Raw genomic sequence first — 48,481 nt, 5'->3', positions numbered from 1 at the left:
GGCGGCGGTGGCGGCGGGCGTGGTCCCGGCGGTCCCGGCGGCGGCGGTCGCGGGCCGGGCGGCGGCGGCGGTGGCGGGCGTGGCCCGGCCGGCGGCGGCGCGGCAGGTGGCAATCGCGGTGCCGGAGGTCAGGGCTGATGCTCTCCCCTAAGCGTGTCAAGTTCCGCAAGCAGCACCGCGGCCGTCGCCGCGGGCTGTCGCGCGGCCAGGTCAAGGTCCAGTTCGGTGAGTTCGGCCTCAAGGCCGTCGAAGAGGGCTGGCTGACCAACCGCCAGATCGAGGCAGCGCGTATCGCCATGACGCGCAAGATCAGACGTGGCGGCAAGGTGTGGATCAACGTCTACCCGGACAAGCCCTACACGAAGAAGCCGGCCGAGACCCGCATGGGCTCCGGCAAGGGCTCTCCGGAGGGCTGGGTCGCCGTCGTCAAGCCGGGCCGCGTGATGTTCGAGCTCGGTGGCATCCCTGAGCCGCTCGCCCGCGAGGCGATGCGCCTCGCTGGCCACAAGCTGCCGGTGAAGACGAGATTCGTGCTGCGAGAGGACGCCTGACATGACCAACGCGATTGAGCTGCGGGACATGGACGACGCCGCGCTGAACGAGCACCTGCAGACCGCGCGGCGCGAGCTGTTCGGCCTGCGGTTCCAGCACGCGACCGGCGAGCTGGAGAACACCGCCCGCCTGCGCCTTGCCAAGCGCGAGGTCGCGCGCACGCTCACGGTCGTCCGTGAGCGCGGACTGGAAGCTGACAACAAGGAACTGAGTCGCTAGCAATGGCCGACGAAGAGAACAGAACCGTCGAGGAGACCACCCCGGCGCCCGAGGCTTCGGCCGAGGACACCGCGGCGCCCAGCGCGCCGAAGGGTGAGCCCGTGCCGCAGCTCGCGCCCAAGGAGCGTCGTCAGCAGGCGCGCGCCGCCAAGGCCGCCAAGACCGGGACGCGCTCCGCGCAGACCGTCGAGGAGCGCCAGGCCGAGCGTGCCGCCAAGCGCGCGAAGAACGCGGCCAGACGCCGCACCCTCCGCGCCAAGGCGCGCGAGGTCGCGAAGGCCGCCCCCAGAGGCGAGCCGACGCCGCCGCGCGAGCATGGCGAGGGCCGTCAGAAGACGCGTCAGGGGATCGTCACCTCCGACAAGGCTGACAAGACCATCACCGTCCGCATCGACGTCGCGCGTCGTCATCGCCGCTACGAGAAGATCGTCCGCAGCTCGACGACCTTCCACGCGCATGACGAGTCCAACGACGCGCACATCGGTGACACGGTCATCATCCGCGAGTCCCGCCCGCTGTCCCGCCTGAAGCGCTGGCGCCTCGTCGAGGTTGTGGAGCGTGCCAAGTGATTCAGAACGAGACCCGTCTCAAGGTCGCCGACAACACCGGCGCGCGCGAGATCCTCTGCATCCGCGTCCGCGGCGGCTCCCGCCGCAAGTACGCGGGTGTCGGTGACACGATCACCGCGACCGTCAAGCAGGCCAGCCCGCAGGGCTCGGTCAAGAAGGGCGAGGTCGTCACGGCGGTCGTCGTGCGGACGAAGAAGACGTACGGCCGTGAAGACGGCACGTACATCGGCTTCGACGAGAACGCCGCGGTGATCATCGACGCGCAGAACAACCCGCGCGGGACGCGCATCTTCGGTCCCGTCGCGCGCGAGCTGCGCGAGCGCAACTTCATGAAGATCGTCTCGCTCGCTCCGGAGGTGCTGTGATGCCCGCCCGGATCCGCAGAGACGACGAGGTCATCGTCATCGCCGGCAAGGACAAGGGCAAGACGGGCAGAGTGCTGCGCGTCGAGCCTGACAACGACCGCGTGTACGTTGAAGGCCTCAACATCATCAAGCGCCATCAGCGCCCGACCCCGGGTCGTCCCGACTCGGTCGGCGGCGTGATTGAGCGTGAGGGCGGCATCCACGTCTCGAACGTGGCGCTGCTCGACCCGAAGGACAAGAAGCCGACTCGCATCGGCATCGAAATCCACGAGGGGAGACGCTTCCGCGTCGCCCGCCGTTCCGGCACCCGCATCGACTGAGTACGAACATGCCCGCACGACTCAAAGAAACCTACGTGTCCGAGATCCGCCCCAGACTGGTGGAGCAGTTCGGCTACACGACTCCGATGCAGGCGCCGAAGATCACCAAGATCACGCTCAACATGGGCGTCGGCGAGGCCAAGCAGGACTCCAAGCAGCTCGAGCAGGCCGAGCAGCAGCTCGCCGCGATCGCCGGCCAGAAGCCGAGCCATCGCAGAGCACGCAAGTCGATCGCCGCCTTCAAGCTGCGTGAGGGGATGACGGTCGGGCTCAGCGTGACGCTGCGCGACGACCGCGCCTACGAGTTCCTCGACCGTCTGCTGTCGGTCGCGATCCCGCGAATCCGCGACTTCCGCGGACTCAACCCGAGATCGTTCGACGGCCGCGGGAACTACTCGATGGGCGTCAAAGAGCAGATCATCTTTCCGGAGATCGATTACGACAAGGTCGATCAGGTCCGCGGTCTGGACATCACGTTCACGACCACCGCGGAAACCGACGACGAAGCCTTCGCACTGCTGAATTCGTTCGGCATGCCGTTCGCGAAGGACGGGCGCCCTGGCGGGGCGGCCGTGACGACAGGGAGCTAACTCCATGGCGAAGACCTCACAGCGTGTCCGCCAGCTGCGGACCCCGAAGTACAGAACGCGCGCGTACACGCGCTGCCGCCGGTGTGGCCGGCCGCGTGCCGTGTACCGCAAGTTCGGCATGTGCCGTATCTGCCTGCGCGAGCTGGCACACAACGGCTACATCCCCGGGATGACGAAGAGCTCCTGGTAACGCCATGTCGATGACCGACCCCATCGCCGACTTCCTCACGCGTGTGCGCAACGGCGCGCGGGCTTCGCACGAGACCGTGCTGATCCCGTCGTCGAAGCTGAAGCGTGAGCTGGCCCGCATCCTCAAGGAGCAGGGCTACATCGAGGGCTTCTCGATCGAGGCCCCGAACGCGGAGCATCCCGGCGAGCAGATCAAGATCAAGCTGAAGTACACGGGCAACCGTCGTCCCGTCATCCAGGGGATCCAGCGGGTCTCTCGTCCCGGCCAGCGTACGTACGTCGGCCATGGCGAGATCCCGAAGATCCAGGGTGGCCTCGGCACGGCGATCATCTCGACGTCCCAGGGCGTCATGACCGGTCACGAGGCGCGCAGCAAGGGCGTCGGTGGCGAGGTCGTGGCGAAGGTCTGGTGAGGCTGGCATGAGTCGTATCGGCCGCAAGCCCATCCCCGTCCCCGCCGGCGTCTCGGTCGCGATCGAGCCCGAGCGCGTCACCGTCAACGGCCCCAAGGGCGAGCTGTTCGAGCGCATCCACCGCGACATCACGGTGGAGCAGGTCGACGGCGAGCTGATCGTCACGCGCCCGACCAACCGCGGCGAGCACCGTGCCCTGCACGGCCTCACGCGTTCGCTCGTCGCGAACATGGTCGAGGGCGTCACGTCGGGCTTCGAGAAGAGACTCGAGATCCAGGGCGTCGGTTACCGCGCCCAGCTCAAGGGCAGAGACCTCGAGCTGGCGCTCGGCTACTCGCACCCGGTGCCGATCAAGGCGCCGGACGGCATCGAGTTCGACGTTCCGATCCCGACCAGAATCACGGTCCGGGGCATTTCGAAGCAGCTCGTCGGCGAGGTCGCCGCGAACATCCGCAAGCAGCGTAAGCCGGAGCCCTACAAGGGCAAGGGCATTCGTTATGAGGGCGAGTACGTCGCCCGGAAGGTTGGCAAGCGCGCATGACCGTTCTCAGCAAGCCTGCGAAGCGCCTCAAGCGTCGCCGCCGCGTCCGTGCCAAGGTCGCGGGCACGGCCGAGCGTCCGCGCATCTCGGTGTTTCGCTCGAACAAGGGCATCAGCGCCCAGCTCATCGACGACGATCGCGGCCACACGGTCGCGGCCGTCAACTGGACCGAAGCCGCCGTCGGCGAGCTGCGCTCGACCGAGCAGGCTCGCCGTGTCGGCGAGCTGCTCGCCGAGCGCGCGAAGGCCGCCGGCGTCGAGACCGCGGTCTTCGACCGCGGCGGCTACCAGTACCACGGCCGCGTGAAGGCACTCGCGGAGGGCGCCCGGGAGGGCGGCCTCGCCTTCTGAGTGGCGCCCGACCCGTCTCACCAGCTAACTTAGGAATCCATGGCCATCGACCGTTCCGTATCAGCCTCCGGCTACGACCTGCAAGAGCGGGTCGTCGAGATCAACCGTGTTGCGAAGGTCGTCAAGGGCGGCCGTCGCTTCTCCTTCACCGCCCTTGTGGTGGTGGGTGACGAGCGGGAGATCGTCGGCGTCGGCTACGGCAAGGCGAACGAGGTCCCGGTCGCCATTCAGAAGGGCGTCGAGCGCGCCAAGAAGAATCTGATTCGCGTCCCGAAGCACGGCAGCACCATCACGCACCCGACGCTCGGCATCTTCGGCTCGGGTCGCGTGCTGCTCAAGCCCGCCTCGCCCGGTACCGGCGTCATCGCCGGTGGCGGCGTGCGCGCGGTGCTCGAGCTTGCCGGCATCCACGACATCCTGTCGAAGAGCCTCGGCACGCAGAACCCGATCAACCTCGTCAAGGCGACGATGGCCGGCCTCGAGTCGCTCCGTCGCCCGGAGGAGGTCGCCGAGCTGCGCGGCCTCTCGATCAACACCGTGCTCGGCCTCCACATGGGCGAGCCGGAAGGCGAGCAGTTGACCGAGGACGCCACGGCCGGCGAGCCCGTCGCGGCCGCCGCTGCGGAGACCGAGGCATGAGCGCGACGCTCAGAATCACCCAGATCAAGTCGAGAAACGGCTCGAACAAGAGACAGCTCGACACGCTCCGCTCGATCGGCCTTCGCAAGATCGGCCAGACGGTGGAGCAGCCGGACTCCCCGCAGATGCGCGGGATGGTCCATGCCGTCCGTCATCTCGTAAAGGTCGAGGAAGCCGCATGAGCCCTGCCAAGGACGAGACCGAGCGCGAGGAGCGCATCGGCCTCCACAACCTGAGACCCGCTCCGGGTCATCGCAAGCCGCGCAAGCGCGTCGGCCGCGGCGAGGGCTCGGGGCTCGGCAAGACCTCTGGCCGCGGTCAGAAGGGCGCCGGCTCGCGCGCGGGCTCGAAGGACCGTGCCCGCTTCGAGGGCGGCCAGATGCCGATTCACATGCGGATGCGCAAGCTGCGCGGCCCGCACAAGAAGACGTCGATGCCGTTCGAGATGTTCCGCACGCACACCCAGCCGGTCAACCTGGCCGACCTGGATGAGCGCTTCGAGGCCGGCGCGGAGGTCACGCTCGAGGCGCTGCGCGCCAAGGGCCTCGGCACCCGCAGAGGCATCGCGGTCAAGGTGCTCGCGAAGGGCGAGATCACCAAGCCGCTGACAGTGTCGGCCCACGCCTTCAGTGCGGCTGCGCGCGAGCGCATCGAAGCCGCCGGCGGGACCGTTCAGATCATCGAGACCTAAGAAAGCCCAGCGGCCGTGCTCTCGACGATTCTCAACGCGTTCACGGTCCCGGAGATCCGGAAGAAGCTCGCCTTCACGGCGCTTCTTCTGGCTCTCTACCGGCTCGGCTCGCACATCCCCGCTCCGGGCATCGACTCCAGAGCGGTCGAGGAGATCCAGGAGAACTTCTCCAACGGCGGCATCCTCAACTTCCTCAACCTCTTCTCCGGCGGCGGCCTCTCCCGCATCGCGCTCTTCGCGCTCGGGATCATGCCCTACGTCACCGCCTCGATCATCCTCCAGCTGCTCACGGTCGTCGTGCCGTCGCTGGAGAGACTGCAGAGAGAGGGCGAGGTCGGTCAGCAGCGCATCACGCAGTACACGCGCTACCTGACCGTCGGACTCGCGTTCGCGCAGTCGATCGCGTACGTCTTCCTCTTCCGCTCGTTCCAACAGGAGGCGGGCACCTCGATCATCAGCAACTTCACGCTCGCGAAGGTGCTCCTGATCGCGATCTGCCTGACCGCCGGCTGCATGCTCGTCATGTGGATGGGCGAGCTGATCACCCAGCGCGGCATCGGCAACGGCATCTCGCTGATGATCATGGCCTCGATCGTCGCCGGCTTCCCGCAGGGCGTGCGCGCCTGGTGGACGAGCCCGGACCCGGTCTTCAAGGTCATGATGCCGTTCCTCGCGCTCGGCGTGATCGCCGCGATCGTCTTCGTGCAGGAGGGTCAGCGCCGCATCCCGGTGCAGTACGCCCGCCGTGTGATCGGCCAGCGGATGACGCAGGGCGGTCAGACCTATCTGCCGCTGCGGGTCAACATGGCCGGCGTCATCCCGGTCATCTTCGCGGCCAGCATCATGGCCTTCCCGCCGACGATCGGGCAGCTGATCAACAGCCCGTGGGCGACCGACCTGGCGAACTTCTTCAGTCCGTCGGACTGGGCGTATCTCGTCGGTGAGTCGCTGTTCATCATCATGTTCACGTACATGTACACCGCGATCACGTTCAATCCGGTGGAACAGGCGGACAACCTCAAACGCTACGGCGGCTTCATCCCAGGGGTTCGACCAGGGCGACCAACGGCCGAGTTCCTCGACCGCATCCTCGCTCGCCTGACATTCCCAGGAGCGATCTTCCTGGCGCTCGTGGCGATATTGCCGACGATCCTGATCAACTCGACCAACGCCAACTTCTTCTTTGGCGGCACGTCGATCCTGATCGTGATCGGCGTCGCGCTCGACACGATGAAGCAGCTCGAAGCGCAGCTGATGATGCGCAACTACGAGGGCTTCTTGAGATAGGGCTTCGCCTTGGGAGTTCCACGGCGGCGCGTCGAGAATCGACGTGTTGCTGGGAACTCCCGGGGGCCTGCGTGGCGGTGCGCCAGGGGCGGCGCGCCGGGTCGCGTTCACATCCTGTAAGTTCCGCTCCTCGTGCGTGAGCTGAACCTCATCCTCTTCGGCCCTCCGGGGGCCGGCAAGGGCACCCAAGCGGCTCGTCTCCAGGACGACTTCCGCCTGCCCTACGTCGCTACAGGCGACATCCTCCGTGCCGCCGTCAAGGACGGCACCGAGCTCGGCAGAGCCGCCAAGGCGTTCATGGACGCCGGCGACCTCGTGCCCGACGAACTCGTCATCGACCTGATCGTCGAGCGCATCAGCGCCGACGACTGCCTCGACGGCTTCATCCTCGACGGCTTCCCGCGCAACCGCGCGCAGGCCGACGCGATCGGCGCCGCCTTCGAGAAGCTCGAGCGGCGCATCACCGCGGTGCTGCTGATCGACGTCCCGGACGAGGACCTGCTGAGACGGATCACGGGACGGCGCGTGAGCGCCAAGACCGGCCGGCCGTACCACATCGACACGGACCCGCCGAAGCACGAGGGCCGCTGCGACATCGACGGCTCACGGCTGATCCAGCGCGACGACGACAGACCGGATGTCGTCACGAAGCGCCTCGAGGTCTACCATCGTGAGACGGAGCCGTTGATCTCGTACTACGACGAGAAGGGGCTGCTGCGCCGCGTCGACGGCACCCGCAGCCCGACGGAGGTCCACGACCACATTCGTGCCGTGCTCGCGACGCTGCGGCTCGAAGAAGACCTGTGATCGTCAAGAAGACACCGGAGCAGATCGAGAAGATGGCGACGGCGGGCGAGATCCTCGTCCGCACGCTCAACCTGCTCCAGGCCAAGGTCCGGCCCGGCGTCACGACGCTGGAGCTCGACGACGCGGCCGAGAAGTTCATCCGCTCCCAGGGCGCGACGCCGGCCTTCAAGGGCTACCGCGGCTTTCCGGGTTCGATCTGCGCCTCGCCCAACTCGATGGTCGTCCATGGCATCCCGGGCCCCTACAAGCTGGAGCGCGGCGACGTCATCTCGATCGATGTCGGCGTCGTCTACGACGGCTGGGTCGCCGACGCCGCCCGCACCTTCCCGGTCGGCCCGATCTCGGCGGACGCGCAGAAGCTGCTCGACGTGACCGAGGGCTCGCTGTTCGCGGCCGTCCCGCAGGTCAGAGCCGGCAACCGCCTCGGCGACGTCTCGCACGCGATCCAGACGCACGTCGAGGACCAGGGCTTCTCGATCGTCCGCTCGCTGGTCGGCCACGGCATCGGCCAGCAGATGCACGAGGATCCGCAGATCCCCAACTACGGTCCCGCCGGCCGCGGTCCGCTGCTGGAGGAGGGGATGGTGCTGGCGATCGAGCCGATGGTCACCGCCGGCCGCCATCAGGTGCGGATGGCCGACGACCACTGGGCGATCTTCTCGCAGGACGGCTCGCTCGCCGCCCACTTCGAGTTCACCGTCGCCGTCACGGCCGACGGTCCCCGCGTGCTGACGCCGTGGCACGAGAGCGGCGAGCAGAACGCCGTCGCCGGCGTCGGCTGAGCGCGCTCCGACGCGCCAGCGGCCACGCACCCGACGGCCATCGACATCTCGGCGCGAGGTCCTTCCGCCGGGTTTGGTACCATCAGCCGTCGCGCTCGGAACCGTGCATGGCTTTCGCGCGTGCTTCGTCCTCGACGCGGTAGCGGCAGCCGTCACGGCTGCCAGAGCCGAGTCGACTGGAATCAGCCGAAAGGGATCATGAAGGTACGACCGTCGGTCAAGCCGATGTGCGAGAAGTGCAAGATCATTCGCCGCCACGGCCGCGTGCTGGTCATCTGCTCGAACCCGCGTCACAAGCAGCGTCAGGGCTGACCATGGCTCGTATCGCAGGCATCAACATCCCGCTCAACAAGCGCGTTGAGATCGGGCTCACCTACATCTACGGCATCGGTCGCTCGAGATCGAACGAGCTGCTCGCGAAGCTCGGCATCTCGCCCGATACGTACGTGCGCGACCTGACCGAGGACGAGGTCGGCAAGCTCCGCGACGAGATCGACAACCTCACCGTCGAGGGCGATCTGCGGCGCGAGCGTTCGCAGAACATCAAGCGTCTGATGGAGATCGGCTGCTACCGCGGCCTGCGCCATCGTCGCGGCCTGCCGGTGCGCGGGCAGAAGACCAAGACCAACGCGCGTACGCGCAAGGGCCCCAAGCGCATGTCTGTGGCCGGCAAGAAGAAGGCGGGGAAGAAGTAACGTGAGTCCAGCTCCGAAGCGCCCGCAGCGCGGCCGACGCAGAGTCCGCAAGAACATCCCGGTCGGCCAGGCCCACATCAAGACGAGCTTCAACAACACGATCGTCTCGCTGACCGACCGCGAGGGGAACGTGATCGCCTGGGAGTCCGCCGGTGGCGCCGGTTTCAAGGGCTCCCGCAAGTCGACGCCGTTCGCGGCGCAGGTCACCGCCGACGCGGCTGCGCGCAAGGGCATCGAGCACGGCCTCCAGAAGGTCGAGGTCTTCGTGAAGGGCCCCGGTTCCGGCCGCGAGACCGCGATCCGCTCGCTCCAGGCCGCTGGCCTCGAGGTCACGGGCGTCAAGGACGTCACGCCCCAGGCGCACAACGGCTGCCGTCCGCGGAAGCGGCGGCGGGTCTAGGGGACACAGCGCGTGCGCGCGCAGCAGGCGAACGCCACGATCCCGGGCGCCTCGGCGCCTGGCGTTCCCACGACGCCGGCCCTGCCGGCGTCGGCTCCGCGCATCGCGCACCCCTCGAAGTAAGCCTTGCTCCGTCGCGAGGCCGGCGCCCTCCGGCCCCCGCGACGCCCGGATGATCCGCCCCGCGGCGGGCGGCGCTCACGACACGACACGATTGGAACCGAACCCGATGCTTGACTTCCAAGTCCCCCGAATCACCACAGAGACCGTCGAGGAGAACCGCGGCTCCTTCACGATCGAGCCGCTTGATCGCGGGTTCGGCTACACGTTCGGCAACTCCCTCCGCCGCGTCCTGCTCTCCTCGCTCGCCGGCGCCGCGGTCACGAGCGTCCGGATCGAGGGCGTCGCGCACGAGTTCTCCACGATCGCCGGCGTGAAGGAGGACGTGACCGACATCGTCCTCAACCTCAAGGGCATCGTCTGCCGCATGCACTCCGACGCGACCGAGATCGAGGCGCCGCTCGTCGTGACCGGCCCGGGCGAGATCACCGCGAAGGACATCGACCTGCCCTCCGGCGTCGAGATCCTCAACCCGGACGCGCACATCGCGACGCTCGAGAAGAAGACCAAGCTCGAGGTCTACCTGACGATCGGCCGCGGCCGCGGCTACCGTCCGGCCGAGGAGAACAAGTCGCCCGACCAGCCGATCGGCGTCATCCCGATCGACTCGATCTTCTCGCCGGTGCGCCGCGTGGCGTACGCCGTCGAGCAGGCGCGCGTCGGCCAGAAGACGGACTTCGACAAGCTGACGCTCGACATCGAGACCGACGGCTCGATCGACCCGCACGCCGCGCTGCGCGAGGCGGCCGAGATCCTGATCTCGCAGCTGGCGATCTTCACCGACGCCGACCGCGTCATCGAGCTGCGCGACACGGGCGGCCTCGGCGCGCTCGAGCCCGGCCTCGCCGGCGGCGTCGGCGGCGCGGGCGCGGCCGGTGGCCCCGGCGGCCGTCCGGCCAACGCGATGGACGACATCCTGATCGAGGAGCTCGAGCTCGGTGTCCGTTCCTACAACTGCCTCAAGCGCGCGGGCATCCAGACGGTCGGGGACCTGATCTCCAAGACCGAGAACGAGCTCAACGCGATCCCCAACTTCGGCAAGAAGTCGATCGACGAAGTCATCGAGACGCTGGAGGCCCGTGGCCTCCACCTGCGTCAGGACTGACAAACAGGTACTCTCTCCGATCCCATGCGTCACCAGCGAAACCGCTACCAGCTCAGCCGCTCCTCCGCTCATCGCAAGGCGCTGCTCGCGAACCTCTGCAAGGAGGTCATCGCCCACGAGCGCATCAGAACGACCGAGACGAAGGCGAAGGCCGTCAAGCCCGAGCTGGAGAAGCTCATCACGCTCGCGAAGCGCGGTGACCTTCACGCTCGGCGTCAGGCGCTCTCCGCCCTCGGGCAGGACAAGTACTCGGTCTACAAGCTGTTCGAGGAGATCGCGCCCCGCTACACGGAGCGCCCGGGTGGCTACACCCGCATCCTCAAGCTCGGCCCGCGTCGTTCCGACGCGACCGAGATGGTCTTCCTCGAGCTGGTCTAGCACCAGCTCGGGAGGTCCGCCTCCAGCGGTCAGGGTGGCGTGGTGAGCAACCCACACGTCACCAGACTGACGCTCGAGTACGACGGCCGCGAGTTCGCTGGCTGGGCCACGCAGCCCGGTCGGCGCACCATCCAGCAGGAGCTGGAGCGCGCGCTGGCCGTCGTCCTCCGCCGGCCGGTCACCGTGACCGTCGCCGGCCGCACCGACGCCGGCGTCCACGCGCTCGCGCAGGTCGCCTCCTATGTCGGCGAGCCGGTGCCGGCGCACAAGCTCAACGCCTTGCTGCCCGACGACGTCGCGGTGCTCGACGCGCGACCGGCCCTGCCGGGCTTCAGCGCCCGCCACGACGCCACCAGCCGTGCCTACCGGTACCGCCTGCTGACCCGCCGCAGCCGCAGCGCGCACGAGCGCGGCCGCGCGCTGCACTGGTCCCATCCGCTCGATCGCGACGCGCTCGACGGCTGCGCTGCCGCGCTGGTCGGCACCCACGACTTCACCGCCTTCACGCCGACCTCGAGCGCCCACGTCCTGTTCCAGCGCGAGGTGTGCGCCGCCGCGTGGCGCACCGACGGCGACCTGCTGATCTTCGAGATCGAGGCCGACGCCTTCATGCGCAACATGAACCGCGTGCTGATCGGGACGATGCTCGAGGTCGGCGGCGGTCAGCGGCCGCTCGACGACTTCGAGGCGCTGCTGGAGGGCGCGCCGCGCTCGCGCGCCGGCAAGACCGCGCCACCGCACGGGCTCTACCTCGTCGGCGTCGGCTACGACGGCCGGCGAGTGCTGCCAATACGATGACCATGCGATGAAGATCCTCCTCACCAACGACGATGGCATCCAGGCCGAGGGCATCAACGCGCTGCGCAGAGCGTTGGTCGCGCTGCCCGGCGTCGAGCTGCTCGTCGTCGCGCCCGACGGCAACCGCTCCGCGACGGCGCGCTCGATCACGACGCGGCGGCCGCTGTGGGTCGAGGAGGTCGACTTCGAGGACGGCACCGTCGGCTTCGCGACCGATGGCACGCCGGTCGACTGCGTGCGCCTGACGCGCCTCGGCCTCGTCGACGGCTTCCAGCCGGAGCTGGTCGTCTCCGGCATCAACCACGGCCTCAACATCGGCGACGACGTGACCTACTCCGGCACCGTCGCGGCGGCCTTCGAGGCGCTGCTGCTGGAGCTGCCGGGGATCGCGGTCTCGCAGCAGTCGACCGCCTGCGAGACCGACTTCCGCGAGGGCGTCACGTTCGACTTCCGCGCGGTCGCGGCATTCACGGCCCGGCTGGTGGAGGAGCTGGATTCCGTACCGCTGGAGGCGGGAACGCTCCTCAACGTGAACGCCCCAGGTACGCACCCCAGCGGCGTCGAGGTGACGCGGCTGGGCAAGCGCTTCTACCGCGACGCGCTGGAGCTGACCGACGAGGAGCATCCGCGCCGGCGCCTCTTCCGCATCTACGGCGACGCCGCCGACCTGCTCGACGACGACGGGACCGACATCGCCGCCGTCGCCTCCGGCAAGATCGCCGTCACGCCGATCCACTTCGACCTCACCAGCCACGGCGGCCTCGAACCGCTGCGCGGCTACGACCTCGCGAAGCTGATCGCGCCGGCGGCCCGGGACGTCGAGTGAGCCCCGGCGCGGCTGAGGATCTGGCGGCTCGCGCCGCCGAGCTGCGCAGACTGCTGGAGTACCACGGCCGCCGCTACTACGAGCTCGACGACCCCGAGATCGGCGACGACGAGTACGACGCGCTGATCGACGAGCTGCGCGCGATCGAGCGCGACCACCCGGAGCTGCAGACGCCCGACTCCCCGACGCAGAAGGTCGGCGGCGCGGTCGTCTCGGAGCTGACGAAGGTCAGACACAGACGACGGATGCTGTCGCTTGCCAACGCGCGCAGCGAGGCCGAGCTGATCGCGTGGGTGGAGCGGATGCGCGCCCACCTCGCGCGCGAGGGGATCGAGGATCCGCAGTTCGACTACGTCGTCGAGCCGAAGGTCGACGGGCTGGCGATGTCGCTGCACTACGAGGACGGGGTGCTGGTGCGCGGCGTCACGCGCGGCGACGGCGAGACCGGCGAGGACGTGACGCACAACATCCGCACGATCGAGCAGATCCCAAAGCGGATCGACGGCGCGCCGAGATGGATCGAAGTGCGCGGCGAGGTCTACATGTCGCTCGCCGACTTCGAGGCGCTCAACACGCGCCGCGCCGAAGCGGGCAGATCGACCTTCATGAACCCCCGCAACTCGGCCGCGGGCACGATCCGTCAGCTCGACTCGCGGCTGGCCAGAGAGCGGCCGCTGTCGATGTGGTGCTACCAGGTGGGGGAGACCGAGGGGATCTCGTTCGACAGCCACCACGCGGCGCTCGACTGGCTCAGCGAGCACGGCTTCCCGGTCAACCCCGACATCGCGCGGCTGAGAACGGCGGAGGAGGTCGTCGCGCGCTGCGAGGGGTGGCAGGAGCGGCGGGCGACGCTCCCGTTCGAGATCGACGGCGTCGTCGTGAAGGTCGACGACGCCGAGCTGCAGCGGCGCCTGGGCGTCGTCGGGCGCGACCCGCGCTGGGCGATCGCGTGGAAGTTCCCGCCGACGACGGCGGTCACGAGACTGATCGACGTGATGTGGAACGTCGGCAAGTTCGGCACGCTGCACCCGTTCGCGCAGCTGGAGCCGGTCCACGTCGGCGGCGTCACCGTCAAGCTCGCGACGCTGCACAACGAGGAGGACCTCGCGCGCAAGGACGTGCGCCCCGGCGACGACGTGATCGTGCTGCGCGCCGGCGACGTGATCCCGCAGGTGATCTCGCCCGCGCCGCACGTCGCGGAGCGCAGAGACCGCGCGCCGGTGCCCAGACCGCCGGTCAGATGCCCGATCTGCGATACGCCGACGGTGAAGGGCGAGGGCGTCTTCACGAAGTGCCCCAACCGCGTCTGCCCCGGCCGCCGCTGGCAGCAGCTGCAGAGCTTCGTCGGGCGCGCCGGGATGGACGTCGACGGGATCGGTGAGAAGCAGGTCTCGGCGCTGATGGAGGCCGGCCTCGTCAGCAGACCGGGCGACTTCTACCGGCTGACGGCGGACGACCTGACGAGACTGGAGCGGTTCGGCGAGACCTCCTCGGCGAACGCCGTCGCGGCGATCGCGGCCTCGAAGGAGCGTCCGTTCGGCAGAGTGCTGTTCGCGCTCTCGATCGAAGGCGTTGGGACGGTCACGGGGCGCAACCTCGCGCAGCGGTTCCGCACGATCGACGCGCTGCTGGACGCGAGCGCCGAACAGATCGCCGGCACGCCCGGGATCGGGCCGATCGTCGGCGAGCTGATCCACGAGCAGCTCAGCGACGAGCGACTGCGCGCGGTGATCGACGACCTGCGCGCGCTCGGCGTGCGGATGGAGGAGGAGGGGCCGCCGCCCGGCGAGGGGCCGCTGGCCGGCAAGGCGATCGTGCTGACGGGAACGCTGCCGACGCTCACGCGCGAGCAGGCGACCGAGCGGATCCTCGCCGCCGGCGGGCACGTCACCTCGTCGGTGTCGAGAAGAACCGACTGGGTCGTCGCCGGCGAGAGAGCGGGCACGAAGCTGGAGAAGGCCGAGCGGCTGAGAGTCCCCGTGCTCGACGAGGAGGGGCTCGAGGCGCTGCTGCGCGGCGAGCTGGCTTCCGAAGAGCGAAACAACTGACCATCGCCCCCGTTGAGGCTGACATGGGAACTGGGGTGATGCGCGGGCCGGACGTCCGCTGGTGGGCGCGCGTGCCGACGCGCTGGCACGTCGCGGGCGTGCTGGCGCTGCCGTACCTGCTGGCCGTCGCCGCGCTGCGCGGTCTGACCGACACGATGCCGACCTACCACGGCGGCGACGAGTGGACCTACCACCTGCCGACGATCAGACAGTTCGCCGCGCAGCTGCCCGGCGTCGACCTGGTCGACTATCCCGCCGCCCAGACACCGCTCTACCACCTGCTCGTCGCGATCTGGGGCGAGCTGGTGGGGATGGAGATCTGGAAGCTGCGGATCGTCGGCGTGCTTGCCTCCTATGGCGCGACGCTCGTGCTCTACCGCCTGCTGCGGCGCCACGTCGCGCTCGCGACCTGGCCGGCGGTCGGGCTGACGCTCGTCTTCGCGCTCTCGCCCTACGTCTTCGGGCAGTCGTTCATCCTCGTGACCGACAACCTCGGGCTGCTGTTCGCGCTGCTGGCGATCGACCGCTTCCTCGCGTTCTCACGCGAGCGCTTGCGGATGGAGGCGTTCGCGCTCGCCTGTCTGTGGATCGCGCTGGCGCTGCTGACGCGCCAGTCGTACGTCTGGCTGGGGCTGTTCGGCGGCGTCTGGCTGCTCACGCGCCCCGGGATCGACTGGCGCCGGATCGCCGGCGGGATCGCGCTGCTGGCGGCCGCGGCGGTGCCGTTCGGCGCGCTGGTGATCGCCTGGAGAGGGATCGTGCCGGTCGGCGGCGACCCGGCCTCTTGCGGGCTGTGCACGCCCGAGGAGGGGCGGCTCGGCTGGCGCGAGGTCTCGCCGTTGCGCTCGCCGCTGTTCACGCTCGCGGTGCTGGCCGTCTACGGGCCGCTGCTGTTCTGGCGGCCGGCGTACGACGCCCTGCGCGGCGCCGGCCGCGAGGTGCTGAGGCCGTGGCTGCTGACGGCGGCCGGCGGGGCGGCGCTGGGGATCGTCGTGCTGCTGATCGTGCCGCTCTCCTACGGCAGCGGCGACGAGGGCTACCTGTGGCGCGTCTCGCGCAGCGGGCCGCAGCTGCTGGACACCTCGTGGCTGTTCTGGCTGCTGGTGCCGATCGGCAGCGCGATCGCCGCGCTCGGCGTGCGGCGCTACGGCTGGCGCTCGCTGCCGGTCGTGCTGTTCGGCTGCTTCCTCGTCGCGCAGCTGGCGACGCGGCTGCCGTACCAGAAGTACTTCGACCCGTTCGTGCTGCTCGTCTGCCTGCTGGCGCTGCGGCCGGCCGACCTGCGCTCGTGGCGCGACGCGCTCGGCCCGGTCGCGATCGTGCTGCTGTCGGCGCTCTACGTCGGCGCCTTCGCCGCCGGGCTGATCCTCGTCGAGAGCTAGCGGCGGCGGCGGCCGGCGGCGCGGGCGGGCGGCGTCGGATCCGCGGGCGCGTCGGCGCCCGGCGTGGCGAGCTCGCGGCCGTGCTCGACGACGAAGGCGCGAAACGTCTCGACCGCCGGCGAGCGCCAGCGGGTCGTCTCCCACGCGAGGCCGAGCTGGCGCGCCGCGCCGCGGTCGGAGAGCTGCAGGTGGGGCGTGGCCGGTTGCGCGATCTCGGCGCCGGCCGAATGCGGCGGCGGCAGCAGCGCGACGCCGAGCCCGGCCGCGACGAGGCCGCGCAGCGTGCCGATGTCGTCGCCTTCGAAGGCGATGCGCGGGCTGAAGCCGGCGCGCGTGCAGAGCTCGTCGGTGACGCCGCGCAGACCGTACTCCGCCTTCATCGCGACGAACGGGTCGGCGGCGACGTCGGCGAGTCGCACACGTCTGCGGCCGGCGAGCCGGTGACCGGGCGGCACGACCAGCCGCAGCGGCTCGCTCGCAAGCGTCTGCCAGCCGATCGTCGGATCGTCCGGGCGCGGGGAGGTGATCACGAGGTCGGCGCTGCCGCTGCGCAGCGCTTGGAGCATCTCGGCGGCGCTGTCCTGCGCCAGCCGCAGCGTGATCGCGGGGTGGGCGGCGCCGAAGGCGCGCAGCAGGGCCGGCACCAGCCACGTGCCGAGCGTGTGCAGAAAGGCCAGCTCGACGGTGCCGCCGCCGCTGGCGCCGGTCGCCTCGGCAAGCTCGTCACGACCGGCGTCGAGCTGCGCGAGCGCGCGGCGGGCGTGTTCGAGGTAGAGGCGGCCGTAGCGGTTGAGCCGCAGGCGACGGCCGTCGCGGTCGAACAGCGGTACGCCGACGTCGGCCTGGACGCGCGCGAGCGCTCGCGAGAGCGCCGGCTGGCTGACGTGCAGCTCGGCCGCGGCAGCCGTCACGTGCTCGCGCTCGGCGACCGCGACGAACCAGCGCAGCTCCTCGAAGGTCATGGTCTCGCGACCGTTGTCGGCGGAGTCATCTCACAGATGCTTTCAGTGCATCGGTTCAACGTCAACCATGCATTGGACACATCCTTGACGCCGTCCTACCGTAGATCTCCCGTGACCGACCCTTCCGCAACGCCCGCTCGTCACCGCTCCGGCGAGCCCGGCTTCCGTCGTGCCGCAGTCGCCCTCTTCGCCGCCGGTCTCGCCACCTTCGCGCTGCTGTTCTCGCCGCAGGCGCTGCTGCCGCTGCTCTCAGAGCAGTTCGCCGTCACGCCTGCGGCCGCCGCGCTCGTGCTGGCGGTGACGACGGCGGCGCTCGGGCTCTCGCTCGTGCCGGCCGGCTGGGTCGCCGACACCTACGGGCGTACGCGCGTGATGGGCTGGTCGCTGCTGCTCTCGGCGCTGCTCGGCCTTGCCTGCGCGGCGGCGCCGAGCTTCGAGCTGCTGCTGGTGCTGCGGGCGCTGCAGGGGATCGCGCTCGCCGGGCTGCCGGCTGTCGCGATGGCCTATCTGGCGGAGGAGATCCACGGCTCCTCGCTCGGCCTCTCGATCGGGCTCTACATCGGCGGCAACGCGATCGGCGGGATGCTGGGGCGGCTGCTCTCCGGCGTCTTCGCCGACGTCGGCGGCTGGCGGCTGGCGCTCGCCGCCGTCGGCGGGCTGGCGCTGCTGTGCGCGCTGACCTCGATCAAGCTGCTGCCGGCCTCGGTCCACTTCCACCCGCGTCCGTTCCAGCCGGGCCGGCTCGTGCGCGGCATGCGCGTCCACCTGACCGAGCCGGGGCTGCTGCGCCTCGACGCCGTCGGCGCACTGCTGATGGCGACCTTCGCCGCCGTCTACAACGGGCTCACGTTCCGCCTCGAGGAGGCGCCGTACGGCTTGAGCCACGCGGCGGTGGCGGCGATCTTCCTCGTCTATCCGATCGGCTCGTTCAGCTCCGCCTGGGCCGGCCGCCTCGCCGATCGCGTCGGCCGCCGCCCGGTGCTGCCGCTGGCGATCGCGCTCGCCGGGATCGGCCTGGCGCTGACCGGCGCCCACTCGCTGCCGCTGATCGTGCTCGGCGTCGCGACGCTGACGGCCGGCTTCTTCGCGGGCCACTCGGTCGCCTCCAGCTGGGTCGGGCGGCGCGGCAGCAGCGGCGCCGGCTCGGCCGCGCAGGCCTCCGCGCTCTACCTGTTCGCGTACTACTTCGGCTCCTCCGCCGGAGGGATAGCGGCAGGCGCGGCCTGGAGCGGCGGCCACTGGACGGCCGTGATGACGGTCGGCGGTGTGCTGCTGACCGGCGCGCTCCTCCTTTCGCTGCGCCTGCGGCGGACGCCGCCGCTCGCGGCGCCCGTTCCCGTCGCGGCCTAAGAGGCCGGCGCCGGCGCCGCCGAAGCGGGGCCGACGACCGAGGTGCAGTACATGCAGCGGTTGGCCTCCGACGGGATCATCGAGAGGCACTCGGGGCAGGCGCGCACGTCGGACTCGCTCGACGCCGCGTCGGGCTGCTTCAGCATCTTCTCCAGCGGCAGCACGACGAGGAAGTAGACCGCGGCCGCGATGATCAGGAACGAGATCACCGCGTTGATGAAGTGGCCGTAGGCGAACTCGCTGCCGTTGATCGTGAAGCTGAGGTCGGAGAAGTCCGGCTGGCCGCCGATCGCGGCGATGACCGGCGTGATGAAGTCGGCGACCAGGGCGGTCACGACCGCGCCGAACGCGGCGCCGATCACGACCGCGACCGCGAGGTCGATCACGTTCCCGCGCGATATGAACTCCTTGAAGCCCTTCAGCACTGCTGCCTCCCGTCGGTCGTTCGACGGGAGACGACGCTAGCGTGAGGCGCGGACCGCACCAGCCGGGCGCTGGCGTGCGAGCAGCTGCGCGAGGCGGTCCTCGGCGGCCTTCGCGGAGTAGGTGCTGACGCTGTTGAACATGAAGGCGAACGCGACCGTGTGGCCGTTGGCGGTCGTGCAGTAGCCGCCGAGCGCCGAGACGTTGGAGAGCGTGCCGGTCTTCGCCTGGCAGCGGTCCTGCGCGATCGTGCCGCGCATCCGCTTCGCGAGCGTGCCGCCGCGCCCGGCGACCGGCAGCCCGGCGCGGAAGCCCGGCTCCTCGCGCATCCCGTCGAGCAGCGTCACGACCTGGCGCGGCGTCGTCGCGTTGGCGCGCGAGAGGCCGGAGCCGTCGGCGATCCGCGGGCTGATGCCGAATCTCTGCAGCGTGCTGCGCATGACCGCGGTGCCGGCGGTCGTCGAGCCGGAGCCGCCGAAGTTCGCGCCGAGCGTCTTCGCGAGCTGCTCGGCGAAGAGGTTGTCGGAGGGCACCAGCGTCAGCGCCGCCAGCCGCGACATCGCGGGGGAGGAGACGACCGCCAGCTCCTCGGCGTTCTGCGGGGCCGTGCCGAGCGCCGCCGGCCGCGCGACGCGCACGCCGGCCGTTCTCAGCGCCGCCGTCAGCTGCTGGGCGGCGAACTGCGCCGGCTGCTTGGCGAGCGCGCTGCCGTTCTCCTTCGCGAGGCCGCGGTTGTAGAGCAGGGCGCTGAGCGGGCCGCCGATCCAGACGTCGAAGCCCCAGTTCGTCGACGGGCCGCCGCGGCGCAGGTCGAACAGCGACTCATCGCCGTAGACGCGGCCGGTGACGCGCACGATGCCGACGTCGGCGACTGCCGCCGCGAGGTCGCTGACGGTCGCGCCGCTGCCGCCGTCGTACTGCGTGAAGGAGGCGCTGCCGAAGCTCGGGTCGCCGCTGCCGCGCAGGTAGAGATCGCCTCTCCAGACGCCGTTGGCGTTGAGCGTGCCGCTGCCGAGCACTCTCGTGTCGAGCGTCGCGTCGGCGCCGAAGTTGAGCAGCGCCGTCGCGGTCGTGTAGAGCTTCTCGACCGAGGCCGGTATCCGCGCCGAGTCGGCGCGCACCGAGGCGAGCACTCTCCCGGTCGAGGTGTCGAGCACGTAGGCGCCGTTGGCGCCGCCGCCGCGGGACAGCTCGCGGCTGACGGCCGCGTCGAGCGGCGCCGCGGACGCGGCGGCCGGCAGGGCGAGGACGAGCAGGGAGGTGAGGATGGCGAGACGGCGCATGACGGTCGGAACAGCGATTGTGCTGGAAAGTCGCGGTCGCGGGACCGACCGGGCGGGTTTCCGTTGCGGTACGTCGCCGTACACTATGGGACGCATGGGCAAGGTCGTCAGACTCCAGACCTCCGCTGAGGCGCGCGCGAGCACGCCGGCGGCTTCACGCCGGCGCACTGCCGCGCGCAACGGCAGGCCGTCGAAGACCGCGCTCGTGCTCGGCGGCGGCGGGGTGACCGGCGCGGTCTACGAGATCGGCGCGCTGCGGGCGCTCGACCTGCTGTCCGTCAACCGCTCGGTCAACGACTTCGACGTCTACGTCGGCACCAGCGCCGGCTCGCTCGTGGCGGCGATGACGGCCAACGGCGTCACGCCGGAAGAGATGATGCGCGTCGTCAACAGACAGGTGCCGACGCCCTTCCCCGACGTCGACCTCAAGACGGTCATGTCGCTCAACGTGCGCGAGCTGGTCGGCAGCGCGATCGGCTTCCCGTTCCGCGCCGCGCGGCTGACGCGCAGGGTGCTCGGCCAGCTCGGTCAGGTCTCGGCGCTCGACGTCGTGCTGGGGCTGGCGGAGGGGATGCCGTCGGGGCTCTACTCGGGCAGGGGGATCGAGTCGTACGTGCGCTCGGTGCTGAGCGGCGAGGAGCGCAGCGACGACTTCCGCGACCTGCGCAGCGAGCTGTACCTGACCGCCACCGACCTCGACACCGCCGAGCGCGTCGTCTTCGGCAGAGCGGGCTTCGACGACGTGCCGATCTCGACCGCCGTGCGCGCCTCGACCGCGCTGCCGATGGTCTACAAGCCGGTCCGCGTCGGCGACCGCGAGCTGGTCGACGGCGGGATCGTCTCGACGACCAACCTCGACATCGCCGTCGAGGCGGGCGCGAGACTGCTGGTCGTCGTCAACCCGCTCGTGCCGTACGTCAACGACGGCAGCGACGGCGCGCCGCACACGCGCATCTCCGACATGGGCTTCCCGCAGGTCGGCTACCAGACCTTCAAGCTGATCGCCCACAACCGCCTCCACGAGATGAAGCGCCAGTGGGAGCAGCGCTACCCCGGCGTCGACATCGTGCTGATCGAGCCGGATCCCAGCGATGAGCTGATGTTCCGCACGAGCGTGATGGACTACGGCTCGCGCGTGCAGATCGCCCGCCACGGCTTCCGCTCGGTGACGGTGAAGCTGTCGGAGGACTACGGCAGGCTGCGCCGCGTCGCAGCGCGCCACGGGATCGAGATCTCGGCGACGCGCGTCAACAAGGTCGTCAAGCACTTCGCCGCCGCAGAGCCGACCGAGACGGCGCGCTGGCGGGCGATCCTGGAGCAGACGAGAAGCACGCTGCTGCGCCAGTCCGCCAGCGACTGAGACCTCGCCTCGTGGCCCGTGCCGGCGTCCTCGGTCGCTTATGGGCTGGCGCCCACCGCGCTTCCTGCGTCCTTGGCACGAACCACGATTCTTCGGTCTCAGCGCAGGCGGATCGCGCCTTAGAAGGCCGTGCGGGCGGCTTCGAGCAGGCGCTCGGCGTGGAACGGCGCCTGGATCGTCGCGCGCACGTGCTCCTCGTCGCCGACGGCGCTGCCGGCTGTCACGATCACGCCACCGCGCCGCAGGCGCGCGGCCAGCTCCTGGTCGCTGAGACCGGGGGCGCGCAGCCAGAGGAAGTTCGCCTCGCTGGCGGCGGCGTCGAGCGGCAGCTCGTGCAGCAGCTCCAGCATCCGCGCGCGCTCGGCCAGCACGGTCGCGCGGCGCTGCGCGACCTGCGGCTCGCAGACGCGGATCGCCTCGAGCACGCCGGCCTGGACCGGGGTTCCGACGCCCAGCTCCGGGGCCAGCTGGGCGACGAGCTGCTCGGCGCCGCGGCTGCCGATCACGTAGCCGCAGCGCAGGCCGGCGAGGCCGTAGATCTTCGAGAAGGTGCGGAAGACGAGCAGGCGCGGGTGGTCGTCGAGCAGCGCCAGCGAGGCGGCGGCCGCGCCGGGGTCGGCGACGTAGTCGATCAGCGCCTCGTCGAGCAGCAGCGAGACCTGTTCCGGCAGGGCGTCGAGCAGCTCGCGCAGGCGGGCCGGCGTGAGGTAGGAGCCGGTCGGGTCGTTCGGGTTGCAGAGCACGATCGCGCGCGTGCGCGGCGTCACCGCCGCCAGCAGCCGCTCGACGTCGTGACCGTGCGGGACCGGCACCGCGCGGGCGCCGGCGCGCTGGGCCATCAGCGGGTAGAGGCCATACGACGGCCATGGGATCAGCAGCTCCTCGCCGGGCTTCACGAGCGCCCGCGTGGCGGAGGAGAGCAGCTGCCCGGCGCCGTTGCCGACGGCGATCCGGTTGGGCTCGACGGCGAGCCGGCGCGCCAGTTCGCGGCGGACATCCTCCGCCGTCGGGTCGGGCGCGACGTTGAGCGTCCCGCGCGCGGCGAAGGTGACGGCGGCGACGACGTCGGGGTGCGGCAGCTCGTGCCAGGTCGTCTGCGACAGGTCGACCGCCTCGACGGTCGCCAGCGCCTTTCGGCGCGCCTCCGCCGACTGCTCGCGCAGTTGCTCGGTGACCTCTTCGTCGGTCATCCCGGCGAATTGCTTGTAGTACCCGCGGATGCCCATCGTGCGCGGCGGGTCAGATGCCCATGTTGCCGGCGCCCGACAGCTGTGCGCCGCTGAAGCCGATCAGCCAGACCATGAAGACCGGCGCCCCGATCGCGCAGCAGATCATGAAGATTCTGCCGATGACCCCTCTGCGCTGGTCATGGCCGCTGGCACGGCGCACGAGGATCCACATGTAGTCGAGCCGCTTGAGCGCCATCAGCCCCAGCAGCAGCAGGCCGATCAGCGTGCCGAAGGAGGCTATGAGGCCGACGCCGATGTTGTCGGTCGCGTGCTGCAGATGGCCGCCGACCCAGAGGCAGGCGACCGGCATCGGACCCCAGAAGCTGAGGTTGATCAGCACCATCAGCGCGAGCAGACCGGCCGCGACGACGCTGTCGGCGCGGCGACGCTTCTCGCCGGCCGTTCTCGGCGGGGTTCTGTACTGGGTCGGTCTCGTCCCAGGGCGGCGTGTGATGAACAGGCCGCCGGTTTCGCTCGGATCCGTGCGCATCTCTCGTCCTTCAGACTACGCGGTCATTCGTCATAGAGCGAATCGAACTGTTCCGCGTACTTCTCGTTGACGACCGCGCGCTTGACCTTCAGCGTCGGCGTCAGCTCGCCGGTCTCCTGCGAGAGGTCGTGCGGCAGCACGAGGAACTTCTTCACCTGCTCGACCTGGGCGTACTTGCTGTTGGCGGCGTCGAGGTCGGCCTGGATCAACGCCAGCAGCTCGGGCGCTCTGGCCAGCGACGGGACGTCGTCGGGCAGGCCCTGCTGCTGCGCCCAGGGGATGACGATCTCGGCGTCGAGCGTCAGCAGGATCACGGGGAAGGGCCGGCGGTCGCCATGCATCACCGCCTGCGAGATCCAGCGCGACTGCTTCATGTCGTTCTCGATGTTCGCCGGCGTCAGGTTCTTGCCGCCGGCGGTGATGATGATGTCCTTCTTGCGGCCGGTGATCGTGAGGAAGCCGTCGGCGTCGAGCGCGCCGAGGTCGCCGGTGTGCAGCCAGCCGTCGTCGATCGCGCCGAAGGAGGCGTCGGCGCGCTTGTGGTAGCCGGCGAAGACGTTGGCGCCCTTGATCAGCACCTCGCCGTCCTCGCCGATTCTCAGCTCGACGCCCGGGAACGGCTTGCCGACGGTGCCGAACTTGTGCTCCTCGGCCGACTGGAAGGTGGCGGCGGTCGAGGTCTCGGTCATGCCGTAGCCCTCGAAGACCGGCACGCCGCAGGCGTAGAAGAACTCGAGGATGTCCTTGGCGATCGGCGCGGCGCCGGTGACGGCCTGGCGGACGCGGCCGCCGAAGGCGCCGCGGACCTTGCTGAACAGCTCCTCCTCGGCTCTGTCGAAGGCGGCCTGGAGGTCGGGCGGGACCGGCTGGCCTCTGAGCTGGAGGTGGCGCACCTCGACGCCGACGCGCGCCGCCTGCCGGATCTGCTCCTTCGGGTAGTTGCCCGTCACGAGCGTGTAGATCTTCTCGAAGATGCGCGGGACCGAAGGCAGGTTGGTCGGGTGGACCTCGTTCAGCTCGACGATGATCTGGAGCGGGTCGTTGGTCCAGTACGCCATCGCGGCGCCGACGTCGTAGGAGAGCAGCTGGATCAGCAGTGCGTAGGAGTGGGCGAGCGGGAGGTAGAGGTAGGTGAGCTCGTTCTCGACCATCCCGTTGCCGTGCTCGACCATGTCGAGCATCGCGCGGTAATTGCCGTGCGTCAGCACGCAGCCCTTCGGCGGGCCGGTCGTGCCGGAGGTGTAGATGAAGGTGAACGGGTCTTGCGGGGTGACCGCTTCGTAGCGCGCGGTGAGCTCCTCACGGGGGCGCGTGCGCCCGCGCGCGCGAAGCTCGCCGAGCGTGATCTCGCCGGCCGACTCGTCGATCTCGACGCCGTCGGGGTCGATCACGATCACGTGTCTGAGGTGGGGGAGGCCGGCGCGGATCTCACGCACCTTCGCCAGCTCGCCGGCGTTCTCGGCGAAGACGGCGACGGCGTCGGAGTCGCCGAGGACCCAGTCGCACTCCTCAGGCGAGTTGGTCTGGTAGATCGGCACGACGACGGCGCCGGCCTCGATCGCGCCCCAGTCGGCGTAGGTCCACTCCGGGCGGGTACGGCAGAGGATCGAGACGCGGTCGCCGGCGGCGATCCCGAGGTCGATCAGGCCGAGGCCGATCTCGTCGGCGATCCGGCCGACCTCGGCGAAGGTGACGTCGTGCCAGGCGCCGTCGCGCTTGGTCTTCAACGCTGTGCGGTCGCCGTAGCGAGCGACCGCGAGAGGCAGCAGGTCGGCGATCGTCTGCGAGCCCGTCGACGCCTCGGCGGCGCTGTGCGTGACGCTGGCCTCCATGCTGATCCTCCTCCTCGGGGTGCGGTGCGGGAGAAGGGCGATTCTATGCCGGCGCGGTCACCCGCGCGCGGGTTCCTGGCCGACTGGCCAGGAACCGGCACCGGTGCGACCTGCTGCGACCTATCCGGTCGCCAACGGTGTCGGAGAGGCGGTGACCTGGTACTGCTCGTCGAGGGTCGCGGAGAAGAGGGTTCTGTCGATTCGCCCGTTGTAGATGGGGACGCCCATCTCCAAGCACTTCATGATCACGTCGCGCCGGTCGAGACCGGCCTCGCGTGCGAGCTCCGTGGGCGTCAGATGGTTTGCCATCGGTCGTGAGACCTCCCGTGTGGATGCCGTTGATCCGTTATACCTCGCGACACGGACGCGCTCAAACGCCCATGTCCGAACGCGGCGTGTTGGCGTTTAAACGGGGTTTGGCACGTCGACGAAATGGTGATCAACGCCGAACCGCTGAGCGACCAGCTCACCGATCCGGCGGATCCCGAAGGTCTCCGTCGCGTAGTGGCCGGCGGCGATGAAGTGGACGTAGTTCTCGCGCGCCTGCGCCATCACGTGCTCCTTCGGCTCGCCGGTCAGGAAGGCGTCGAGCCCGAGCTCGATCGCGGTGCCGAGGTCGTTGGCCGCCGAGCCCGAGACGATCCCCAGCCGGCGCACGTAGGCCGGGCCGGCGTCGAAGACGAGCGGCGCGCGGTCGGTCAGCGTCTCCACGCGCGAGAACAGTTCGCTTGCCGCGATCCCGTCACCGCCGTTGGCGTCGAAGTGCGCGATCGCGCCGATCGGCATGCCCTTGTGGTCGAACGCCCGCTCGACGACGTCGGCGCCGAGCCCGGCGGCGATCAGCGCGTTGTTGCCGACCTCGGGGTGACCGTCGAGCGGCAGGTGGTAGGCGGCGAGGTTGACGTCGTGGCTCAGCAGCGTTCTGAGCCGCTTTGCCTGCGCCGGCCCGACGCGACGCGGCTCGAACTCCCACAGGATCCCGTGATGGGTGATGACGAGCTGCGCCCCATGCGCCACGGCCTGCTCGAACAGCTCCAGCTGCGCCGAGACCCCGGTGACGATCGTGGTGACCGTGCTCGCGCCCGGCACCTGCAGCCCGTTGGGCCCCATGTCGGCGTAGCGGTCGATCTGGAGCAGGTCGTCGAGGTAGGCGACGATCTCAGCGGTGCGGGCGGACATGAGCGGGACGGTAGCAGTGGGGATGGGGGCGATCACCGCGGGATTGGGGGTCGCGGAGACGCCCGGATCCGCAGTGATCGGTCGGTCGGCGAGGTTCGGCGCGGCGGGCGGCGGGCGCGCGGTGCCGCCTCTGTGGAATACTGATGAGCGTCATCGGGGCGTGGCGCAGCCTGGTAGCGCGCTCCGTTCGGGTCGGAGAGGTCCCGAGTTCAAATCTCGGCGCCCCGATTACAGGAAAGCCCCGCTAACGCGGGGCTTTTCGCGTGTCTGGGGGTGTTGCAGGTGCCATTGCAGGTGCCATTTTCTGCATCCGGCACGCGTCTCTAGCGGTCTGTGGGTGCCAGCGGGCTGACTTCTCGGGTGCTTCCGCTGGCCTGTGACCTTGCCGGTGGATGGGCTTCCACCTACTGTCGCGAGCGCTTCAGTTGGACCTATCCGTAAAGCGGCCATTCCGGTGAGCCATCTGTAGGCGCGTGTGCGTGTCTCGTAGTAGTTCATGGTGGTCCAAGACGCAGCCGCGGCCCGGGCGCCGCGGGCGCATCGCCCGGGTGGCCGGGCCGCTTTCCGGTCCTTGCGCGCGCACGGCGTTGGGCGACGTCGGCTCGCGCTGGCTAGCGCCGCACGCGGTAGCGCAGGCTGACGACGCCCGACTGCTGGAAGGTGCGCGTCGCCTCCAGTTCGAGGCCGACGCGGTCGCGCAGCTCGGGCAGCAGCGGCGTGCCCTCGCCGATCAGCACGGGGTAGACGAGCACTTCGATCTGGTCGACCAGCTCCGCGCGCATCAGCGACGCGGCGAGGTGGGCGCCGCCGACGGTGATCAGGCCGTCGGTCTCGCGCTTGATCCGGGCGACCCCCTCGGCGGCGTCGCCTCTGACGAGGCGCGCGTTGCCGGTGACGGCATCGAGCGTGTTGGAGAAGACGACCTTCGGCGATTCGCGCCAGATGCGCGCGTACTGCACGACCTCGGGCGGGGCGTTCGGGTCCTCGCCGGCCGTCGGCCAGAAGGACTCCATCAGCTCGAACAGCCTGCGGCCGTAGAGACTGACGACGGTCGCCGCCTCCATCTCGTTCATGTAGGTGTGCGCCTCGGGGTCCGGGTGAGTCCAGGAGATGTCGTGGCCCGGGGCCTCCATGAAACCGTCGAGCGACACCTGCATGGCGTAGAGCAGCGTGGCGTTGGTCATGTGCGATGAGACTGCCAGCGGCGGCGGAACTCATCGGCGGCCGGCGGAGGTGACGGTTCCGTCACCTCCGCCGAGCAGACCGGGCTAGAGGCTCCCGAGGTCGATGATTCTGTCGACCTGTCTGGCGGTTCTGGCGGGGGTGGTCGGTCTGTGGCCGTCGAGCACCCACGCGCGACCTCCGACGATCGCGACGTCGACCGGGTTGCGCAGGTTGCCTCTGCGCGGCAGCGTCTGGGTGACACGGCCGCTGGTGAGGTCGGCGCTGAGGCGGACGGCCTCGACCTTGCCGCGGTTCTCGGTGACGAACAGCGTGCGGCCGCGCAGGGCGAGGCCGTCGTTGGTCGGCAGCGGCCGGTTCAGGGAGACCTGGCGGGTCGCGCCGGACTTCGTCGAGAAGGCGAACAGCTTGCCGCTGCCGTACTGGCCGGTCAGCAGCGTGCCGGGCGCGGCGGGGATGATCCCGTCGAGATCGAGCTGGTGCGGCGTGAAGTCGCCGCCCGGTCTGATCGTGCGGACGCTGCCTCTCCCGGAGGACGGCAGCGCGTAGATCACGTGCGTGAGGGTGTCGGTGACGTAGGCGGTGCCGCGCTGGACAGCGACGCCGTTGAGGAAGCCGGAGTCGGGGACGCGATGGCGGCGGACCAGCCTGCCGCTGCGCGCGTCGTAGACGTCGATCGTTCTGCTCGTGCCGCCGGCGACGATCAGGCGGTTGTCGCCGGCGAAGCGCAGGCCGTTGCCGCGGCCGCCTCTCCTGCCGGCGACGAGGACGGTCTGCTGCCCGCTGCGCGGGTCGATCCGGCGCACCTCGCCGCTCGTCTGCGAGCTGACGTAGAGCGCGCCGTGGTGGGCCGTCATCGCCTCCGCCGAGAAGCCGGCGGGGAGCGTGATGGTCTTGGCTGAGGCCGAGGCTGGTGCTGCGACTGCGGCGGCGATGACGGCCGCCGCGACTGCGGTGCTGCGGATGGGGCTCATCGCCAGTGCCTCCCCGCAGCCACCGGTTCGTCAAACGCCGAATCGAGAGGGGAGTCCGCGGCTCAGGTCTCGTCGTCCTGGAGCGTGGGCCGCCGCAGCCAGGCGCGGACCTCGTCGACCGCGAGCAGCGGGACGCCGTCGCTGCGGTAGCCGAGCACCGGCATCCCGTCCTCCGCGATCGCGCGCATCACCCACGGGATGTCGGCGTCGAGCCAGACGGCGACGTCGAACGGCTCCAGCACAGGGGAGATCGGCGGTCTCGTCATCGGCCGCTCACACCTTACGCCGAACCACGGCGCAGTTGAAAGCGGGCGCCGCCCCCGCGTCAGACGGCGTTGAGCCCGGCGGCGATGACGGCGTCGAGCAGCCCCGGGAAGCGGCTGTCGAGGTCGGCTCGGCGGAGCGAGTTGTGGATCGCGGTGCCGCTGTAGTGCTGCTCGATGATCCCGGCCTCGCGCAGGACGCGGAAGTGATGGGGCACCGGCCGAAGGCCTTGCAATCGCCGCGCGGGTCTGCGTAGGATCGCACTGCGCATTCCGGAATAGCGTTCCTGTCAGAGGAATCTATGCAGATCTAGGAGATACCGATGGGTTCACGCACCCGCATTCGTGCAGGCGTCGTCGCGGCCGCGCTGGCCGGCGTATGCGCGCTCCTCCCGAGCGCCGCGCCGGCGTACACGCTGCCGCCCGCCAACGGCCAGTTCGACTACCAGATCGGCGCCCCGTACACCCCGGTCTCGGCGGTCAGAGTGGTCAGCCGCGACCGCCTCGCGACGCCGGCCAGCGGCAAGTACAACGTCTGCTACGTCAACGCGTTCCAGGCGCAGACCAACGACCCCGGCAACCCCCGCATCGGCGACCTCGCCTGGTTCGAGGCGAACTACCCGACGCTCCTGCTCAGAGGAGCGGACGGCAGATACATCACGGACCCCGACTGGAACGAGGTCCTGCTCGACACGCGCACCTCGACCAAGCGCACGACGCTGATCGGCATCCTCGGCGCGTGGTTCGACAGATGCAAGGCGGACGGCTTCGACGCGATCGAGCCGGACAACCTCGACTCCTGGTACCGCTCGGACGACCCGAGCACTGCCAGATACGCCGAGCTGCTCACCCAGTCCAACAACGTCGCGGTGATGAGAGGGATGGCGACGGAGGCCCACAACGCGACCGTCGGCTCCGACAGAAGCGGCCTCGCGATCGCGCAGAAGAACACCGGCGAGGTCGCGCCGACGCTCGACGCCGCCGGCTACGACTTCGCGATCGCCGAGGAGTGCCAGCTCTACTCCGGCTCGAGCACGACGATCCGCGAGTGCGACGACTTCACGAGCGCCTACGGCAGCCTCGTGTACGAGATCGAGTACACCGACAACGAGCCGTTCTATCCGGGCGACGACCCCGACTACCCGCTCGGCGGGACCGGCTTCTACGCCGACGCGTGCAGAGCGCGCGGCGCGAGCATCTCGGTGATCCTGCGCGACCGCTACGTGACGCCGTCGGGCGACCCCGCCTACGAGTACAGAGCCTGCTGAACGAGGCCTGCCGGGCTGCCGCGCCTGCTTGCGCGGCAGCCCGTGGCCGGCCGCCGCCGGGTTCGGGCGGCGCTTTGGAGGGCCCGCACGACGTGGCATGATCTCCGAGGTGACGAGCAGACCTGCCGCGGCGCAGCAACTGGGCGACCTCGCGCGGCTCCGTCGCGTGCGCGACCGGATCGACCGGGAGTACGCGCAGCCGCTCGACGTCGAGGCGCTCGCGCGCGACGCGCACATGTCGGCCGGGCACTTCAGCCGCCAGTTCCGGGCCGCCTACGGCGAGTCGCCGTACAGCTACGTGATGACGCGGCGGATCGAGCGCGCGATGGCGCTCCTGCGGCGCGGCGACCTGAGCGTCACCGAGGTCTGCTTCGAGGTCGGCTGCTCCTCGCTGGGCACCTTCAGCAGCCGCTTCACCGAGCTGGTCGGCATGCCGCCGAGCGCCTACCGGCGCGAGCAGGCGGAGGCGACCGTCGGCATGCCTCCGTGCGTCGCCAAGCAAGTCACGCGACCGGTCAGGAATCGAGAAGCGCAGCCCGCCCAGCGCCGTTAGCGTGAGCGCCATGAACATCACCATTCACGCCAGCTTCCTGCCGCAGGACGACCCCGAGGCCGCGCTCGCCTTCTACCGCGACACGCTCGGCTTTGAGGTCCGGAACGACGTCGGCTACAACGGGATGAGATGGATCACCGTCGGTCCCGCCGGCCAGCCCGACACGTCGATCGTGCTCTACCCGCCGGAGGCGACCCCCGGCATCACCGACGAGGAGAGACGGACGGTCACCGAGATGATGGCGAAGGGCACCTACGCCAGCGTCAACCTCGCGACCGCCGACCTCGACGAGACCTTCGCGAGACTGCAGGCGAGCAGCGCCGAGGTCGTGCAGGAGCCGATCGACCAGCCCTACGGCGTGCGCGACTGCGCCTTCCGCGATCCCGCCGGCAACCTCCTTCGGATCCAGGAGCTGAGCTAGACAGATGGCCACGAGCACCGAGACGCAGCCGGGCGAGCCGCACGCCGCCGACAGCCACGACCTGATCCGGGTGCACGGCGCCCGCGTGAACAACCTCAAGGACGTCAGCGTCGAGCTGCCCAAGCGCCGCTTGACGGTCTTCACCGGCGTCTCGGGCTCGGGCAAGAGCTCGCTCGTGTTCGGCACGATCGCGGCGGAGTCGCAACGGCTGATCAACGAGACCTACAGCGCCTTCGTGCAGGGCTTCATGCCGACGCAGGGGCGGCCCGACGTCGACGTGCTCGACGGCCTGACGACGGCGATCCTCGTCGACCAGGAGCGGATGGGCGCCAACCCCCGCTCCACGGTCGGCACCGCCACCGACGCCAACGCGATGCTGCGGATCCTCTTCAGCCGTCTTGGGAGACCGCACATCGGCTCGCCCAACGCGTACTCGTTCAACGTGCCGTCGGTCAGAGCGAGCGGCGGGATCACCGTCGAGCGCGGCGGCAAGACGAAGACCGAGAAGGCGAGCTTCCACCGCCTCGGCGGCATGTGCCCGCGCTGCGAGGGCATGGGCGCCGTCAGCGACTTCGACCTGACGGCGCTCTACGACGACTCGAAGTCGCTCAACGAGGGCGCGCTGACGATCCCCGGCTACAGCATGGACGGCTGGTACGGCCGCATCTACCGCGGCTGCGGCTGGTTCGACGCGGACAAGCCGATCGCGAAGTTCAACAGAAGAGAGCTGCACGACCTGCTCTACAGAGAGGCGACCAGAATCAAGGTCGACGGGATCAACCTGACGTACCTGGGGCTGATCCCGCAGATCCAGAAGTCGTTCCTGTCCAAGGACGTCGACGCGCTGCAGCCGCACATCCGCGCGTTCGTCGAGAGAGCGGTCACGTTCACCACCTGTCCCGACTGCGACGGCACGCGGCTCAGCAGAGAGGCGCGCGCGTCGAAGGTCGACGGGGTCAACATCGCCGACGTCTGCGCGATGCAGATCACCGACCTGGCCGCGTGGGTGCGCGGGCTGGACGAGCCGTCGGTGGCGCCGCTGCTGAGCACGCTGGGGGAGACGCTCGACTCGTTCGTCGAGATCGGCCTCGGGTACCTGAGCCTCGACCGCCCCGCGGGCACGCTCTCCGGCGGCGAGGCGCAGCGCACCAAGATGATCCGCCACCTCGGCTCCTCGCTGACCGACGTCACCTACGTCTTCGACGAGCCGACGATCGGCCTGCACCCGCACGACATCCAGCGGATGAACGAGCTGCTGCTGCAGCTGCGCGACAAGGGCAACACGGTGCTCGTCGTCGAGCACAAGCCCGAGACGATCGCGATCGCCGACCACGTCGTCGACCTCGGACCGCGCGCCGGCAGCGGCGGCGGCGAGATCGTCTTCGAGGGCACCGTCGGGGACCTGCGCGACAGCGACACGCTGACCGGGCGTCACTTCGACGACCGCGCCACGCTGAAGGCGTCGGTGCGCAGAGCGTCCGGGGCGCTGGAGGTGCGCGGCGCAAGCACCCACAACCTGCGGGACGTCGACGTCGACATCCCGCTCGGCGTGCTGTGCGTCGTCACCGGCGTGGCGGGCTCCGGCAAGAGCTCGCTGATCCACGGCTCGGTCGCCGGCCGCGACGGCGTCGTGTCGGTCGACCAGACCGCGATCCGCGGCTCGCGCCGCAGCAACCCCGCGACGTACACGAGACTGCTCGACCCGATCCGCAGAGCGTTCGCGAGAGCCAACGGCGTCAGACCCGCGCTGTTCAGCGCCAACTCCGAGGGCGCCTGCCCCGTCTGCAACGGCGCCGGCGTGATCTACACCGACCTCGGCGTGATGGCGACCGTCGAGTCGCCGTGCGAGGAGTGCGAGGGCAAGCGCTTCCAGGCCGAGGTGCTCGAGTACAAGCTCGGCGGCAGGGACATCACCGAGGTGCTGGCGATGTCGGTCGCCGAGGCCGAGGCCTTCTTCGGCGCCGACGGCGCGGCGAGAATCCCGGCCGCGCACAGAATCCTCGACCGGCTCGCCGACGTGGGGCTCGGCTACCTGACCCTCGGCCAGCCGCTCACGACGTTGTCGGGCGGCGAGCGCCAGCGCCTCAAGCTGGCGATCCACATGGCCGAGAGAGGCGGCGTCTACGTGCTCGACGAGCCGACCACCGGCCTCCACCTCGCCGACGTCGAGCAGCTGCTCGGCCTGCTCGACCGGCTCGTCGACACCGGCAAGTCGGTGATCGTGATCGAGCACCACCAGGCGGTGATGGCGCACGCCGACTGGATCATCGACCTCGGTCCCGGCGCCGGCCACGACGGCGGCAGCGTCGTCTTCGAGGGCGCGCCCGCCGACCTCATCGCCGACCGCTCGACGCTCACCGGCGAGCATCTCGCGGCCTACGTCGGCGGCTGACCGGCGGCCGCGCGCTCGACCGGCGTCGCCGCCAGGCTGCCGAGCAGCTTCAGCCCCTCAGCGCTGCGGGAGCCGGGCTCGGCCGCGTAGACGAGCAGCGTGAGGCCGCTGTCGGCCGCCAGCTCCAGCGCCTCGAAGCGCAGCTTCAGCTCGCCGACGGCGGGATCGTGGAAGTGCTTCAACCCGCTGTGGTGGAAGCGCACGTCGTGCGACGCCCACAGCGTGCGGAAGACGTCGCTCTGCGTCGACAGCTCGCCGACGAGGTCCGACAGGTCGCGGTCGAAGGGGTCGCGGCCGGCTTCGGAGCGCAGGAAGGCGGCGGTGCCGCTCGCCGCCTCCTCCCAGTCGTCGTAGAACGCTCTGGAGCGCGGGTCGAGGAAGGTGTGGCGGGCGAGGTTGACCGGTCGCGCGGCGCCGTCGTAGAGGTCGCGGTAGAGCGCGCGGGCGAGGTCGTTGGCGGCGAGCACGTCGAAGCGGCCGTTGCGCACGAACGCGGGCGCGTCGGTGATCGCGTCGAGCACCAGCTGCACGCTCGGGCGGACCTTCTGCCGGGCCGGGCGGCGGCGACGGGGCGGCGCGCCGGTGTGCGCGGCGCGTGCGAGGTCGAAGAGGTGGGCGCGTTCGGCCTCGTCGAGCTGCAGCGCGCGGGCGAGCGCCTCGAGCACGCTGTCGGAGACGCCGCTGAGGTTGCCGCGTTCCAGGCGGGTGTAGTAGTCGACGCTGACGCCGGCGAGCAGCGCGACCTCCTCGCGCCGCAGCCCGGGGACGCGGCGGCTGCCGCCGAAGATCGGCAGGCCGACCCGATCCGGCGTGAGCCTGGCGCGGCGCGAGGTGAGGAACTCGCGGATCTCGCTCTTCTGCTCCATGCCGTCAAGGCTAGGCCGCCGTGGCGCGCGCTGGGAGGCACTGTCAGTACCTGGGACGACAGGGTCCGTCATCCGCCCGCGTCACCTGCTTCCTTATGGGCACATGCTCACCGTGAACGCCTACGCCGCCACCGCCGCGACCGACCCGCTCGTCCCGACCGCGATCGAGCGGCGCGACCTCGGCCCGCACGACGTCCTGATCGAGATCAAGTACGCCGGCATCTGCCATTCCGACATCCACACCGCGCGCGGCGACTGGGGTCCCGCCGCCTACCCGCTCGTCCCCGGCCATGAGATCGCGGGCATCGTCGCGGAGGTCGGCGCCGCGGTCACGCGCCACGCCGTCGGCGACCGCGTCGGCGTCGGCTGCATGGTCGACTCGTGCCGCGAGTGCGACAACTGCCGCCAGGGCGAGGAGCAGTACTGCGTCCCGGGGAACACCCTCACCTACGGCAGCGTCGGCGCTGACGGCGAGGTCACCCAGGGCGGCTACTCGACCCACATCGTCGTGACCGAGGATTTCGTCGTCACGATCCCCGACGGGATCGCGCTCGACGTCGCCGCGCCGCTGCTGTGCGCCGGCATCACGACCTATTCGCCGCTGCGCCACTGGGGTGCCGGTCCGGGCAAGCAGGTCGCGGTCGTCGGGCTCGGCGGGCTCGGCCACATGGCGGTGAAGATCGCGCACGCGATGGGCGCCGAGGTGACCGTGCTGTCGCAGTCGCTGCGCAAGCGTGACGACGGCCTGCGCCTCGGCGCCGACCACTACCACGCGACCAGCGACCCGCAGACGTTCAAGACGCTCACGCGCAGATTCGACCTGATCGTCAATACGGTCAGCGCACCGATCGACGTCGACCGCCACCTGCGCCTGCTGGCGCTCGACGGCGCGCTCGTCAACGTCGGCGCCCCGGCCGAGCCGATGACGCTCAACGTCTTCTCGCTGCTCGCCGGTCGCCGCTCCTACGCCGGCTCGATGATCGGCGGGATCCGCGAGACCCAGGAGATGCTCGACTTCTGCGCCGAGCACGGCATCGGCGCCGAGATCGAGCTGATCGACGCCGATCGGATCAACGAGGCGTGGGAGCGTGTGCTCGCCTCCGACGTGCGCTACCGCTTCGTGATCGACGCGGCTACGTTCACGGAGCGGTAGGGAGCGGCGCCGGCACCCTTACGCGAGCTGCTTCCGTCCCTGATGCGAAGGCCGGATCCGCGCTGTAGAAAATGTGCGGATTAGGTCGAACCTGTGCGAGTTAGCGCGTTTCGCGCGCCCGCAGGAGGAGAGGAAGCAGATGAGGAGATGGACTCCGCCGGCCCGGCCGGCGCTCGCGACCGTGCTTGCGACCGCCGCCGGCTTCGGCGCGCTCGCGGCCCCCGCGTCGGCGATCGAGGCCCCCGCCGTCGATCCGCTCGTGCAGCCCCAGGCGTTCCAGTCGCCGGCCAACGCCGAGCGCCCGCAGATGCGCTGGTGGTGGGGGACGATGTTCGGCGCGCCGACCGGCGCGCTGAGCGTCGCCGAGACGCGCAGAGAGGTCGCGGCGATGGCCGACGCCGGCTTCGGCTCGTTCGAGATCGCCTTCGGCAGCGACAAGTGGGCGACGCCCGAGCAGCGCCAGAACCTCGAGGCGGCGCTGGAGGAGGCGCGCGACCGCGGCATGACGGTCGACATGACGATCGGCGCCGCGTGGCCGGTCAGAACGCCGAACACCGCGCCAGGAACCGGCCTCAGCCTGCAGGAGCTGCAGTACGGCCGCGCCGACGTCACCGGCGGCGCCGAGTTCGACGGCCCGGTCCCGCTGCCCTACGACGACGCGACGCACGCCTACAGAGGCGAGCTGTACGCCGTCACCGCCGCGAAGGTGATCGAGGACGGCCCGGCCGTCACGACCGTCAACAGAGCGCCGAGCAGCAGCACCGTGCTCGACCCGACCTCGCTGATCGACCTGACCGGCGAGGTCTCCGGCGGCTCGTTGAGATGGAGAGCGCCTGCCGGCGGCAGATGGATCGTCTTCGGCTTCTGGCACCGCGACGCCAGACAGGGCGTGATCGACCACTTCGCCGACGAGCCGATCGCGACCGCCGGCCGCTACGTCGACGACAACCAGTTCACCGCGGCGGCGTCGAGACTGCTGCGCAGCCACGGCGGCTCGTTCTTCGAGGACTCGCTCGAGCTGAGAGCCGAGGGGATCTTCTGGAACGACGAGATGGCGGAGCAGTTCGCCGACCGGCGCGGCTACGACGTCAGACGGTTCCTGCCGCTCTTCTTCCAGCAGGGGATGAACACCTACTGGGTGCCGGCCGATGAGCCGGTCGCCGACTTCGAGCTGCCCGGCGGCGACGGCAGACGGATCCGCCACGACTACTACGAGACGCTCACCGACCTCTACGTCGACGAGCACCTGCAGCCGTTCGTCGACTGGGCCGCCGAGCACGGCGTCAAGTTCCGCACGCAGGCGGCCTTCGGCCAGAACCTCGACGTGACGCGCTCGGCGCGCGAGCTGGCGCAGATGGGCGGCCTGCCCGACGACGAGTCGCTCAACGCCGGTGACGCCGTCCCGTACGACCGCGAGGGCAACGCGAGAGCGTGGCGGTTCGCGCTCGACCACCACCGCTCGGTCACGGGCGGCTCCCACCAGGGCGGCAACAACGAGGTCTCCTCCGAGCTGGGCGCGCAGTTCTTCTACGCCTGGAAGATGAACCTCGCCGACTACAAGGGGATCCTCGACAAGGAGTGGGCGGCCGGCACGACGCGCGCGACCGTCCACGGCTACAGCTACCAGACCGCGACGGCGGCCTGGCCCGGCGACCTCGCCTTCTTCGACTACGTCTCCGACTCGTGGAACAGCGAGACCTTCCCGCAGTGGCAGGACTGGAAGCCGCTGACCGACTACTGGGCGCGCGGCACCTCCGTGCTCGAGGCCGGCACGGCGCGCGCCGACGTCGCGCTCTACCGCGACGGCTTCCTCACGACCGCGGCGACCGGCGAGGCGCTGCCGCCGCAGATGAGAGCGCTGTTCGACGCCGAGGCGTTGGAGAGAGCGGGCTACGCGCTCGAGTACCTCGATCCCAACGGCGTGCTCGACGAGGATGCCGACGGCACCGGCGTGCTGTTCCCGCGCGGGCCGCGGTACAAGGCGATCGTGATCGACGAACGGGCGCTGCCGGCGGCCGTCGCCGAGCGACTCGCCGTCGAGGCCGAGGAGGGGCTGGCGGTCGTGCTCGTCGGCGACCTGCCCGACGCCGACACGTCGTACAAGAACGCGACGAGAGGCGACCAGCGCGTGCGGCGCGCGATCGCGCGGCTGCTCGACGCGCCGAAGGTCGCGCGCGTCGGCACGCAGGCCGAGGCGGCCGGCGCGCTGGAGCGGCTCGGCGTGCTGCCGGACGCGCAGTGGTCGACGCCGACGCCGCTCTACACGCAGCAGCGCGAGACGAAGACGACCGACTACTACTACCTCTACAACGCGAGCAATCAGGAGGTCACGCTCGACGGCTCGTTCGCCAGCGCCGGCCGCCCCTACGAGCTGAACCTGTGGAGCGGCGCGATCGCGCCGCTCGCCGCCTTCTCGCAGCGCGGCGACCGCACGACGGTGCCGCTGAAGCTGCCGGCGCTCGGCACGACCGTGATCGCCTTCCGCAAGGGCGAGGCGGCGCCGGCGCGCCATGCGCTGAGCGCGAGCGGCGGCAGCCTCGTCGTCAAGGACGAGAACACCGTCGAGCTGCGCGACACGACCGCCGGCGCGCGCACGGTAGCGGTCAACGACGGCAGCAGCCGCGCGGCGACGATCGGCGCGCTGCCGGCGGCGATCGAGGCGAGCGGCGGCTGGCGCCTGCAGATCGCGGGCGAGAGCGCGAGCGGCACGACGCCGTACGACCTCCAGCTCGACGCGCTGAAGGACTGGCGCGAGCTGCCCGGGCTGGCGAGAGTCTCCGGCGTCGGCACCTACACGACGACGGTGCAGCTGCCGGCCGACTGGACCGCGGGCGATCGCGGCACCTACCTCGATCTCGGCCGCGTCGAGGGCTCGGTGCGCGTCTTCGTCAACGGTCAGCAGGCGGCGCCTGACTCGGTCGCCGGTCGCCGGCTCGACGTCTCCGCGCTGCTGAAGCCAGGCGCCAACGAGCTGAAGGTGCGCCTGGCGACGACGCTGCGCAACGCGGCGCCGAGGCTGATCTCGCCAGTCGACCCGGTGTGGCAGACGTACGGCCTGCTCGGCCCGGTCAAGCTGGTGCCGTACGGCCGCGCGACCGTCGACCTGCGCACGCCGCCCGTGACGCCGCCGGTCGAGAGACCGCCGGTGGTGAGACCGCCGGCCGAGCAGCCGAGACCGCCGGTGGCGAGAAGACCGTCGACGCGCGTGAGCGCGACGGCGGCCAAGCGCGTGCGGCTCGCCGGCCTCACGAAGCAGGGCCTGCTCGTGCGCGTGACGCTGCCGCGGCGCGGCAAGGTCGCGCTGACGCTGTCGGCGAAGCTGCCGGCGGCCAAGCGCGCGACGGTGCTCGCGCGCGCCGGGCGCACGGCCGGCAGAGCGACGACGGTCAGCCTGCGGCTGAAGCCCGGCAGCGCGGCGGCGCGCAAGCTGCGCCTCGCGCTCAGATCGAAGCGCGCCGTCAACGCGACGATCCGCGTCACGACGACGCTCGCGGGCGGCAAGCCGACGACCAAGACGCTGCGGGTCACGATCCGCCGCTGAGCACGACATCTGACTGCCGCCGCGGCACTTGTCGCGGCGGCAGCGCGTTCCTATGATCGCTGTGCGACTGCTCCCGGGGGAAAGGAGGTGCAGTGCAGTGCAGGCCGCGCGCGATCGCGCGGTCTCTCACACATCACCTGATCATCCGCTGCGAGGCGGGTGACGGAAGGAACGCACGATGTTCAATCGAAGCAGGCTCGCCAGCGTGGTCGCCGCGACCGCGCTCGCGCTCGTTGGGAGCACTGCGACGGCCTCGGCGCATGATGCGATCGGCATCACACCGAGCGGTCCGCTACCGACGACGATCGGGCTCAACACCCAGGCCGGCGGCATCACGTTCAGCGCCGGCATGTTCGTCGGCAACTGCACGATGACGCTCGACCTCATATTTCACCCGGTCATACGCAAGGTGCTGGACGCCCCGGTGGGCGCGGTCACGAACGGCTCGCTCGTCGTCTGCAACCCACCCGGCGTGACGGCGTCGATACTAGGCCTACCGAACCCGTCGCCGATCACGTACGACTCGTTCCTAGGCACGCTACCGAACATAACCGGGCTCCTAGTCTGGTTCAGAAGACTGAGCTTTCAATTCAACGTCCCCGGCACCGGCCTCTGCCTATACAGCGGCCAGCAAGGAGCGCTAATCGACTTCACCAAGAACCCGCGGACCGTCACGCTGCTAGCGGGCGGGATCTTCACCAAGCAAGCGGGCAGCCCGCTGGCCTGCCCGGCGGGCGGGACGCTGACGACCGGGCCGCCGATGCTGCTCGTCCAGCCCGTCGCCCTGAACCTAATCGACGACTGATCCGTCTCCGTGCCGCGCGTGCCTCACGGCTCGCGCGGCACGGGCCGCGGGACGTCCCACAGCCCGAAGCGGTCGCGCCAGTAGTCGGTCAGGAAGAGGTTGCCGGGGTCCAGTTCGGCGCGCAGTCTGAGGAAGTCGTCCCAGCGCGGGTACTGCGCTTTGAAGTAGTCGACCCAGGTGCGGTCCCCGGCCGGGCGGCGCGGATGGAACTTGCCCCAGTGCAGGCGGAAGGGGATGCCGGCGTCGCGCAGCAGGTGCCAGAGACCGGCGAACAGCGCGTCGACCGGGTCGGCGGCGTTGTCGGCGTACCAGTACGGGTCGATCCGCAGGGCGCCGTCGCGCCACTCGTCGCTGCCGTCGGAATAGGAGGGGTTGAGCCAGAAGCGCTCCGGCATCGCGGCGTACAGCTCCCACGCGTAGGTGCCGGCGCGGCGCAGCGCGGCGCCGTCGTCGGTGGGCTCGGCGAAGTAGTCGCGCAGCAGCGCCATCGCTTCGCGCGCGCGGCCGAGCGGGATCCACGCCTCGGTGAACTCGGTTGGGATCAGGACGTCGCTGGCGGCGTTGTCCATCGGCAGCCCGTGCCAGCTCCAGTCCTCGAACGTCTGCGGTCTGCCGCGGCCGGCGCCGCCTCTGTCGGCGTCGAGCGGGATGAAGAGGTCGACGAGCCGCGGATAGAGGTCGGGCAGCTCGCGCTCCAGCAGCGGAGCGGCCGGCTTCAGCAGCGTGATCGCGGCGTCGACGCCGAACTCGATCGCGGCCGCCAGCGCCCGCGCCAGCAGCCTCCCGGCGGCGCCGAGGTCGGCCTCGCCGAGCAGCTCCAACGTCCGTCTCAGCGCGTCGAAGTCGTCTTCGAGCTTCGGCTTCGCCGCCGACAGGTCGCCGATGTTGCCGATGATCGCGAACAGCACGCCGATCAGGTGCTGGGCGGCCTCCGGGTCGTCGTCGCCGAACCGTCTGTATGGGCGTGGCTCGAAGCCCGGCCGGGAGTCGAGCCGCGCCGCCTTCCACGTCAGCACCCGCTCGACGCCGCGCTGCGGCCACCACTCCAGCCGGCCGAACGGCGTCTCGCGCAGCCAGCGCTCCAGCGACGGCCGGCCGGCGGCGTCGTCACCTGCGCCGAAGAGGTCGACGGGGCAGTCGGCGAGCGTCGTCGTCGCCTCGCTGCCCGCTATCTCGAACGCCTCGACGCACTCGAAGATCACCGCGGTCACGACGCCGAGCAGCCCGAGGTGCGGGCACAGCGCGTGGAAGCGGTCGGGGTCGGCGTCCTCGCGCGTCAGCTCGTGCAGCTCGCCGCGGCCGTCGACGAAGCGGAAGCCGAACAGGTTGCGGTTGGCGGAGAACTGCAGCGAGCCGCCTGAGGAGCCGGTCGCCGTGAAGCCGCTGACGGTCTGATGCGTGACGCCGCCGGTGTCGAGCAGCGTCCAGCCGCGCTCTCTCCACAGCTGCCACAGCAGGCTGCGCTCCAGCGCGCCCGCGCCGGCCGGGTCGCTGGGATCGCGCCCGAGGTGGATGCCGGCGTCGGCCTCGACGAGCTTGCGCGCCGCGTCGCGCACGCGCCAGCCGTTGTGACGGTCGAGCATCACGTTGAGGTTGGGACCGGCCGGCGGGGCCTGCACGCCGACGCGATTGGGCAGCTCGGCGGCGCCGTCGGCCGCGTCGGTGTAGATCGCGTGCGAGACCGAGTGGGCGGCGCCGCGCACGCGCAATTGCAGCCCTTCGCGGCGCGCCCGCCGCACGAGCGCGACGATCTCCGCCTCGCTCGCCGGGTGATGGAAGCCGTCGGGTCCCGGGGCGGTGCCGCTCATCTCCGCGGCGCCTCCGGGGCCGGCTCCGCCCACAGTCTGCGCAGCACCCGCAGCGAGTTCCGCGACGTCATCAGCTCGGCGTCGTCGCCGTAGTGGGCGTGCAGCGCCTCGTCGAGCCGGCGCAGGTCGGCCGTGCTCTCCAGCCCGCCCATCGTCGGCTTGATGAAGCCGTCGAAGTCGGTCCCGAGCGCGACGTGGCGATGGCTGCCGGTGACCTCGGCGATCTTGTCGATGTGGCGGCGGATCACGTCGAGCGACTGCTCCAGCGTCTTGGTGCGATCGCGCCGCAGGCCGTCGTTGAGCTGGTGCTGGGCCATGATCAGCCCGACGACGCCGTCGCGGCGCGCGATCTGCCGCAGCGTCTCGTCGTCGTGCATGTACTGCTGCTTGCCGAAGCGGTAGCCGGCGTGCGTCGAGACGATCGGGACCTGCGCGGCCGGGTCGAGCGTGCCGTCGAGCAGCGCGAAGACCTCGCGGATCGCGCCCGGGTCCATGTGGCTGAGGTCGATCAGGATCCGGTTGGCGACGAGGCCGCGCACGACCGCCTCGCCGCGCGGCGTCAGGCGGTCTCTGCCGCGCTGCGGGAAGATCACGCCGTAGAGCGGGTCCGGGATGAACGGGATCGCCGGCGCGTTCGTCGCGACCTGGCGGAAGAAGAGGTGCGCGACGGTCACGTAGGCGACGCCGCGGCGCGCCAGCTCGGCGCAGTTGGCCGCGATCTCGTCGTCGCGGTCGCCGAGGTGGAAGCCGCCCTCGACGCAGTGGACGATCGCGGTCGCGCCGTCGCTCAAGCACTGCTCCAGCTCGGCGCGGTCGTGCGCGAGCCGCGCGCGTCTGTCGGCGAGGCCGTCGACGTGCGCCTCGACCGCCTCGAGGTCCTCCAGCAGCGCCGGGAAGTAGCGCGACGCCGGCGGCGCCGCGTACGGCTTGCTGAGGTCCATCTCCTCGAACGGCCGGAACAGCACCGACATCAGCACGCCGACGCGCGCCGCCTCCATCCCGTCGAGCGTGATCCGCGGACCGGAGTGCTCGTCGCGGTCGCTGCCTATGCGGCTGGCGAGGTTGAGGATCAGCGCGCGTATGCGATCGCCGATCGTCGCGCGGCCGCGCACGCGGCGCATGCGGTCGATCGTGCTGTGCGGCGACAGGTCCTTGACGACCTGCATCGGATAGTGCGCGTGCCAGTCGAAGATCATCCGAGCACCTCTCTCGCGACGCGGTCGCCGGCCAGCACGGCCCCGTCCATCCCGCCGTAGGAGGCGACCGTCGTCTCCGCCCCGGCCCAGTGGATCCGCCCCAGCGGCTGCGACAGCAGCGTTCCGGCCTCGCCGATCGCGCCCGGGCCCGCGAGCCCGAAGTAGCAGCCGCGCGCGAACGGGTCGGCCGCCCAGTCGCGCTCCAGGTACTGCTCCGGTCGCGCCGCCTGCGCGCCGAAGAGCCGCGCGAACTGCGCCGTCACGAGCTGCCGCCGATCCGGCTCCGGCAGCGTCGCGAAGGTGGCCGCGCGGTCGCCGGTGACGAAGCCGAGCAGCACGCCGGGGCGGCCGTCGGGCGGCGAGTTGTCGAACGTCGCGCCGACCGGGCCGCCGTCGCTGACCGCCTGCCCGCTCAGGCCGCGGTCGCGCCAGAACGGCTCCGGGTAGACGCAGACGACCTTCGTCACGCGGCCCGAGGGGAGCCGCCGCAGGACGCGGTCGCGGGCGGCCGGCAGCGCCGGCTCGAAGGCGATCTGCGGCACGAGCGCGGGCGGCACGGCGACGATCGCGTGGGCGGCGCGGACGACGAGGCCGTCGGCGCGCAACTCGACGTCGTCTCTGCGGTGCGCGATCTCACGCACCGGCGTGGAGAGGCGCAGCGCCCCGGCCCGCGCCGCGAGCGCGGCGCACAGCTGCGCCGGGCCGCCGTCGATTCGCCGCTCCTGCATCCCGCCCTTGACGCCCGCCGTCTCGCGCAGGCCGCCGGCGGCGGAGGCGTACGCGAGCGCCTGCAGCAGGTTCAGCTCATGCGGCTCGGCGCCCCAGACGGTGCCGGCGAGCAGGTCGAGCAGCGTGCGCGCGCGGCCGCCGGGGCCGTGCTGGTCGAGCCAGGCGCCGAAGGTCGTGCCGTCCCACTCGGCGGCGCGGCGCGCCGCCCACGGCTGGTGCGGGGAGACCTGGCGCGCCATCCGGTTCAGGCGCCACTCGGCGATCCCCATGCCGACGAGGCCGGGCAGCCCGAGCGGCGGGATCGCGCCGTCGTAGTCGCGCAGGCTGCCATCGAAGTCGAGCAGGTTGCGGCCGTCGTCGTACGTGGGGAAGGTGTCGATCTCCAGCTCACGCAGCAGCGCCGCGACGCGTCTGTGGGTCGGGCCGATGAACTGGCCGCCCAGCTCCACCTGACGGCCGTCGCCGATCGGGGCGGAGACGGTGCGACCGCCGATGCGGTCGCGGCCCTCCAGCACGACGACGTCGCGGCCGGCGGTGGTCAGCAGCCGTGCGGCGTGCAGGCCGGAGATGCCGGCGCCGACGATCGCCACGTCGGCGTCGCGCCGATCCGCGCCGCTCACCGCCCCGTCCCCGACAGACCTGAAACCTGACAGGTGTCCATTGGGTGCAGCTTGACAGACGGAGCGGGCGGTGTCTCAGCGCGCCCGGCAGCTCGCGGGCGCGACGTACAGGCGCTGGAGCAGCCGGCGCGTGCCGGCGTCGGTGCGCAGGCGCGCCTCGACGGGCGCGCGCCGGCAGCCCGCGCGCAGCAGCACGCCGCGTGCCTGCCGCGGCACCTTCACGCGCATCAGCACGGTGCGCGTGCCGGCCGGCAATCGCACGAGCGTCAGCAGCTGCTGCGGCGCGCCGAGGCGCGTGCGAACGCTGCCGGTCAGCTCCAGCACAGTGCCGCGCCCGCGCAGCCCGCTGACCGCGATCCGCGCGCGGCTGGCCGGCAGCGCCGTCGGCAGGCGCAGCGAGAGGCTGCTGATCCGCGCGCTGCCGGGGGCGTGGATGCGCGCGTGCAGCCGTGCGGCGCGCGGCGTGAGGCGGACGATCAGGCGCCCGCGGCAGCGGCGCGTGGTTGCGTCTGCGCCCACGTCTGCGCCGGCACTCGCTCCCGAGCCGGCGCGCGCGGGCTCGGCGCACCCGACCTGCTGCGCGAGTCCCTGGCCGCCGACCGGCGGGCTCTCGGTGGGCGGTGGCGCGGGAACGGGGGTCGACGACGTGGTCGGCGGATCCAGCTCCGCGCGCCAGCGCAGGTCCTGCGTCGCCGTGTCGCTCGCGCTGACGACCGCGTCGGCTGGCAGTCGCACGCGGAAGCGGAAGACGTGGCGCTGCCCGCCGGGCAGGGGGCCGGCCGACAGCAGCGGGCCGTCGTCGGCGGGGAAGTCGGCGAGCGTGCCGGACCACAGCTCCCGTTCGGCGGTGAAGCCGTCGCAGGAGCGTGTCGCGGCGGGGGCGGGCGCGGAGCCGACCGCGACCTGCATCAGCAGTCTCTGCGCGAGCGGGCCGTCGACGGTGCCGCTCAGCTCCAGCCGCGTCGCCGTGCCGCCGCGCGCCGTCAGCGCGATGCAGCGCTCCTCTGGCGCGGCGCCCGGCCGCATCCCCTGGAGCGTGAAGAGCGGGCCGCCCTCGTCGAGCACGATCGACGGCGGCTTCGACGGGCTCTGTGCCGCCAGCGCATACGCCGCGACCCCGGCCGCGAGCAGGAGGGTGATGGCGGTCGCGAGCAGGCGGCGCCAGCGGCTCATCGCCCACCGCCACGGCGCGGGCGCCAGATCAGCCACAGCGCGGCGCCCGTGACGATGGCCGTGACGGTGATCGTCACGGCGGCGCGCGACAGCTCGCCGCGCAGCGGCGCCGCGAGCGCGCCGACACGGGGCAGCCGTGCTCGCACGACGCCGACCTCGCCGTCGCGCGCGATCGTCCAGCGCTCCGGCGCGGGGTTGGCGTCGCCTCTGGTCGTGACGGCGAGCCGGCCGCCGTCGCCGCCATCACCGCCCGCGCCTCGCACCGCGACGACGCGATGGGTCAGCGTCTCGCCGGCATGCCGCGGGCGCGCGAAGGCGATCACGTCGCCGGGCGCGACGGTGCGCGCGGGGACCTGCTCGACGACGATCAAGTCGCCCTCGCGCAGCGCCGGCGCCATCGAGTCGCTGAGGACCGCGAGCGGCTGCCAGCCGGCCAGCCGCAGCGCGACCATCAGCAGCGCGAGCGCGCAGGCGAGCGCCACGGCAAGCCAGCTCAGCAGCGCGCCGGCGCGGCGCGGCGCGGGGTGCGCGACCTCGCGCGACGTGGCGCCGGGGTCGTGCGCGGGGAGGCGCGACGCGGCCTCGCGCTCTCGTTCGGCGGCCGTCATGTCGCCGCGTTCCAGCGCACCGTCAGCGTCGCCGTCTGTCCCTGCGCGGCGTTCGGCGCGCTCTGCGGCAGCGCGACCGTCATGCGGTAGCTCTTGACCGCGCCGGGCTGCCAGCCGGCGCGGTCGTCGACCGCCGCCGCGGGCCCGGGGAAGGCGCTCAGGCTGCCGCTGACGAGCCCGGCGGCCTCGACCGCGAAGCCGGCGCAGCTCGCCTCCACGCCGGCGGCGGCGCCGCTGCCGCGATCGATCGCGATCGTGAGCGCATTCGCGAGGACGAGGCCGCTGCCGCCGACGGTGCCCGACAGCGCGACGTTGGCGAAGGCGATCGAGCCGGCGTTGCGGACGTTGACGCAGCGGGTCACGGAGTCGCCCGGCGTCAGCCCGCCGACCGGCACGATCGCGCTGCCGGTGTCGTCGTCGGTGATGTCGACGACGCCGGCGGCGAAGCTGTTGCCGTCGTTGGCCGCCGTGCTCGTGAACGCCGAGAAGGTGCCGTAGATCCCGGCGCCGACGATCACCGCGCAGGCGAGCGCGAAGACGGTGATCAGCGTCCGTCGCGGCCGCCGTCGCGTGAGCAGTTCGACCGGCATCTCCCGCCGGTCAAACTACCCACTTTCCGGCGTTTCAGCCCTTCAGCAGCGCGCAGACCGCCGTCGTCTGCACGGCACGCAGCTGTCTCAGCAGTCTGCCGGTCGGCGCCGGGATGTTCAGCGAGGTCGTGACCGAGCGGCTGCCGTCGGCGCTCGCCGCCGCCCACTGGACGTAGCCGGGGAAGTTGCCGGTGTGGCCGTAGACGGTGCCGCAGCGGGTCGTGTAGCGGAACAGCGCGAGGCCGGCGGCGTTGGCGCCGGGGCCGGGCGGGCTTGAGGAGCCGGTCACGAATCTGTGCTGCTCGCGCCGCTGCTCGGCGCCGAAGAAGGTGCCGCCGAGGTCGTGCCGGATGAAGCTGCCGAGGTCGCGCGGGGTCGCGACGATCGCGCCCGACGCCCACGCGCCGCTGGGGCTGAGGAAGGTGCTGACGTCGAGCGGTCTCGGCTCGCCCGCGACGACGTAGCCGTGGATGAACGGCGCCGGCAGCGCGACACGCGTCGGGAAGCTGGTCGCGCGCAGTCGGGCGGGGCCGAAGACGATCTCCCGCAGCAGCGTCGCGTACGGTCTGCCCGTCACCGCCTGCGCGATCAGGCCGACGACGATGTTGTCGGTGTTCGAGTACTCGTAGCGCGAGCCGGGCGCGAAGACGAGCCCGTCGGCGCGCACCCAGTCGACGATCTGCTCCGGCGCGACGTAGCCGCGCGGGTCGTCGGTCGCCTGTCTGGCGAAGGCGGCCGATCTCGTGTAGTCGGGCACGCCGCTGGTGTGGTTGAGCAGCTGCCGGATCGTCACCGCCGACCACGCCGCCGGCAGGCTCGGGAGGCGTGAGCCGATCGTGTCGTCGAGGCTCAGGCGGCCCTCCTGCACGAGGTGCAGCGCGACGGCGCCGCTGAACGCCTTCGCGATGCTGGCGATCCGCATGTGGTCGCCGATCCGCGGCGCGCCCGGCCGCTTCACGTTCGCGCGGCCGGCGCGCAGCACGGTCGTGCGGCCGTCGCGGTGGAGCGTCGCGATAGCACCGGGCGGTCCGTCTCTGGCCGCGACGAGCCGTTCGAGGCCGCGCTGGACGGCGGCGGCGTCGGCGGGCTGCGCGGCAAGCGCCGTCGGCGCGGCGAGCGCGGCGACGGGCGCGGCGACGGCGAGCGCTGCCGCCGCGAGCGGAAGGGCGGCTGGCAGGTGCGAGGTGCGGCGGGGGAAACGGTTCATCGATCATCTCCGGGCTCGGGCAAGCCACCACTTTCGCGCACTGCGCGCCCGGCGGCAATGGACCTGTGTCGCCTGGCCGATCGCCGCGCTCGCAGAGCGACGCCGCGGCCAGCCGGCCGCGGGCAGCGCTCGCCTCAGCTGTCCTCGCCGCGGCGCACGCGCGCGATGATCGCGTCGATCCGCCGCCGTGCGTCGGCGCGGTCGGTCGCCGCGACCGCCGGCCCGTCGACCGGCGCCGCCCACGGCACGAGCAGGTCGAACTCCAGCTCGCGCAGCAGCGCGAGGCTGTCGAGGTAGGCGGCGCGGTCGCTGGAGCCGAGCACCGCGACGCGCCAGTCGCCGCCGGGGCGGATGTAGAGCGAGTCGCCGGTGAAGAGCGCGCGCTGGCCGCCGTGGTCCCACGACAGGGCGGTCGCGCCGGGCGTGTGACCGGGGATCGGGATCAGCTCGAGGTCGTCGTCGAGCGGGTGGCGGCGTGAGAAGGTGCCGCGCAGGTGCGCGCCGCTCGCCTCGATCGCGGCGGCGGCGCGCTCGTGCGCGAACAGCGGCGCGATCGCGTTGCCGGGCAGGAACATCGCCTCGTGCTCGTGGTTGATGTACTGGCGCTCGGCGCCGCCGGCCGCCGCGATCGCCTGCGCGTCGGAGGCGACGGTGGCGCTGGCGTAGACGAGCACGTTGCCGGCCGGCCGCTGCAGCAGGAACGAGCGGACCGCGGTGCCGGGCGCGAACGCGAGCGGCTCCGGCGCGGTTGCCAGCAGCCCGGGCGCGATGGTCTCCAATTCGGTGACGGTCGTCATCAGACCCTCCTTCGGATTCGTTGGAGGGATCGTGCATCTTCAAGCGCGCTTGAAGTCAAGCGCGGGTGTCGGTGCGCGGGCGGCGCGGGGGTGCGTGGCGCGCAGCGGCCGCGGGCCGCGGGCGAGGGGCGGCGCGCAGCGGCCGCGGGTGGCGGGCGGCG

Annotated in this window: 54 protein-coding genes, 1 tRNA gene and 1 pseudogene; 35 read left to right on the top strand and 21 right to left on the bottom strand. The window is 71.2% G+C overall.

Annotation, left to right across the window (positions count from 1 at the left end; all coding sequences use genetic code 11):
• Positions 1 to 137: 137 nt before the first annotated feature.
• From rplP to R7226_RS16900, 25 genes and pseudogenes are all read left to right on the top strand, one after another.
• Entirely contained in the window at positions 138 to 551 is a 414-nt protein-coding gene (gene rplP / locus R7226_RS17020; RefSeq protein ID WP_318598416.1) for a 50S ribosomal protein L16, read from the top strand.
• 1 nt (position 552) lies between these two features.
• Positions 553 to 771, top strand: a complete 219-nt coding sequence (rpmC, locus tag R7226_RS17015) for a 50S ribosomal protein L29 (protein WP_318598414.1) — start codon at positions 553 to 555, stop codon at positions 769 to 771.
• A 329-nt stretch (positions 772 to 1,100) separates the two neighbouring features.
• A pseudogene (gene rpsQ, locus R7226_RS17010) lies at positions 1,101 to 1,340 on the top strand (30S ribosomal protein S17); the annotation flags it as partial.
• Complete coding sequence (rplN, locus tag R7226_RS17005; protein WP_318598412.1) at positions 1,337 to 1,705, top strand: 50S ribosomal protein L14; 369 nt, start codon at positions 1,337 to 1,339, stop codon at positions 1,703 to 1,705. The pseudogene rpsQ and the gene rplN, both read left to right, overlap by 4 nt.
• Positions 1,705 to 2,025, top strand: a complete 321-nt coding sequence (gene rplX / locus R7226_RS17000; RefSeq protein WP_318598410.1) for a 50S ribosomal protein L24 — start codon at positions 1,705 to 1,707, stop codon at positions 2,023 to 2,025. The genes rplN and rplX overlap by 1 nt, the downstream gene beginning before the upstream one ends.
• A gap of 8 nt (positions 2,026 to 2,033) precedes the next feature.
• On the top strand, positions 2,034 to 2,615 hold the full coding sequence (rplE, locus tag R7226_RS16995; protein WP_318598408.1) for a 50S ribosomal protein L5: 582 nt from the start codon (positions 2,034 to 2,036) through the stop codon (positions 2,613 to 2,615).
• A 4-nt stretch (positions 2,616 to 2,619) separates the two neighbouring features.
• A complete protein-coding gene (locus tag R7226_RS16990; protein WP_304694357.1) occupies positions 2,620 to 2,805 on the top strand; it encodes a type Z 30S ribosomal protein S14 in 186 nt (61 codons plus the stop codon).
• A 4-nt stretch (positions 2,806 to 2,809) separates the two neighbouring features.
• Positions 2,810 to 3,217, top strand: a complete 408-nt coding sequence (rpsH, locus tag R7226_RS16985) for a 30S ribosomal protein S8 (RefSeq protein WP_318598403.1) — start codon at positions 2,810 to 2,812, stop codon at positions 3,215 to 3,217.
• A gap of 7 nt (positions 3,218 to 3,224) precedes the next feature.
• Positions 3,225 to 3,758, top strand: a complete 534-nt coding sequence (gene rplF / locus R7226_RS16980; RefSeq protein ID WP_318598401.1) for a 50S ribosomal protein L6 — start codon at positions 3,225 to 3,227, stop codon at positions 3,756 to 3,758.
• On the top strand, positions 3,755 to 4,108 hold the full coding sequence (rplR, locus tag R7226_RS16975) for a 50S ribosomal protein L18 (protein WP_318598399.1): 354 nt from the start codon (positions 3,755 to 3,757) through the stop codon (positions 4,106 to 4,108). Before rplF ends, rplR begins: the two co-directional genes overlap by 4 nt.
• 39 nt (positions 4,109 to 4,147) lie before the next feature.
• Positions 4,148 to 4,747 (top strand): 30S ribosomal protein S5, encoded by a 600-nt coding sequence (rpsE, locus tag R7226_RS16970; RefSeq protein ID WP_404827866.1) that lies wholly within the window; start codon positions 4,148 to 4,150, stop codon positions 4,745 to 4,747.
• On the top strand, positions 4,744 to 4,929 hold the full coding sequence (rpmD, locus tag R7226_RS16965) for a 50S ribosomal protein L30 (RefSeq protein WP_318598397.1): 186 nt from the start codon (positions 4,744 to 4,746) through the stop codon (positions 4,927 to 4,929). The genes rpsE and rpmD overlap by 4 nt, the downstream gene beginning before the upstream one ends.
• Entirely contained in the window at positions 4,926 to 5,438 is a 513-nt protein-coding gene (gene rplO, locus R7226_RS16960) for a 50S ribosomal protein L15 (RefSeq protein WP_318598395.1), read from the top strand. Before rpmD ends, rplO begins: the two co-directional genes overlap by 4 nt.
• A 15-nt stretch (positions 5,439 to 5,453) precedes the next feature.
• Complete coding sequence (gene secY, locus R7226_RS16955) at positions 5,454 to 6,725, top strand: preprotein translocase subunit SecY (protein WP_318598393.1); 1,272 nt, start codon at positions 5,454 to 5,456, stop codon at positions 6,723 to 6,725.
• Positions 6,726 to 6,857: 132 nt separating this feature from the next.
• Positions 6,858 to 7,532, top strand: a complete 675-nt coding sequence (locus tag R7226_RS16950) for an adenylate kinase (RefSeq protein ID WP_318598391.1) — start codon at positions 6,858 to 6,860, stop codon at positions 7,530 to 7,532.
• Positions 7,529 to 8,314 carry a type I methionyl aminopeptidase gene (map, locus tag R7226_RS16945; protein ID WP_318598390.1) on the top strand — a complete coding sequence of 262 codons (786 nt, stop codon included), beginning with the start codon at positions 7,529 to 7,531 and terminating at the stop codon, positions 8,312 to 8,314. Before R7226_RS16950 ends, map begins: the two co-directional genes overlap by 4 nt.
• Before the next feature lie 198 nt (positions 8,315 to 8,512).
• Entirely contained in the window at positions 8,513 to 8,626 is a 114-nt protein-coding gene (rpmJ, locus tag R7226_RS31750; protein WP_012932843.1) for a 50S ribosomal protein L36, read from the top strand.
• Between the two features lie 2 nt (positions 8,627 to 8,628).
• Positions 8,629 to 9,009 carry a 30S ribosomal protein S13 gene (gene rpsM, locus R7226_RS16935; protein ID WP_404827865.1) on the top strand — a complete coding sequence of 127 codons (381 nt, stop codon included), beginning with the start codon at positions 8,629 to 8,631 and terminating at the stop codon, positions 9,007 to 9,009.
• A 1-nt stretch (position 9,010) separates the two neighbouring features.
• Positions 9,011 to 9,409, top strand: coding sequence for a 30S ribosomal protein S11 (gene rpsK, locus R7226_RS16930; protein ID WP_012932845.1), 399 nt, complete (start codon positions 9,011 to 9,013; stop codon positions 9,407 to 9,409).
• 229 nt (positions 9,410 to 9,638) lie between these two features.
• Complete coding sequence (locus R7226_RS16925) at positions 9,639 to 10,634, top strand: DNA-directed RNA polymerase subunit alpha (protein WP_318598388.1); 996 nt, start codon at positions 9,639 to 9,641, stop codon at positions 10,632 to 10,634.
• Between the two features lie 24 nt (positions 10,635 to 10,658).
• Entirely contained in the window at positions 10,659 to 11,012 is a 354-nt protein-coding gene (rplQ, locus tag R7226_RS16920; protein ID WP_318598387.1) for a 50S ribosomal protein L17, read from the top strand.
• A gap of 42 nt (positions 11,013 to 11,054) precedes the next feature.
• Positions 11,055 to 11,810 carry a tRNA pseudouridine(38-40) synthase TruA gene (gene truA, locus R7226_RS16915; RefSeq protein WP_318598386.1) on the top strand — a complete coding sequence of 252 codons (756 nt, stop codon included), beginning with the start codon at positions 11,055 to 11,057 and terminating at the stop codon, positions 11,808 to 11,810.
• 7 nt (positions 11,811 to 11,817) lie between these two features.
• A complete protein-coding gene (surE, locus tag R7226_RS16910) occupies positions 11,818 to 12,636 on the top strand; it encodes a 5'/3'-nucleotidase SurE (RefSeq protein ID WP_318598384.1) in 819 nt (272 codons plus the stop codon).
• Positions 12,633 to 14,684, top strand: coding sequence for an NAD-dependent DNA ligase LigA (gene ligA, locus R7226_RS16905; RefSeq protein WP_318598383.1), 2,052 nt, complete (start codon positions 12,633 to 12,635; stop codon positions 14,682 to 14,684). The genes surE and ligA overlap by 4 nt, the downstream gene beginning before the upstream one ends.
• 23 nt (positions 14,685 to 14,707) lie before the next feature.
• Complete coding sequence (locus R7226_RS16900) at positions 14,708 to 16,066, top strand: glycosyltransferase family 39 protein (RefSeq protein ID WP_318598382.1); 1,359 nt, start codon at positions 14,708 to 14,710, stop codon at positions 16,064 to 16,066.
• Here R7226_RS16900 and R7226_RS16895 read toward each other — a convergent pair.
• Entirely contained in the window at positions 16,063 to 17,028 is a 966-nt protein-coding gene (locus R7226_RS16895; RefSeq protein ID WP_318598381.1) for a LysR family transcriptional regulator, read from the bottom strand. The genes R7226_RS16900 and R7226_RS16895 overlap by 4 nt on opposite strands.
• A 36-nt stretch (positions 17,029 to 17,064) precedes the next feature.
• Here R7226_RS16895 and R7226_RS16890 point away from each other — a divergent pair, with 36 nt between their 5' ends.
• The gene (locus tag R7226_RS16890; RefSeq protein ID WP_318598380.1) at positions 17,065 to 18,378 is read left to right on the top strand and encodes an MFS transporter; all 1,314 of its coding nucleotides are present in this window, start codon (positions 17,065 to 17,067) and stop codon (positions 18,376 to 18,378) included.
• Here R7226_RS16890 and mscL read toward each other — a convergent pair.
• Both mscL and dacB read right to left on the bottom strand, forming a co-directional pair.
• Positions 18,375 to 18,803 carry a large conductance mechanosensitive channel protein MscL gene (mscL, locus tag R7226_RS16885; RefSeq protein ID WP_318598378.1) on the bottom strand — a complete coding sequence of 143 codons (429 nt, stop codon included), beginning with the start codon at positions 18,801 to 18,803 and terminating at the stop codon, positions 18,375 to 18,377. The two genes, R7226_RS16890 and mscL, sit on opposite strands and share 4 nt — an antisense overlap.
• A 36-nt stretch (positions 18,804 to 18,839) precedes the next feature.
• On the bottom strand, positions 18,840 to 20,084 hold the full coding sequence (gene dacB, locus R7226_RS16880; RefSeq protein ID WP_318598377.1) for a D-alanyl-D-alanine carboxypeptidase/D-alanyl-D-alanine endopeptidase: 1,245 nt from the start codon (positions 20,082 to 20,084) through the stop codon (positions 18,840 to 18,842).
• Positions 20,085 to 20,178: 94 nt separating this feature from the next.
• Here dacB and R7226_RS16875 point away from each other — a divergent pair, with 94 nt between their 5' ends.
• Positions 20,179 to 21,444 (top strand): patatin-like phospholipase family protein, encoded by a 1,266-nt coding sequence (locus tag R7226_RS16875; RefSeq protein ID WP_318598376.1) that lies wholly within the window; start codon positions 20,179 to 20,181, stop codon positions 21,442 to 21,444.
• Between the two features lie 119 nt (positions 21,445 to 21,563).
• Here the strand turns inward: R7226_RS16875 and R7226_RS16870 are convergent, their stop codons facing one another.
• The 5 genes from R7226_RS16870 to R7226_RS16850 form a co-directional block, all read right to left on the bottom strand.
• Positions 21,564 to 22,670 (bottom strand): pyridoxal phosphate-dependent aminotransferase, encoded by a 1,107-nt coding sequence (locus tag R7226_RS16870; protein ID WP_318598375.1) that lies wholly within the window; start codon positions 22,668 to 22,670, stop codon positions 21,564 to 21,566.
• A gap of 13 nt (positions 22,671 to 22,683) precedes the next feature.
• Positions 22,684 to 23,163: a hypothetical protein gene (locus tag R7226_RS16865; protein ID WP_318598374.1), complete on the bottom strand. Its 480-nt coding sequence runs from the start codon at positions 23,161 to 23,163 to the stop codon at positions 22,684 to 22,686.
• Between the two features lie 23 nt (positions 23,164 to 23,186).
• Positions 23,187 to 24,995 carry an AMP-dependent synthetase/ligase gene (locus tag R7226_RS16860; protein ID WP_318598373.1) on the bottom strand — a complete coding sequence of 603 codons (1,809 nt, stop codon included), beginning with the start codon at positions 24,993 to 24,995 and terminating at the stop codon, positions 23,187 to 23,189.
• 120 nt (positions 24,996 to 25,115) lie between these two features.
• Positions 25,116 to 25,304 carry a hypothetical protein gene (locus tag R7226_RS16855; RefSeq protein ID WP_318598372.1) on the bottom strand — a complete coding sequence of 63 codons (189 nt, stop codon included), beginning with the start codon at positions 25,302 to 25,304 and terminating at the stop codon, positions 25,116 to 25,118.
• 96 nt (positions 25,305 to 25,400) lie between these two features.
• On the bottom strand, positions 25,401 to 26,174 hold the full coding sequence (locus R7226_RS16850) for a Nif3-like dinuclear metal center hexameric protein (protein ID WP_318598371.1): 774 nt from the start codon (positions 26,172 to 26,174) through the stop codon (positions 25,401 to 25,403).
• Positions 26,175 to 26,328: 154 nt separating this feature from the next.
• Here R7226_RS16850 and R7226_RS16845 point away from each other — a divergent pair.
• Positions 26,329 to 26,402 (top strand) — tRNA-Pro (locus tag R7226_RS16845).
• A 383-nt stretch (positions 26,403 to 26,785) separates the two neighbouring features.
• On the opposite strand, the gene R7226_RS16840 is transcribed toward R7226_RS16845, so the two are convergent.
• The 4 genes from R7226_RS16840 to R7226_RS16825 form a co-directional block, all read right to left on the bottom strand.
• Positions 26,786 to 27,358, bottom strand: coding sequence for a dihydrofolate reductase family protein (locus R7226_RS16840; protein WP_318598370.1), 573 nt, complete (start codon positions 27,356 to 27,358; stop codon positions 26,786 to 26,788).
• 84 nt (positions 27,359 to 27,442) lie between these two features.
• Entirely contained in the window at positions 27,443 to 28,330 is an 888-nt protein-coding gene (locus tag R7226_RS16835; protein ID WP_318598369.1) for an SMP-30/gluconolactonase/LRE family protein, read from the bottom strand.
• A 62-nt stretch (positions 28,331 to 28,392) separates the two neighbouring features.
• Positions 28,393 to 28,596 carry a hypothetical protein gene (locus R7226_RS16830; protein ID WP_318598368.1) on the bottom strand — a complete coding sequence of 68 codons (204 nt, stop codon included), beginning with the start codon at positions 28,594 to 28,596 and terminating at the stop codon, positions 28,393 to 28,395.
• Positions 28,597 to 28,655: 59 nt separating this feature from the next.
• Complete coding sequence (locus R7226_RS16825; RefSeq protein ID WP_318598367.1) at positions 28,656 to 28,811, bottom strand: helix-turn-helix domain-containing protein; 156 nt, start codon at positions 28,809 to 28,811, stop codon at positions 28,656 to 28,658.
• Positions 28,812 to 28,916: 105 nt separating this feature from the next.
• Between R7226_RS16825 and R7226_RS16820 the strand changes: the two genes are divergently transcribed.
• From R7226_RS16820 to R7226_RS16805, 4 genes are all read left to right on the top strand, one after another.
• Positions 28,917 to 29,861 carry an endo alpha-1,4 polygalactosaminidase gene (locus R7226_RS16820; protein ID WP_318598366.1) on the top strand — a complete coding sequence of 315 codons (945 nt, stop codon included), beginning with the start codon at positions 28,917 to 28,919 and terminating at the stop codon, positions 29,859 to 29,861.
• 109 nt (positions 29,862 to 29,970) lie between these two features.
• Positions 29,971 to 30,414, top strand: a complete 444-nt coding sequence (locus R7226_RS16815; protein WP_318598365.1) for a helix-turn-helix transcriptional regulator — start codon at positions 29,971 to 29,973, stop codon at positions 30,412 to 30,414.
• 10 nt (positions 30,415 to 30,424) lie between these two features.
• Positions 30,425 to 30,835, top strand: a complete 411-nt coding sequence (locus tag R7226_RS16810) for a VOC family protein (RefSeq protein WP_318598364.1) — start codon at positions 30,425 to 30,427, stop codon at positions 30,833 to 30,835.
• Between the two features lie 4 nt (positions 30,836 to 30,839).
• Positions 30,840 to 33,227: an excinuclease ABC subunit UvrA gene (locus R7226_RS16805; protein WP_318598363.1), complete on the top strand. Its 2,388-nt coding sequence runs from the start codon at positions 30,840 to 30,842 to the stop codon at positions 33,225 to 33,227.
• Here the strand turns inward: R7226_RS16805 and R7226_RS16800 are convergent.
• Positions 33,212 to 34,093 carry a helix-turn-helix transcriptional regulator gene (locus R7226_RS16800; RefSeq protein WP_318598362.1) on the bottom strand — a complete coding sequence of 294 codons (882 nt, stop codon included), beginning with the start codon at positions 34,091 to 34,093 and terminating at the stop codon, positions 33,212 to 33,214. The genes R7226_RS16805 and R7226_RS16800 overlap by 16 nt on opposite strands.
• A 103-nt stretch (positions 34,094 to 34,196) precedes the next feature.
• Between R7226_RS16800 and R7226_RS16795 the strand changes: the two genes are divergently transcribed.
• The 3 genes from R7226_RS16795 (at position 34,197) to R7226_RS16785 (ending at position 39,592) form a co-directional block, all read left to right on the top strand.
• Positions 34,197 to 35,246 carry an NAD(P)-dependent alcohol dehydrogenase gene (locus tag R7226_RS16795; RefSeq protein WP_318598361.1) on the top strand — a complete coding sequence of 350 codons (1,050 nt, stop codon included), beginning with the start codon at positions 34,197 to 34,199 and terminating at the stop codon, positions 35,244 to 35,246.
• Positions 35,247 to 35,385: 139 nt separating this feature from the next.
• Entirely contained in the window at positions 35,386 to 38,787 is a 3,402-nt protein-coding gene (locus R7226_RS16790; RefSeq protein ID WP_318598359.1) for a glycosyl hydrolase, read from the top strand.
• A 178-nt stretch (positions 38,788 to 38,965) separates the two neighbouring features.
• Positions 38,966 to 39,592 (top strand): hypothetical protein, encoded by a 627-nt coding sequence (locus R7226_RS16785; RefSeq protein ID WP_318598358.1) that lies wholly within the window; start codon positions 38,966 to 38,968, stop codon positions 39,590 to 39,592.
• 23 nt (positions 39,593 to 39,615) lie between these two features.
• Here the strand turns inward: R7226_RS16785 and R7226_RS16780 are convergent, their stop codons facing one another.
• From R7226_RS16780 to R7226_RS16745, 8 genes are all read right to left on the bottom strand, one after another.
• Positions 39,616 to 41,400, bottom strand: a complete 1,785-nt coding sequence (locus tag R7226_RS16780; RefSeq protein ID WP_318598357.1) for a D-arabinono-1,4-lactone oxidase — start codon at positions 41,398 to 41,400, stop codon at positions 39,616 to 39,618.
• A complete protein-coding gene (locus R7226_RS16775; protein ID WP_318598356.1) occupies positions 41,397 to 42,596 on the bottom strand; it encodes a membrane dipeptidase in 1,200 nt (399 codons plus the stop codon). The genes R7226_RS16780 and R7226_RS16775 overlap by 4 nt, the downstream gene beginning before the upstream one ends.
• On the bottom strand, positions 42,593 to 43,945 hold the full coding sequence (locus R7226_RS16770) for a flavin monoamine oxidase family protein (RefSeq protein WP_318598355.1): 1,353 nt from the start codon (positions 43,943 to 43,945) through the stop codon (positions 42,593 to 42,595). Before R7226_RS16770 ends, R7226_RS16775 begins: the two co-directional genes overlap by 4 nt.
• Positions 43,946 to 44,020: 75 nt before the next feature.
• Positions 44,021 to 45,118 (bottom strand): hypothetical protein, encoded by a 1,098-nt coding sequence (locus R7226_RS16765; protein ID WP_318598353.1) that lies wholly within the window; start codon positions 45,116 to 45,118, stop codon positions 44,021 to 44,023.
• On the bottom strand, positions 45,115 to 45,726 hold the full coding sequence (locus R7226_RS16760) for a signal peptidase I (RefSeq protein WP_318598352.1): 612 nt from the start codon (positions 45,724 to 45,726) through the stop codon (positions 45,115 to 45,117). Before R7226_RS16760 ends, R7226_RS16765 begins: the two co-directional genes overlap by 4 nt.
• On the bottom strand, positions 45,723 to 46,316 hold the full coding sequence (locus tag R7226_RS16755; protein ID WP_318598351.1) for a TasA family protein: 594 nt from the start codon (positions 46,314 to 46,316) through the stop codon (positions 45,723 to 45,725). The genes R7226_RS16760 and R7226_RS16755 overlap by 4 nt, the downstream gene beginning before the upstream one ends.
• A gap of 34 nt (positions 46,317 to 46,350) precedes the next feature.
• Positions 46,351 to 47,523: a serine hydrolase domain-containing protein gene (locus R7226_RS16750; protein WP_318598350.1), complete on the bottom strand. Its 1,173-nt coding sequence runs from the start codon at positions 47,521 to 47,523 to the stop codon at positions 46,351 to 46,353.
• A 134-nt stretch (positions 47,524 to 47,657) separates the two neighbouring features.
• A complete protein-coding gene (locus R7226_RS16745; protein ID WP_318598349.1) occupies positions 47,658 to 48,320 on the bottom strand; it encodes an MBL fold metallo-hydrolase in 663 nt (220 codons plus the stop codon).
• Positions 48,321 to 48,481 lie beyond the last annotated feature (161 nt).

Source organism: Conexibacter stalactiti, from assembly GCF_033542075.1.
In the GTDB taxonomy this organism is placed as follows: domain Bacteria; phylum Actinomycetota; class Thermoleophilia; order Solirubrobacterales; family Solirubrobacteraceae; genus Conexibacter; species Conexibacter stalactiti.
The sequence above is the reverse complement of the archived record's forward strand: the minus strand, read 5'-3'. Positions and strand labels throughout refer to the sequence as shown.

Excerpts from the sequence above, each read along its gene's own strand:
- R7226_RS16860 (WP_318598373.1), bottom strand. The coding sequence starts at position 24,995 with ATGGAGGCCAGCGTCACGCACAGCGCCGCCGAGGCGTCGACGGGCTCG.
- R7226_RS16850 (WP_318598371.1), bottom strand. The coding sequence starts at position 26,174 with ATGTCCGCCCGCACCGCTGAGATCGTCGCCTACCTCGACGACCTGCTC.
- R7226_RS16805 (WP_318598363.1), top strand. The coding sequence starts at position 30,840 with ATGGCCACGAGCACCGAGACGCAGCCGGGCGAGCCGCACGCCGCCGAC.
- R7226_RS16775 (WP_318598356.1), bottom strand. The coding sequence starts at position 42,596 with ATGATCTTCGACTGGCACGCGCACTATCCGATGCAGGTCGTCAAGGAC.
- R7226_RS16875 (WP_318598376.1), top strand. The coding sequence starts at position 20,179 with ATGGGCAAGGTCGTCAGACTCCAGACCTCCGCTGAGGCGCGCGCGAGC.
- R7226_RS16780 (WP_318598357.1), bottom strand. The coding sequence starts at position 41,400 with ATGAGCGGCACCGCCCCGGGACCCGACGGCTTCCATCACCCGGCGAGC.
- R7226_RS16840 (WP_318598370.1), bottom strand. The coding sequence starts at position 27,358 with ATGACCAACGCCACGCTGCTCTACGCCATGCAGGTGTCGCTCGACGGT.
- rpsM (WP_404827865.1), top strand. The coding sequence starts at position 8,629 with ATGGCTCGTATCGCAGGCATCAACATCCCGCTCAACAAGCGCGTTGAG.
- R7226_RS16750 (WP_318598350.1), bottom strand. The coding sequence starts at position 47,523 with ATGAACCGTTTCCCCCGCCGCACCTCGCACCTGCCAGCCGCCCTTCCG.
- R7226_RS16925 (WP_318598388.1), top strand. The coding sequence starts at position 9,639 with ATGCTTGACTTCCAAGTCCCCCGAATCACCACAGAGACCGTCGAGGAG.
- R7226_RS16870 (WP_318598375.1), bottom strand. The coding sequence starts at position 22,670 with ATGGGCATCCGCGGGTACTACAAGCAATTCGCCGGGATGACCGACGAA.
- rplQ (WP_318598387.1), top strand. The coding sequence starts at position 10,659 with ATGCGTCACCAGCGAAACCGCTACCAGCTCAGCCGCTCCTCCGCTCAT.
- R7226_RS16755 (WP_318598351.1), bottom strand. The coding sequence starts at position 46,316 with ATGCCGGTCGAACTGCTCACGCGACGGCGGCCGCGACGGACGCTGATC.
- rplF (WP_318598401.1), top strand. The coding sequence starts at position 3,225 with ATGAGTCGTATCGGCCGCAAGCCCATCCCCGTCCCCGCCGGCGTCTCG.
- R7226_RS16765 (WP_318598353.1), bottom strand. The coding sequence starts at position 45,118 with ATGAGCCGCTGGCGCCGCCTGCTCGCGACCGCCATCACCCTCCTGCTC.
- R7226_RS16820 (WP_318598366.1), top strand. The coding sequence starts at position 28,917 with ATGGGTTCACGCACCCGCATTCGTGCAGGCGTCGTCGCGGCCGCGCTG.
- R7226_RS16790 (WP_318598359.1), top strand. The coding sequence starts at position 35,386 with ATGAGGAGATGGACTCCGCCGGCCCGGCCGGCGCTCGCGACCGTGCTT.
- rplX (WP_318598410.1), top strand. The coding sequence starts at position 1,705 with ATGCCCGCCCGGATCCGCAGAGACGACGAGGTCATCGTCATCGCCGGC.
- rplO (WP_318598395.1), top strand. The coding sequence starts at position 4,926 with ATGAGCCCTGCCAAGGACGAGACCGAGCGCGAGGAGCGCATCGGCCTC.
- rplP (WP_318598416.1), top strand. The coding sequence starts at position 138 with ATGCTCTCCCCTAAGCGTGTCAAGTTCCGCAAGCAGCACCGCGGCCGT.
- R7226_RS16745 (WP_318598349.1), bottom strand. The coding sequence starts at position 48,320 with ATGACGACCGTCACCGAATTGGAGACCATCGCGCCCGGGCTGCTGGCA.
- R7226_RS16895 (WP_318598381.1), bottom strand. The coding sequence starts at position 17,028 with ATGACCTTCGAGGAGCTGCGCTGGTTCGTCGCGGTCGCCGAGCGCGAG.
- rplR (WP_318598399.1), top strand. The coding sequence starts at position 3,755 with ATGACCGTTCTCAGCAAGCCTGCGAAGCGCCTCAAGCGTCGCCGCCGC.
- dacB (WP_318598377.1), bottom strand. The coding sequence starts at position 20,084 with ATGCGCCGTCTCGCCATCCTCACCTCCCTGCTCGTCCTCGCCCTGCCG.
- R7226_RS16795 (WP_318598361.1), top strand. The coding sequence starts at position 34,197 with ATGCTCACCGTGAACGCCTACGCCGCCACCGCCGCGACCGACCCGCTC.
- R7226_RS16865 (WP_318598374.1), bottom strand. The coding sequence starts at position 23,163 with ATGCGCACGGATCCGAGCGAAACCGGCGGCCTGTTCATCACACGCCGC.
- R7226_RS16785 (WP_318598358.1), top strand. The coding sequence starts at position 38,966 with ATGTTCAATCGAAGCAGGCTCGCCAGCGTGGTCGCCGCGACCGCGCTC.
- surE (WP_318598384.1), top strand. The coding sequence starts at position 11,818 with ATGAAGATCCTCCTCACCAACGACGATGGCATCCAGGCCGAGGGCATC.
- rpmJ (WP_012932843.1), top strand. The coding sequence starts at position 8,513 with ATGAAGGTACGACCGTCGGTCAAGCCGATGTGCGAGAAGTGCAAGATC.
- R7226_RS16990 (WP_304694357.1), top strand. The coding sequence starts at position 2,620 with ATGGCGAAGACCTCACAGCGTGTCCGCCAGCTGCGGACCCCGAAGTAC.
- rpmD (WP_318598397.1), top strand. The coding sequence starts at position 4,744 with ATGAGCGCGACGCTCAGAATCACCCAGATCAAGTCGAGAAACGGCTCG.
- R7226_RS16830 (WP_318598368.1), bottom strand. The coding sequence starts at position 28,596 with ATGACGAGACCGCCGATCTCCCCTGTGCTGGAGCCGTTCGACGTCGCC.
- R7226_RS16900 (WP_318598382.1), top strand. The coding sequence starts at position 14,708 with ATGGGAACTGGGGTGATGCGCGGGCCGGACGTCCGCTGGTGGGCGCGC.
- rpmC (WP_318598414.1), top strand. The coding sequence starts at position 553 with ATGACCAACGCGATTGAGCTGCGGGACATGGACGACGCCGCGCTGAAC.
- R7226_RS16760 (WP_318598352.1), bottom strand. The coding sequence starts at position 45,726 with ATGACGGCCGCCGAACGAGAGCGCGAGGCCGCGTCGCGCCTCCCCGCG.
- R7226_RS16855 (WP_318598372.1), bottom strand. The coding sequence starts at position 25,304 with ATGGCAAACCATCTGACGCCCACGGAGCTCGCACGCGAGGCCGGTCTC.
- rpsH (WP_318598403.1), top strand. The coding sequence starts at position 2,810 with ATGTCGATGACCGACCCCATCGCCGACTTCCTCACGCGTGTGCGCAAC.
- rplE (WP_318598408.1), top strand. The coding sequence starts at position 2,034 with ATGCCCGCACGACTCAAAGAAACCTACGTGTCCGAGATCCGCCCCAGA.
- rpsE (WP_404827866.1), top strand. The coding sequence starts at position 4,148 with ATGGCCATCGACCGTTCCGTATCAGCCTCCGGCTACGACCTGCAAGAG.
- R7226_RS16810 (WP_318598364.1), top strand. The coding sequence starts at position 30,425 with ATGAACATCACCATTCACGCCAGCTTCCTGCCGCAGGACGACCCCGAG.
- R7226_RS16890 (WP_318598380.1), top strand. The coding sequence starts at position 17,065 with ATGCTTTCAGTGCATCGGTTCAACGTCAACCATGCATTGGACACATCC.
- R7226_RS16800 (WP_318598362.1), bottom strand. The coding sequence starts at position 34,093 with ATGGAGCAGAAGAGCGAGATCCGCGAGTTCCTCACCTCGCGCCGCGCC.
- R7226_RS16835 (WP_318598369.1), bottom strand. The coding sequence starts at position 28,330 with ATGAGCCCCATCCGCAGCACCGCAGTCGCGGCGGCCGTCATCGCCGCC.